The organism is Marinobacter pelagius (genome assembly GCF_900114925.1).
In the GTDB taxonomy this organism is placed as follows: domain Bacteria; phylum Pseudomonadota; class Gammaproteobacteria; order Pseudomonadales; family Oleiphilaceae; genus Marinobacter; species Marinobacter pelagius.
Genome location: NZ_FOUR01000005.1, coordinates 114797 through 170921, shown reverse-complemented (window position 1 = coordinate 170921; position 56125 = coordinate 114797). Strand labels below are relative to the sequence as shown.

General features: G+C 61.3%; 54 protein-coding genes and 1 pseudogene (2 of these 55 cut by a window edge). 32 read left to right on the top strand and 23 right to left on the bottom strand.

The window, feature by feature from the left end; genetic code table 11:
- A protein-coding gene (locus tag BM254_RS11730; protein WP_092003590.1) for a hypothetical protein crosses the window boundary here: on the top strand, nt 1-175 show its end. 1070 nt of this gene lie to the left of the window's left edge; the window shows 175 of its 1245 coding nt (coding positions 1071-1245); its start codon lies beyond the left edge, outside the window; it ends in the stop codon at nt 173-175.
- A gap of 30 nt (nt 176-205) precedes the next feature.
- Here the strand turns inward: BM254_RS11730 and dauA are convergent, their stop codons facing one another.
- Entirely contained in the window at nt 206-1936 is a 1731-nt protein-coding gene (gene dauA / locus BM254_RS11725) for a C4-dicarboxylic acid transporter DauA (protein ID WP_092003587.1), read from the bottom strand.
- A 120-nt stretch (nt 1937-2056) separates the two neighbouring features.
- On the opposite strand from dauA, the gene BM254_RS11720 reads away from it, so the two are divergent.
- Both BM254_RS11720 and BM254_RS11715 read left to right on the top strand, forming a co-directional pair.
- On the top strand, nt 2057-2239 hold the full coding sequence (locus tag BM254_RS11720; protein ID WP_092003584.1) for a CopG family transcriptional regulator: 183 nt from the start codon (nt 2057-2059) through the stop codon (nt 2237-2239).
- 83 nt (nt 2240-2322) lie between these two features.
- The gene (locus BM254_RS11715; RefSeq protein ID WP_092003954.1) at nt 2323-3261 is read left to right on the top strand and encodes a ChaN family lipoprotein; all 939 of its coding nucleotides are present in this window, start codon (nt 2323-2325) and stop codon (nt 3259-3261) included.
- Between the two features lie 4 nt (nt 3262-3265).
- Here BM254_RS11715 and BM254_RS11710 read toward each other — a convergent pair whose 3' ends face one another.
- Nucleotides 3266-3793 (bottom strand): macro domain-containing protein, encoded by a 528-nt coding sequence (locus BM254_RS11710; RefSeq protein WP_092003581.1) that lies wholly within the window; start codon nt 3791-3793, stop codon nt 3266-3268.
- Nucleotides 3794-3891: 98 nt separating this feature from the next.
- Between BM254_RS11710 and BM254_RS11705 the strand changes: the two genes are divergently transcribed.
- The gene (locus tag BM254_RS11705; RefSeq protein ID WP_092003578.1) at nt 3892-4602 is read left to right on the top strand and encodes an SIMPL domain-containing protein; all 711 of its coding nucleotides are present in this window, start codon (nt 3892-3894) and stop codon (nt 4600-4602) included.
- 16 nt (nt 4603-4618) lie between these two features.
- On the opposite strand, the gene BM254_RS11700 is transcribed toward BM254_RS11705, so the two are convergent.
- On the bottom strand, nt 4619-5686 hold the full coding sequence (locus BM254_RS11700; protein ID WP_092003575.1) for a beta-N-acetylglucosaminidase domain-containing protein: 1068 nt from the start codon (nt 5684-5686) through the stop codon (nt 4619-4621).
- Nucleotides 5687-5824: 138 nt separating this feature from the next.
- On the opposite strand from BM254_RS11700, the gene BM254_RS11695 reads away from it, so the two are divergent.
- The 6 genes from BM254_RS11695 (at nt 5825) to BM254_RS11670 (ending at nt 12024) form a co-directional block, all read left to right on the top strand.
- Nucleotides 5825-6283, top strand: a complete 459-nt coding sequence (locus tag BM254_RS11695) for an ATPase (protein ID WP_092003572.1) — start codon at nt 5825-5827, stop codon at nt 6281-6283.
- A gap of 141 nt (nt 6284-6424) precedes the next feature.
- Nucleotides 6425-7501 carry a TRAP transporter substrate-binding protein gene (locus BM254_RS11690; RefSeq protein WP_092003570.1) on the top strand — a complete coding sequence of 359 codons (1077 nt, stop codon included), beginning with the start codon at nt 6425-6427 and terminating at the stop codon, nt 7499-7501.
- A 103-nt stretch (nt 7502-7604) separates the two neighbouring features.
- Nucleotides 7605-8150: a TRAP transporter small permease subunit gene (locus BM254_RS11685; RefSeq protein WP_092003566.1), complete on the top strand. Its 546-nt coding sequence runs from the start codon at nt 7605-7607 to the stop codon at nt 8148-8150.
- On the top strand, nt 8147-9442 hold the full coding sequence (locus BM254_RS11680) for a TRAP transporter large permease (RefSeq protein ID WP_092003563.1): 1296 nt from the start codon (nt 8147-8149) through the stop codon (nt 9440-9442). The genes BM254_RS11685 and BM254_RS11680 overlap by 4 nt, the downstream gene beginning before the upstream one ends.
- A gap of 141 nt (nt 9443-9583) precedes the next feature.
- Nucleotides 9584-10897, top strand: coding sequence for an SAM-dependent methyltransferase (locus BM254_RS11675; protein ID WP_092003560.1), 1314 nt, complete (start codon nt 9584-9586; stop codon nt 10895-10897).
- Nucleotides 10897-12024, top strand: a complete 1128-nt coding sequence (locus tag BM254_RS11670) for an NAD(P)/FAD-dependent oxidoreductase (protein ID WP_092003557.1) — start codon at nt 10897-10899, stop codon at nt 12022-12024. Before BM254_RS11675 ends, BM254_RS11670 begins: the two co-directional genes overlap by 1 nt.
- Before the next feature lie 50 nt (nt 12025-12074).
- Here the strand turns inward: BM254_RS11670 and BM254_RS11665 are convergent, their stop codons facing one another.
- Nucleotides 12075-12548, bottom strand: a complete 474-nt coding sequence (locus tag BM254_RS11665) for a Dps family protein (RefSeq protein WP_092003554.1) — start codon at nt 12546-12548, stop codon at nt 12075-12077.
- Nucleotides 12549-12769: 221 nt separating this feature from the next.
- Between BM254_RS11665 and BM254_RS11660 the strand changes: the two genes are divergently transcribed.
- Nucleotides 12770-13045 (top strand): DUF2061 domain-containing protein, encoded by a 276-nt coding sequence (locus BM254_RS11660; RefSeq protein WP_092003551.1) that lies wholly within the window; start codon nt 12770-12772, stop codon nt 13043-13045.
- A 17-nt stretch (nt 13046-13062) separates the two neighbouring features.
- On the opposite strand, the gene BM254_RS11655 is transcribed toward BM254_RS11660, so the two are convergent.
- Nucleotides 13063-14505, bottom strand: a complete 1443-nt coding sequence (locus BM254_RS11655; RefSeq protein WP_092003548.1) for a dihydrolipoyl dehydrogenase — start codon at nt 14503-14505, stop codon at nt 13063-13065.
- A 184-nt stretch (nt 14506-14689) separates the two neighbouring features.
- Between BM254_RS11655 and BM254_RS11650 the strand changes: the two genes are divergently transcribed.
- Complete coding sequence (locus BM254_RS11650) at nt 14690-15361, top strand: LysE family transporter (RefSeq protein ID WP_092003545.1); 672 nt, start codon at nt 14690-14692, stop codon at nt 15359-15361.
- On the opposite strand, the gene BM254_RS11645 is transcribed toward BM254_RS11650, so the two are convergent.
- Nucleotides 15306-16358, bottom strand: coding sequence for a 3-deoxy-7-phosphoheptulonate synthase (locus BM254_RS11645; protein ID WP_092003951.1), 1053 nt, complete (start codon nt 16356-16358; stop codon nt 15306-15308). The two genes, BM254_RS11650 and BM254_RS11645, sit on opposite strands and share 56 nt — an antisense overlap.
- Before the next feature lie 354 nt (nt 16359-16712).
- On the opposite strand from BM254_RS11645, the gene BM254_RS11640 reads away from it, so the two are divergent.
- The gene (locus tag BM254_RS11640; RefSeq protein ID WP_092003543.1) at nt 16713-17510 is read left to right on the top strand and encodes a secretin N-terminal domain-containing protein; all 798 of its coding nucleotides are present in this window, start codon (nt 16713-16715) and stop codon (nt 17508-17510) included.
- A gap of 1 nt (nt 17511) precedes the next feature.
- Here BM254_RS11640 and BM254_RS11635 read toward each other — a convergent pair whose 3' ends face one another.
- Nucleotides 17512-18015 carry a DnaJ domain-containing protein gene (locus BM254_RS11635; RefSeq protein WP_092003540.1) on the bottom strand — a complete coding sequence of 168 codons (504 nt, stop codon included), beginning with the start codon at nt 18013-18015 and terminating at the stop codon, nt 17512-17514.
- Nucleotides 18016-18289: 274 nt separating this feature from the next.
- Between BM254_RS11635 and BM254_RS11630 the strand changes: the two genes are divergently transcribed.
- A complete protein-coding gene (locus BM254_RS11630) occupies nt 18290-19393 on the top strand; it encodes an efflux RND transporter periplasmic adaptor subunit (protein ID WP_092003537.1) in 1104 nt (367 codons plus the stop codon).
- Complete coding sequence (locus tag BM254_RS11625; protein ID WP_092003535.1) at nt 19393-22479, top strand: efflux RND transporter permease subunit; 3087 nt, start codon at nt 19393-19395, stop codon at nt 22477-22479. The genes BM254_RS11630 and BM254_RS11625 overlap by 1 nt, the downstream gene beginning before the upstream one ends.
- 69 nt (nt 22480-22548) lie before the next feature.
- Here the strand turns inward: BM254_RS11625 and BM254_RS11620 are convergent, their stop codons facing one another.
- Complete coding sequence (locus BM254_RS11620; protein WP_092003532.1) at nt 22549-23508, bottom strand: AraC family transcriptional regulator; 960 nt, start codon at nt 23506-23508, stop codon at nt 22549-22551.
- 81 nt (nt 23509-23589) lie between these two features.
- Nucleotides 23590-25293, bottom strand: coding sequence for a putative bifunctional diguanylate cyclase/phosphodiesterase (locus BM254_RS11615; protein WP_092003529.1), 1704 nt, complete (start codon nt 25291-25293; stop codon nt 23590-23592).
- A 208-nt stretch (nt 25294-25501) separates the two neighbouring features.
- Between BM254_RS11615 and BM254_RS11610 the strand changes: the two genes are divergently transcribed.
- The 4 genes from BM254_RS11610 to BM254_RS11595 all read left to right on the top strand — a co-directional run bounded on the left by BM254_RS11610 (nt 25502) and on the right by BM254_RS11595 (nt 29539).
- Nucleotides 25502-25813 (top strand): DUF3301 domain-containing protein, encoded by a 312-nt coding sequence (locus BM254_RS11610; RefSeq protein WP_092003948.1) that lies wholly within the window; start codon nt 25502-25504, stop codon nt 25811-25813.
- A 111-nt stretch (nt 25814-25924) separates the two neighbouring features.
- Nucleotides 25925-27244 carry a substrate-binding domain-containing protein gene (locus tag BM254_RS11605; protein ID WP_092003526.1) on the top strand — a complete coding sequence of 440 codons (1320 nt, stop codon included), beginning with the start codon at nt 25925-25927 and terminating at the stop codon, nt 27242-27244.
- 123 nt (nt 27245-27367) lie between these two features.
- Nucleotides 27368-28663, top strand: a complete 1296-nt coding sequence (locus BM254_RS11600) for a pyridoxal phosphate-dependent aminotransferase (RefSeq protein WP_092003524.1) — start codon at nt 27368-27370, stop codon at nt 28661-28663.
- Nucleotides 28664-28714: 51 nt separating this feature from the next.
- Nucleotides 28715-29539 carry an inositol monophosphatase family protein gene (locus BM254_RS11595; protein WP_092003522.1) on the top strand — a complete coding sequence of 275 codons (825 nt, stop codon included), beginning with the start codon at nt 28715-28717 and terminating at the stop codon, nt 29537-29539.
- Nucleotides 29540-29945: 406 nt separating this feature from the next.
- On the opposite strand, the gene slmA is transcribed toward BM254_RS11595, so the two are convergent.
- The 9 genes from slmA to BM254_RS11550 form a co-directional block, all read right to left on the bottom strand.
- Nucleotides 29946-30533 (bottom strand): nucleoid occlusion factor SlmA, encoded by a 588-nt coding sequence (gene slmA / locus BM254_RS11590; protein WP_092003519.1) that lies wholly within the window; start codon nt 30531-30533, stop codon nt 29946-29948.
- A gap of 102 nt (nt 30534-30635) precedes the next feature.
- Entirely contained in the window at nt 30636-31445 is an 810-nt protein-coding gene (locus BM254_RS11585; protein ID WP_092003517.1) for a thiazole synthase, read from the bottom strand.
- Between the two features lie 73 nt (nt 31446-31518).
- Nucleotides 31519-31719, bottom strand: a complete 201-nt coding sequence (thiS, locus tag BM254_RS11580; protein WP_092003514.1) for a sulfur carrier protein ThiS — start codon at nt 31717-31719, stop codon at nt 31519-31521.
- Nucleotides 31720-31743: 24 nt separating this feature from the next.
- Nucleotides 31744-32070, bottom strand: coding sequence for a DUF423 domain-containing protein (locus tag BM254_RS11575; RefSeq protein ID WP_092003945.1), 327 nt, complete (start codon nt 32068-32070; stop codon nt 31744-31746).
- A 73-nt stretch (nt 32071-32143) separates the two neighbouring features.
- Nucleotides 32144-32944 carry a symmetrical bis(5'-nucleosyl)-tetraphosphatase gene (locus BM254_RS11570; RefSeq protein ID WP_092003511.1) on the bottom strand — a complete coding sequence of 267 codons (801 nt, stop codon included), beginning with the start codon at nt 32942-32944 and terminating at the stop codon, nt 32144-32146.
- A complete protein-coding gene (rsmA, locus tag BM254_RS11565) occupies nt 32937-33761 on the bottom strand; it encodes a 16S rRNA (adenine(1518)-N(6)/adenine(1519)-N(6))-dimethyltransferase RsmA (protein WP_092003508.1) in 825 nt (274 codons plus the stop codon). Before rsmA ends, BM254_RS11570 begins: the two co-directional genes overlap by 8 nt.
- Nucleotides 33758-34768: a 4-hydroxythreonine-4-phosphate dehydrogenase PdxA gene (pdxA, locus tag BM254_RS11560; protein WP_092003503.1), complete on the bottom strand. Its 1011-nt coding sequence runs from the start codon at nt 34766-34768 to the stop codon at nt 33758-33760. Before pdxA ends, rsmA begins: the two co-directional genes overlap by 4 nt.
- Nucleotides 34765-36111 (bottom strand): peptidylprolyl isomerase, encoded by a 1347-nt coding sequence (locus BM254_RS11555; protein WP_092003500.1) that lies wholly within the window; start codon nt 36109-36111, stop codon nt 34765-34767. The genes pdxA and BM254_RS11555 overlap by 4 nt, the downstream gene beginning before the upstream one ends.
- 60 nt (nt 36112-36171) lie before the next feature.
- The gene (locus BM254_RS11550; protein ID WP_425434491.1) at nt 36172-38562 is read right to left on the bottom strand and encodes an LPS-assembly protein LptD; all 2391 of its coding nucleotides are present in this window, start codon (nt 38560-38562) and stop codon (nt 36172-36174) included.
- Between the two features lie 195 nt (nt 38563-38757).
- On the opposite strand from BM254_RS11550, the gene BM254_RS11545 reads away from it, so the two are divergent.
- The 9 genes from BM254_RS11545 to trpC all read left to right on the top strand — a co-directional run bounded on the left by BM254_RS11545 (nt 38758) and on the right by trpC (nt 47164).
- Nucleotides 38758-39804 (top strand): aminoglycoside phosphotransferase family protein, encoded by a 1047-nt coding sequence (locus BM254_RS11545; RefSeq protein ID WP_092003497.1) that lies wholly within the window; start codon nt 38758-38760, stop codon nt 39802-39804.
- The gene (gene murU, locus BM254_RS11540; protein ID WP_092003494.1) at nt 39801-40481 is read left to right on the top strand and encodes an N-acetylmuramate alpha-1-phosphate uridylyltransferase MurU; all 681 of its coding nucleotides are present in this window, start codon (nt 39801-39803) and stop codon (nt 40479-40481) included. Before BM254_RS11545 ends, murU begins: the two co-directional genes overlap by 4 nt.
- Nucleotides 40482-40487: 6 nt before the next feature.
- Entirely contained in the window at nt 40488-41246 is a 759-nt protein-coding gene (locus BM254_RS11535) for a co-chaperone DjlA (RefSeq protein WP_092003492.1), read from the top strand.
- 183 nt (nt 41247-41429) lie between these two features.
- Nucleotides 41430-42116, top strand: coding sequence for a ribulose-phosphate 3-epimerase (gene rpe, locus BM254_RS11530; protein WP_092003488.1), 687 nt, complete (start codon nt 41430-41432; stop codon nt 42114-42116).
- Complete coding sequence (locus BM254_RS11525; RefSeq protein WP_092003485.1) at nt 42113-42802, top strand: phosphoglycolate phosphatase; 690 nt, start codon at nt 42113-42115, stop codon at nt 42800-42802. Before rpe ends, BM254_RS11525 begins: the two co-directional genes overlap by 4 nt.
- Nucleotides 42803-43038: 236 nt before the next feature.
- A complete protein-coding gene (trpE, locus tag BM254_RS11520) occupies nt 43039-44526 on the top strand; it encodes an anthranilate synthase component I (protein WP_092003482.1) in 1488 nt (495 codons plus the stop codon).
- Nucleotides 44527-44542: 16 nt separating this feature from the next.
- Nucleotides 44543-45127, top strand: coding sequence for an anthranilate synthase component II (locus tag BM254_RS11515; RefSeq protein WP_092003479.1), 585 nt, complete (start codon nt 44543-44545; stop codon nt 45125-45127).
- Nucleotides 45128-45141: 14 nt separating this feature from the next.
- Nucleotides 45142-46170 carry an anthranilate phosphoribosyltransferase gene (gene trpD / locus BM254_RS11510; RefSeq protein WP_092003476.1) on the top strand — a complete coding sequence of 343 codons (1029 nt, stop codon included), beginning with the start codon at nt 45142-45144 and terminating at the stop codon, nt 46168-46170.
- A 172-nt stretch (nt 46171-46342) separates the two neighbouring features.
- On the top strand, nt 46343-47164 hold the full coding sequence (gene trpC, locus BM254_RS11505; RefSeq protein ID WP_092003473.1) for an indole-3-glycerol phosphate synthase TrpC: 822 nt from the start codon (nt 46343-46345) through the stop codon (nt 47162-47164).
- A gap of 217 nt (nt 47165-47381) precedes the next feature.
- Here trpC and BM254_RS11500 read toward each other — a convergent pair whose 3' ends face one another.
- Nucleotides 47382-47996, bottom strand: coding sequence for a DUF4202 domain-containing protein (locus tag BM254_RS11500; protein ID WP_092003470.1), 615 nt, complete (start codon nt 47994-47996; stop codon nt 47382-47384).
- Nucleotides 47997-48091: 95 nt separating this feature from the next.
- Between BM254_RS11500 and BM254_RS11495 the strand changes: the two genes are divergently transcribed.
- Entirely contained in the window at nt 48092-49294 is a 1203-nt protein-coding gene (locus BM254_RS11495) for a GGDEF domain-containing protein (RefSeq protein ID WP_092003467.1), read from the top strand.
- On the opposite strand, the gene BM254_RS11490 is transcribed toward BM254_RS11495, so the two are convergent.
- From BM254_RS11490 to BM254_RS11480, 3 genes are all read right to left on the bottom strand, one after another.
- Nucleotides 49280-49897 carry a glutathione S-transferase family protein gene (locus tag BM254_RS11490; RefSeq protein WP_092003464.1) on the bottom strand — a complete coding sequence of 206 codons (618 nt, stop codon included), beginning with the start codon at nt 49895-49897 and terminating at the stop codon, nt 49280-49282. The two genes, BM254_RS11495 and BM254_RS11490, sit on opposite strands and share 15 nt — an antisense overlap.
- 110 nt (nt 49898-50007) lie before the next feature.
- On the bottom strand, nt 50008-50745 hold the full coding sequence (locus tag BM254_RS11485) for an alpha/beta fold hydrolase (protein WP_092003462.1): 738 nt from the start codon (nt 50743-50745) through the stop codon (nt 50008-50010).
- Between the two features lies 1 nt (nt 50746).
- Nucleotides 50747-51847: a M14 family zinc carboxypeptidase gene (locus tag BM254_RS11480; protein WP_092003460.1), complete on the bottom strand. Its 1101-nt coding sequence runs from the start codon at nt 51845-51847 to the stop codon at nt 50747-50749.
- 283 nt (nt 51848-52130) lie between these two features.
- On the opposite strand from BM254_RS11480, the gene BM254_RS11475 reads away from it, so the two are divergent.
- The 3 genes from BM254_RS11475 to BM254_RS11465 all read left to right on the top strand — a co-directional run bounded on the left by BM254_RS11475 (nt 52131) and on the right by BM254_RS11465 (nt 55297).
- A complete protein-coding gene (locus BM254_RS11475) occupies nt 52131-53102 on the top strand; it encodes an ABC transporter substrate-binding protein (protein ID WP_092003457.1) in 972 nt (323 codons plus the stop codon).
- A 94-nt stretch (nt 53103-53196) separates the two neighbouring features.
- Nucleotides 53197-54231, top strand: coding sequence for an ABC transporter permease (locus BM254_RS11470; protein ID WP_092003454.1), 1035 nt, complete (start codon nt 53197-53199; stop codon nt 54229-54231).
- A gap of 10 nt (nt 54232-54241) precedes the next feature.
- Nucleotides 54242-55297, top strand: coding sequence for a quaternary amine ABC transporter ATP-binding protein (locus BM254_RS11465; RefSeq protein ID WP_092003451.1), 1056 nt, complete (start codon nt 54242-54244; stop codon nt 55295-55297).
- A gap of 77 nt (nt 55298-55374) precedes the next feature.
- Here BM254_RS11465 and BM254_RS11460 read toward each other — a convergent pair.
- Nucleotides 55375-56125 (bottom strand): annotated as a pseudogene (locus BM254_RS11460) (META domain-containing protein); its annotated part runs 191 nt beyond the window's last position; the annotation flags it as partial.

The following is a 56125-nucleotide window of genomic DNA, read 5'->3' as shown; positions in this document are numbered from 1 at the left end:
GAGCTTTGAAGAGGAAACCGACAGGGATTTTGACGGCTTTATTGGAAAACTGGCATTGCCCTTCGAGATGGTTCTCTCCCGTCAAGACGGAGCCGTACTGACCCTGAACCCGACGTTCTACCTTCACGAATCGGAATTCGGTGGCGGCAACCTGCAGCTGCACTGGCCGCTGTAACCGCAGCCACAGCCCTGGCTGGAAGCACGTTCACCCCCGCTCGGCCCGCACCGCTGCCAGGGCCGCATCGAGAGTCGGATAGAACCGGCTGACCCCCTCCTCCGGCTTGATACCGGCGCGGGCGAGGGTCTTCAGGGGCTGGAACTGCAGGTCGGCAATAACCACCTGGCTGCCACTGTCACGACAGGTATCGATCAGTTTGGTCAGTGCGGAAAGACCACCGGCATCCAGGATGGTGACGCCGTCCATATAGAGAACAAAGCCCCGGGCCTGGCGTGACAACTCCGCCAGCTCCCCGAAAATCCGGTCAGCAGCGGCAAAGAACAGCGGCCCGTTGATCTTGAATACCTGCCAGCCCTCAGGCAGCTCCTCCCGGGCGATACGCCCGCTTTTGGTGATGTCGGTTACCCGGGTCATCTGCGCCATTTCGCGCATGAACAGCACCGCCGCCAGCAGGACGCCGGTAGTAATGGCTATCACCATATCCAGGGCCACGGTCAGGCCAAAACAGGTCAGAAACACCAGAACGTCACTGCGGGGGGCGGTCTTCAGCAGATGCACGGCCTTGGGTGCCTCGCTCATATTCCAGGCCACCATCACCAGCAAGGCGGCCATGGCCGGCATCGGCAGGTAGGCGAGCACCCCCGCCAGCGAGACCAGCGCCAGCAACACGACACCGGCATGGATCATCGCCGCCACCGGGGATTCGGCACCGGCACGGAAGTTGGCGGCGGAGCGGGCAATGGCGGCGGTGGCGGTAATCCCGCCGAAGAAAGGTACCACCATGTTGCCCAGACCCTGCCCCATGAGCTCACTGTTGGCGCTGTGGCGCTTGCCGGACATGCCGTCGAGCACCACCGCACACAGCAGCGATTCGATCGCCCCCAGCATGGCGATGGCAAAAGCGGCAGGCAACAATTCCCGCAGCAGATCCCAGGACAACCCGAGCGGCTGGCCATCCGGGCCCGATTGCTGCCAGGGCCAGGCAAATTCCGGCAGGAACGGCGGAATACCCGCGCCCTCGGTGCCATCCGGCAGCAGGTAACTGAAACGGGAACCGATGGTCTCGATACCCGCACCGCTGGCATTGAACCACAGGGCAAGGCCACTCCCGATCAGGACAGCCGGCAGGTGCGCCGGCACCGGTGTGCGCAGCCGGGGCCAGATCAGCATGACCGCCAGGGTGGCAAGCGCCACCAGGGTGCTCATGCCATCCACATCAGGAAGCGCCTCCGCCAGCACAGCCAGCTTGTCCCAGTAATGTTCCGGCATCGCGGCCACAGGCAGGCCAAAGAAATCCTTCACCTGCAGCGTAGCAATGACCACGGCAATGCCGCCGGTAAATCCCAGGGTGACCGACTCGGGGATATACTCGATGAACCGTCCCAGGCGCATGAGGGCCATGATCACCAGGAGGATGCCGGACATCAGGGTCGCCAGTAGCAGCCCACCCAGGCCGTATTCCTGGGCAATGGGATAGAGGATGACCACAAACGCCGCGGTCGGGCCGGAAATGCTGTAACGGCTGCCGCCGGTCAGGGCAATGATAAAACCGGCGATGAACGCGGTATAAAGACCATACTGGGGCGCGACACCGCTGGCGATGGCCAGGGCCATGGCCAGGGGAATCGCGATGATCCCCACGGTAATGCCCGCCATCACGTCCCGGCCGAAGCGTCGCCCGGTATACCGCTCGTTCACACAGGCCTCGCGGAAGGCGTGGGCAATTCGCAGGGAGAAAAGATGGGCGCGGTGGGGCATGAACGGTAACTCGACTTCTGGAATGTATGGTTTACATTATATGCTCATAATCTGTACATTCAATGTTAATCAAATTAACATATCAGCCACTCAATCGCTGAAACAGGGTCCGAACACACCATGGAAAAACGCACCGCACGGCTGACACTCCTGATCGATCCGGAAAAAAAAGCCGCGTTTGAAGCCCTCTGCAAGCAGGAAGACGTCACGCCCTCCCAGAAGGTCCGCCAGTTCATCCGCGAATACGTGGAATCAAAACTGGGGCCGGACTGGCGTGAACAGGAACAGCAGAAAACCGACTGAGCCAACGGCCGTATATTCTCGTTATGAAACTTCGCCTGTCTGCCCTGCCCCTGATACTGCTATCCGTCACCGGATGTGTTGCCATGCCTTCTGAATCAAACTCCGTCACAGCCCCCGAGAGCCAGTATGACGCCCGCGTGATCGACGGGGAAGCCGGCACACCGCTGACTGTCCAGCAACTCGCCGGACGGCTGGCCGACACCGATATCGTGGTGGTGGGTGAGTATCACGGCCATCATGCCTCACACCTGTTGCAGGCTCGCCTACAGCAGGCCCTGTTCCGCGAGAGCCCCCGCCAGGTCCTGACCATGGAGCAGTTCAATGTGAATCGTCAGGACGTACTCGATCGTTTTCTGGCGGGAGACCTTGGCGAAACGGAAATGATCGAGGACGCCGAAGCCTGGGACAACTACCGCGCCTCCTACCGCCCGCTGGTGGAGTTCGCCCGGCAACAACAGCTGCCGGTGATTGCCGCCAACGCCCCGTCGGATGTGGTGCGCTGCGTCGGCCGCAAGGGCCCGGGCTACCTGGAGACCCTGCCCCCCGAAACCCGGACACTGCTGCCCGAGACGCCTTTTCTCGACACACCGGCGTACAAGGAAAAGTTTGTCGAGGCCATCGGTGGCAGCCACGGCACCGGGGATGGCCAGCTTTCGGAGCGTATGCGCAACACCTACCACGCCCAGCTGCTACGGGATAACACCATGGCCAGGGCCATCCTGGACGCGCGGGCAAACCACCCGGGGCATCAGATCCTCCATACCACCGGCACCTTCCACAGCGAGGAACGGCTCGGCACCGTGGCCGTGCTGGAGCAACGGGCACCCGGGCTTTCCATCGCCGTGATCACCCCGGTGTTCTGGCCGCATGAGAAAGACAATGTGCCGCTGGAGGCCAACCGCTCCAAGGGTGACTACCTGTACTTCATCCAGCCCCTGCCCGAGGAATTCCGCGATCCGGAGCGCGAGAGGGAGGCCATGCAGGCCCTCTTCGGCAACCGGAAGTCGGCCGACTGCGAGTAACCCTTCAGGTTCCGGGCGAAGCCGAAGCGAGCGCCGCCCGGAACACCCTGAGATCATCCTCGCTGAACAGCACCAAACGGATCAGACGCACTGAGGTGAGCCCTGGCACGGCTTTGCGAATAGCGTTCACCGCAACCCTGGCGGCCTCATCAATCGGATAACCAAATACCCCGGTCGAAATCGCGGGAAAGGCGATGGACGACAAGCCATGGCGGTCCGCCAGCTCAAGGGCGTTCCGATAGCAATCCGCCAGCAGCTCGTCCGACGGCGTATCGACGCCATAAACCGGCCCCAGGCAGTGGATCACATGGGAGTTGGGCAGGTCATGACCGCCGCTGATCACCGCCTGTCCCGGCTCGATAGGTGCAAGGCGGCGGCACTCCTGCGCCAGTCCCGGGCCGGCGGCCGAGTGAATGGCACCGGCCACGCCACTGCCCGGCATCAGCCGCGCGTTGGCGGCGTTGACGATGGCATCAATGTCCGGCTGGTTGGCAATGTTGCCCCGCACACTCTCAATGGAAACCTGTGTCATGAAACTCCCCTTTTCCGGCTCTCCGGTTCCCGGTAGTCTTGCCTGATAATCAGGATAGCAGGCCCTCAAACGAGGGCCTCGGAATACAAGGAGCGGGTATGAAAGTTGTCTCGGCATTGATTCTGGGCATCAGCGCCATTATTGCCGCCTCGCTGCTGAGCGACGGCCTGACCGGACTGCGTACCGCGGATCGTTTTGTGACCGTCAAGGGCGTTGCGGAACAGGAAGTACGGGCGGACCTGGCGCTCTGGCCCATTCGCTTTGTTGCCACGGGTGAGACTCTCAGTCAGGCCCAGGAGCGGGCCCGTGCCAGCCGGGACGCGATCATGGCCTTCCTCAAATTACAGGCCATCGACGAAACCGCGGTGGAGCTGTTGCGGCTGGATGTCACCGACACCCGCGCTAACCCCTATCCCGGCAACAACACCGAGCAGAAGTTCATTATCAACCAGACCCTGATGGTGCGCAGCTCGGACATCGACCGTATCCGCCAGGCCGCCCAGAACGTCAGTGACCTGGTGGACTCCGGCGTCGTGCTCTCTTCCGATTACGGCCCTGGCGGCCCCACCTACCTGTTCAGCGGCCTGAACGAGATCAAGCCGGCCATGATTGCCGAAGCCACTGCTTCGGCCCGGGAAGCGGCACTGCAATTCGCCCGGGACGCTGACGCCGAATTGGGCGATCTGCGCCGGGCCAACCAGGGCGTGTTCCAGATCCTGGCGCGGGATCAGGCTCCCGGCATCCGGGAGGACCAGCAGCCGGTCAAGACCGTGCGCGTGGTCTCCACTGTCGAATATTATCTGCGCTGAGGATTGCCCCTCACAGTTACTGGGTCGCTACCATTTCATCGGTGACCCGGTATTCCCCCATCAGCCAGCGCATCACTTCGATGGCGGCCGGATGGTCGTAGGCGTCGTAGGTATGCAGGAGGCTCTGGCGCTTCTCATCGCTGATCCGCCCAAGGCCACCATCCTGCAACACCAGCAGGTCGGCCTGTAGCTGGTGGGCAAGCTCACTGCCCAGCAGCTCCCGGGCGGCATGCAGGAATGCCTGGCCATACTGGTAATCCGGCCCCCGCCGGTAGGATTCAGCCAGGGTAATCGCCGGAATGGCGGTCAGGCTCGGCTGCAGGGCGGGGTTGATGCCATGGCCGGCCAGGTGGGCGGCATTGGCGGCCGGCCTGCCCGTGAAGGCCCGCAAATGCAGATGCTGGGACATGCGGTCGCCGTCGTTGACCGGGTAGTTGTCCCAGAGCACAGGTTTTCGTCCCAGCAGATCACCCACCCGTTTCAGGTGGCCCGGCGAAACTTCCCGGGAGCAGACCTCCTCTCCGGTCCAGAAAATATTGACGTCACGGTCAAGCGCCCGGCCCAGTGTGACCAGGTAATCGGCGGGTCGATCCCCGAACACACGGTCCAGCACCGGATCGTCGGAATAATAGCTGGGGCAGACGCTGAGTCGGGGAATGTCGGTATGGTCCCGGACCCAGGCCACGATATCAGCCTGGACCCGTGCCAGATCCGGCGTATCCGAGCGCATATCGTCAAACAGGATGGCGAGCTCGTCGAGGCCCAGCTTTTCCAGGCCCGCCAGCTTCCGTTCCAGGGCGCTACGCGCCTCATCATCAAAACGATTGAAAATCTCATAGGGACTGAGCCCGACGCCGAAGCGTACCCCGTGTTCCCGGCAGAACTGCCCGTAAGAGGCCAGTTCAGCGGCTTCTGCCGGTGGATGTGGCTCCTGCCACCGGCGGCGCAGAAAGGGATCCGCTTTGGGAGCGTACAAATAGAATTCGTAACCGTGTGGAACCAGTGACCTGAGAAGGCTGCGACGCTCCGCCCAGGTCCAGAGAGGACCGTAGAACCCTTCGATAATGCCCAGTGGTGTGGTCATGGTCTTCCTTCTCCTGCCCAGTGCCTGTTCACAGGACAGGTCTGGACAATATCGTTAAGCTGGTCTGTCATGTTACACCCGATTATTGACTAGACTCACCAATAGAAGAGCCTTGAATTGAGGTAAACAGGAGAACCCATGGAAATCAAAACTTTCGCCGACCTGATTGACTGGACCCGCCAGCTGCACGCCCACCTTGCCCGCTGTCTGAAGGAATCTGCCGGACAGCACCCGAACGAGCGGGCGAGCGCGCTGCTGGACTACATCAGCACCCACGAAAGCCTGCTCGAGAGGGCGGTGGCCGAATACGAGAAGCAGGCCGACCCGAAAGCGATGAACACAAGGCTCTACGACTATGGAGTCCACAAACCGATCGAACGCAACCGCACCTGCGACATCCACTACAAGGATCTCGACTTCGCGGGCATCGAAAAGGAGATCTTCGATTTTCACGATCAGGTCATGGATCTGTATGACTCGCTGATCGGCAAGGCCGAAATTCGTGAGGCCAAGAGCCTGCTGGAGGATCTGAAAGCCCTCGAAGAACATGAGGCGATGCGTTTGGCCAGCCAGATCGGACGGATGGATGACGTCTAGTACGTACGACCTAAGTATAATGATCCAGACTAATTCGTTCCGTTCGGGCGCAATAATTGCTACCGTGAACTAACATATGGAGTTGTTCATCCCTACAGGGAACGAAACACCTCACAAAAACGACAAGAGGATAGAAGAGCAATGAAGATCCGTTCTGTTCTTTCCGCGGCTGTGCTGGCTGTGGCAACTACATTTGCCGCCACGCAGGCGCACGCACAGGAAAAATTCAACCTCAGACTGGCAGAGACCTGGGGCCCCAACTTCCCCATCTTCGGTGACACCACCAAGCGTTTTGCCGAAACTGTTGAGAAAATGTCCAACGGTCGCATCACCGTTCGCATCGACTCCGCCAACAAGCACAAGGCACCGCTGGGCGTCTTCGACATGGTCAAGGCCGGCCAGTACGACATGGGCCATTCCGCATCCTACTACTGGAAAGGCAAGGTTCCCGAGACCCTGTTCTTCACCAGCATGCCGTTCGGCATGAACGCCATGGAACAGTATGCCTGGTTCTATCACGGCGGCGGCATGGAGCTGATGCAGGAAGTGTATGAGCCGCACAACATGCTGTCCTTCCCGGGTGGTAACACCGGCGTCCAGATGGGCGGCTGGTTCCGCAAGGAAATCAACTCCCTGGAAGACCTGCAGGGCCTGAAGATGCGTATCCCGGGCTTCGCCGGTGAAGTCTTCGCCGAGGTTGGCGTCAACCCGACCAACATCGCCCCGGGCGAGCTGTACACCGCACTCGAGCGCAACACCATCGACGCGGTTGAGTGGGTAGGTCCGGCCCTGGATCTGCGTCTGGGCTTCCAGCAGATCGCCGACTACTACTACACCGGTTGGCACGAGCCGGCCACCGAGCTGCAGTTCCTGATCAACAAGCGGGTCTGGGAAAAGATGCCGGAAGATCTGCAGGAAATCATGCGTGTAGCCATGCGCACTGCGTCCTACGACATGCTGGTTCATTCCCAGCACGCCAATGCTGAAGCCTGGGCCAACATCAAGAAAGAGTATCCGAACGTGCAGATCAAGCAGTTCCCGGATGACATCTTCCAGGCCATGTACGACGCCAACAAGAAGCTGCTCAAGGAAGCGGCCGAAGACAGCGAAATGGCTGCCAAGATCATCGAATCCCAGCAAGGCTACCTGGAACAGAGCCGTGCTTACACCGACATCTCTGAGCGCGCATATCTCAACACCATGGCCGAAGTCGAGTAAACTAGGGCCGTTCTGATTGAGAGCCGGGATCGCTTTCGAGTGGTCCCGGTTTTGTCGTTTCTAGCAACCAAGAAATACCAAACCGCTTTGCGGGGGATGTTCGATGGGGTTCATTATCAAACTGGATGAGGGCCTGGCCTGGCTCTCGAAAATCTGCGGCTGGATAGCCTGCGTGGCCATGATCCTGATGGCCGCGAACGTGTTCTATGATGTGGTCGCACGTTATGCGTTCAACGATGTTTCCATTGCCATGCAGGAAATGGAGTGGCATCTGTATTCGGTCGTATTTCTGCTGGGTATTCCCTACGCCCTGCGCACGGACGGGCATGTTCGGGTGGACGTGTTCTACACCAACTGGAGTGACAAGACCAAGGCCTGGGTCAACCTGGTTGGTGCAATCATTTTCGTTATTCCTTTCGCCTACCTGATCGGCATTTACGGCTATACCTTTGCCGTGGACTCCTACAACATGGGCGAAGGCAGCGGCGACCCGGGCGGGCTGCCGCACCGCTGGGTCATCAAGGCCGTCATTCCGTTCACCGCTGTGTTCATGGGGACCGCCGGCCTTAATATGGCGACCTTTGCCATCCGGGTCCTCTCCGGCGAAAAACGGTATGAAGTGGAACACAGTGGGGGAGGTCTCGCATGATCGGTATGATTATGTTCGGCGTGGCCCTGGTCATGCTGATGCTGGGCTTCCCGGTGGCGTTTACCTTCGGCGGCGTTGCGCTGTTCTTCGGTATCTTCGCCGAGGGCATGGATCTGTTCGCATTCATGCCTTACCGGATCATGAGTGTGATGCAGAACACCGTTCTGATGGCGGTTCCCCTGTTCATCTTCATGGGCGTGGTGCTGCAACGTACCCGTCTGGCGGAACAGCTGCTCACCTCCATGGGGCGCCTGTTCGGCGGTCTGCCTGGTGGCCTCGCCATCTCCACCATCCTGGTGGGCGCCCTGCTCGCTGCCTCTACCGGCGTGGTCGGCGCCAGCGTGGTCGCCATGGGCCTGATCTCGCTGCCGGTCATGCTGGCCCACAAGTACGACAAGCGCCTGGCCACCGGTACCATCTGCGCCTCCGGCACCCTGGGGCAAATCGTGCCACCGTCCATCATCCTGATCATTCTGGGTGACGTGCTGGGCCTGCCGGTTGGCGACCTGTTCAAGGCTGCAGTCTGGCCCGGTATAGTGCTGATCGGTCTGTACATCATCTACATCCTGATCATGACCCGCCTGAAGCCGGAAACCGCTCCGGCCATGCCGGAAGACCCGACCCGCTCTCGCAAGCAGGAGATCGTCTCGGCTTTACTGGCAATCATTCCGCCGCTGGCACTGATTGTGGTGGTCCTGGGCTCGATCTTTACCGGTATTGCCACGCCTACCGAATCCTCCGCCCTGGGTGGTGTCGGTGCCGTGGTACTGGCCATCATCTACAAGCAGTTCTCGTTCAAGATGGTATGGGATGCGGCCAAGGACACCGTCAGCGTGACCGCCATGGTCTTCGCTATCCTGATCGGCGCGACCGCCTTCTCCATGGTGTTCAGTTACACCGGTGGTGATTACCTGCTCGAAGAATGGCTGATGATGCTGCCGGGCGAGCAGTGGGGCTTCATCATCCTGGCTATGGCGGTGATCCTGATCCTGGGCTTCTTCATCGACTTCGTGGAGATATCCTTCATCATCGTGCCGATCCTGGCGCCCATAGCCGAAGCCATGGGCATCAACATGCTCTGGTTCGCCATCCTCATTGCCATGAACCTGCAGACCAGCTTCCTGACCCCGCCCTTCGGGTTCTCGCTGTTCTATCTGAAGGGGGTGGCACCACCGGAAGTGAGGACCACGGATATCTACAAAGGCATTATCCCGTTCATTGCCATACAGATATTCGTGCTGGCGTTAATCGTCGTCTTCCCGGAGTGGTTCGGGATGAGCTCAACCTACTGAGCCAGCGGATCCCTGATAAACCGGGCTTTCGAGCCCGGTTTTTTTATGCCCGACCGGAACTAACCTGACAATTTGTGATCGTTTTCTATACTGAACGGAAGTCACTCATTTCAGACAGGTAACCGAGGGAAGGGGAACCACATGACTGAGAGTACTGCCCGGAAAACCGAACGATCGGAAAAAGAGCAGAAAGCCCACGTTCTGACCCTGCCACTGGCCGACACCCGGGTTGACCGCGAGCCACACAGTTATGAACGCTGGCTGGTCACCAAGCTGATGCGCATGGCCGGTTCGCCGCCGGTACGTTTCCGGCTCTGGAACGGTGATGTGATCGAACCGGAGCACCAGGAAGTCAGCTTTACCCTGCATCTCAAAGATCCCAAGGCCCTGTATTCGCTGGTTGCCAACCCCAACCTGGCCTTTGGCGACCTGTACGCCGCCGGCAGGCTTGATATCGAGGGCGACCTGCCCGACCTGATGGAAACCCTCTACCGGGCGGTCCATGCGGCACGCGAGAAGTGGCCCCGTTGGCTGGACGCACTGTGGAAAAACCACAACCCCCGCGCCACCGGCATTGCCGAAGCCAAGGAAAACATCCATCACCATTACGATCTCGGCAACGAGTTCTACCAGCTCTGGCTGGACCGGGCGGAAATGCAGTACACCTGCGCCTACTACGAAGCGCCTGACCTGACCCTGGAGCAGGCCCAGCTCGCCAAGCTGGAACACGTCTGTCGTAAACTGCGCCTCAAACCGGGCATGACGGTGGTGGAGGCGGGCTGTGGCTGGGGTGGCCTGGCCCGCTACATGGCCCGTAACTACGGTGTGAAGGTGCACTCCTACAACATTTCCAGGGAACAGCTCGCTTACGCCCGCGAGGAATCCCGACGGCAGGGGCTGGACGGTCTGATCACCTACGTCGAGGACGACTATCGCAACATTGAGGGGCAGTACGACGCCTTTGTCTCCATCGGCATGCTCGAACACGTGGGCAAGGAGAATTACCCGGCGCTGTCGGAGCTGATCAAGCGCAGCCTGAAGCCCAATGGCATTGCCCTGCTCCACAGCATCGGCCGGAACCGGCCCATGCTGATGAACGCCTGGATCGAGAAGCGGATCTTCCCGGGCGCCTACCCGCCCAGCATTGGCGAGTTCATGGAGATCTGCGAACACAGCGATTTCTCGGTACTCGATGTGGAGAATCTCCGGCTGCACTACGCCCAGACGCTGACACACTGGATGGAGCGTTTCGAGGCCAGCCAGGACAAGGTTGCGGACATGTACGACGAGCACTTCACCCGGGCCTGGCGCCTCTACCTCGCAGGGTCCATCGCGGCCTTCCGGGCCGGGTCACTGCAACTGTTCCAGGTGGTGTTCACCCACGGGGGCAACAACCAGCTGCCACAAAACCGGGGGGATCTTTACACCTTCCCGGCAGCCCCGGAGGAGGCCTGATGGATTACTACGACCTGATCATCGTCGGGGCCGGCCCCGCCGGCTCGACCCTGGCCAAGGCCCTGGAGAACACCGACAAACGGATCCTGATCATCGACAAACAGGACTTCCCCCGGGACAAGACCTGCGCGGGATGGGTGACTCCGGCGGTCATGAAGGAACTGGATATCGATCTGACAGATTATGGCACCGGCCGAACCCTTCAGCCGATCCGCCGGTTCCGGATCGGCATGATGGGCCAGGCACCGGTGGAGAATGATCATGGCGAGGTGGTCAGTTATGGCATCCGGCGCTGCGAGTTCGATAACTACCTGCTGGACCGGGTGACAACGGCCACCCGACAGTTGGGCACCCCGGTAAAATCCATCGAACGCCGGGACGGCAACTGGGTCGTCAACGAAACCTGGGAGGCGCCGCTGATCGTCGGTGCCGGCGGCCACTTCTGCCCCGTTGCCCGGCTTCTGGGTGAAGGCCCGGGTAGCCATGAAACGGTAGTGGCGGCCAAGGAAGTGGAATTCCAGATGACCGACGAACAGGCCAGCGTCTGCCAGGCCCGGGGCGATACCCCGGAGCTGTGGTTCTGCCGGGATCTCAAGGGCTACGCCTGGGTGTTCCGTAAAGGCAACTATCTCAATATCGGCCTGGGCCGTGAGGACAACCACAAACTGAGCGAACATCTGCAGGCATTCGTCGAGGAGATGAAAACCAGCGGCCGCATCCCTGCCGACCTGCCCGGGCGCTTCAAGGGCCATGCCTACCTGCTGTATGCTCACGCCGAGCGCCCGCTGGTCGACGACGGTGTGATCCTGATTGGCGATTCCGCCGGACTGGCCTATACCCAGAGTGGTGAGGGCATCCGCCCGGCCGTGGAATCCGCCTTGCTCGCCGCGGAGGTTCTCCGCAAGGCGACGGATTATTCCGCCTCATCCCTGCAGGTGTATGGCGACGCCATTGCCGAACGCTTTGGCAACCGGGCGTCGGACACGGAGCAGGGCTGGCAGGTACCGGACTGGCTCAAGTTACCTCTGGCCAGCACCCTGATGCGCTCCCACTGGTTCACCCGCAAGGTGGTGACCGAGAAATGGTTCCTGCACCGGGAGGTGCCGCCACTGGAAGTTGCCGTTTAAGGCACAAAAAAATGGCGGCCCGAAGGCCGCCATTTTCACAACACCCGAGGTTACTTCCCGAGGTAACTCCGGTACATCCACACCGTCTTTTCCTGCTGCGAGATATAGTCGCTCATCAGGGCAACGGTACCTTCGTCTTCGGCGTCGCCGGCCAGGTTCAGCAGGTTACGCTGCTTGCCGATGAGTTTGCCGAAGCTCTCCACGATGTTCTCCACCGCTTCGCGACCATCGGAGACGTCCTTGCGCTCGGGAATTTCAGAACGCTCCATGTAGGTGCTGTAGGCGTGAGCAGGACGGTGACCGAGAGTCAGCACCCGCTCGGCGATCTCGTCGATCTTCAGGAGCAGGTCGTCATACAGTTCCTCGAACTTGGCGTGCAGTTCGAAAAAGTTCTCGCCCTTGATGTTCCAGTGATAGCCACGGACGTTCATGTAGAAGATCTGGTAGTTGGACAACAGATCGTTCAGGGCGTCCGTCAGTTCCACGGTTTTTCCGGTATCGAGACCAATGAAGTTCTTGCTCATTACGTACCTCCTTGACGCTGTTTAAAATCTATAGGTCCCACCTTAAGCGGGCCAACAAGATCCGTGAAGTTGTATCAGACAATCTCTTCCATAGCCCAGACTTATATAGCGAACGGCAAAGCTATAGCCCGGCACTATCAATTTTCTTTAAACAATCTATTTAACAATCATTCTCACTTGTTCTTAAATAAGATTTAAAGACATTACACGCGGAGCGGATCATGAGTGCCTTGAAACTGTTCGTACACGACCATGGTTCGAAGGGTGACCAATCCCTGCTGAAGACAATCACCTTCGCCATCACCCACTTTACGGTTGCCTTCACGGTGGCTTATCTGCTCACCGGGGACATCATTGTGGGCAGCCTGATTGCCATGGTCGAGCCGGCTATCAACACCGTGGCCTACTTCTTCCACGAGAAGATATGGGCTCGCCGCCTGCGTAATGCAAGGGGCCCGGACAACACCCTACCCCACAATCAACCCAGCACCTGCTGACTGAGATCAAGGGCTGGTCAAACTCCCGGCCCGCATTCGAGGCACTCGTCGGTAATCTCCGGTCCGATCTGCAGGTTCCGGTTCAGCTGCTTGAGCGCGGTACGCAACCCCTCCTCGATCACCGGATGGTAGTAAGGCATCGCCAGCATCTCGCTGACGGTCATCCGTTTCTGGGCACACCAGGCCAGCAGGTGGGCAATGTGTTCCGCCGCCGGCCCGAACATTTCCGCCCCCATGAACAGGCCGCTGCCATGTTCGCCATACACCCTGAGAATCCCCCGGTTCTTGCCAATGACCCGGCTCCGCCCCTGGTCTGCAAAGGAAACCTCGCCGACCGCGAAGCAGCCATGGCACTGTTTGTCGACCTGATCGATGGTCAGCCCCACGGAGGCAATTTGCGGGTCGGTAAACACCACTCCCAGGGGAACATGGCGCAGACCGGTACGCACATCCGGCCAGGCCGCAGCGTTGTCTCCCGCGATACGTCCTTCATCCGCTGCCTCGTGCAGCAGGGGTCGATCATTGTTGGCGTCCCCGGCAATGAAGATATGACTGTCGCCGCAGCGCAGGGTGTACTCGTCGAACACCGGTGAACCCCGGTCATCCAGTTCGATATCGGCATTCTGGATATCCAGGTTGTCTACGTTTGGTCGACGGCCGGTGGCTGCCAGCAGATAATCGAAGGTCTCGGTAACCGGCTCGCCCGAGCCGTTTTTGAAGGTCACGGCCACCCCTTCATCGGTCCGCTCGACATGGGTGACATCGGCATCCGGATCCAGCGGAAACTCCTGGTTGAAGATCTCCAGGGCACAGGCGCGGATGGCATCGTCCTGGATCGAGCCGATCGCACCGCCCACCCCAAACATCCGAACCCGCACACCGAGACGGCTCAGGGCCTGCCCCAGTTCCAGGCCGATCACACCCGGCCCGAACACTGCCACCGAATCCGGCAGGTCATCCCAGTCGAAAAGGTCATCGTTGACGATGAGGCGATCCTTCGCCTCCTTCAGAAAGCCAGGAATGTTTGCCCGGGACCCGGTGGCGATGATGATGCATTCGGCCTGGACCTCCACGTCATCTCCCACAATCAGTCGATTGGGGCCGGCAAAGCGGGCATGGCCCATTAACCGGTGGGGCTCCGGGAAACCCTGGACGGAATTCACCACCGACGAGACAAAACGATCACGCTCCTGGCGCACCCGCTCCATGACCCGGCGACCGTCTATTGCGACCTCTCCCGGCGAGATACCGAATTCCTCTGCCTCCACCATGGCATGGGCATGTTCTGCAGCTGCAATCAGCAACTTGCTGGGCATACAGCCGACGCGGGCACAGGTGGTGCCGTACTGCTCTCCTTCAATCAGGACGACCTTGTCTGTTGCCTTGCGTACACGCTGGTAGGCCACCATGCCGGCCGTCCCTGCCCCGATGATTGCCACGTCCACTTCGTGCTTTTTCACAACATGCCTCCTCAGCCGGCACAGGTGGGCCGGATCCCATGAATTCGCTGGTGATCTGTTTTCTTCCAGTATAGAAGCAGCCCGGGGGCCAGCGTAAACCAACAGATCAGTCGCGGCGGGACAGCCATGGAAAAATGACCTACCCTTACCGGTTTCTGCCAACAGGTTCGACGGGAGATAGCGAATGGTTCAGTACTGGCCGGAATTCCTGACCATTGCCGTGGCTCATCTGCTGGCCGTGGTCAGCCCGGGGCCGGATTTTGCGGTAATGCTCAGACAGGCCCTGTGCCAGAGCCGGAGGAATGCGTTACTGAGTGCCGCCGGGGTGGGCGCCGGCATTCTGGTTCATGTGACCTATTCCCTGCTGGGCATCGGCTTGCTGATCAAGCAGTCGGTGATGCTGTTCAGCGTGTTGAAAGTGGTCGGGGCTCTGTACCTGGCCTGGATTGCCCTGCAGTGCCTCCGGGCCAGGGCCGGCAGTATTCATGTGGAGACCGGGAACGCTCCGGCACAGTCAGCCTTCGCGGCGTTGCGGCTCGGCTTTCTCACCAATGCCCTCAATCCCAAGGCAACACTGTTCTTCGTGGCCCTGTTTTCAGTGGTGATAAGTCCCGGCACGCCCCTGGCGGTGCAGGCGGGGTACGGCATTTACATGGCGGTGGCCACCGGCGCGTGGTTCGCCCTGGTGGCGGTGTTCTTCACCCTGCCCCGGGTCCGCCAGGCCTTCAATCGCTTTGGCCACTGGCTGGACCGGATCATGGGTGGAGTGTTACTGGTCCTGGCGGCGCAACTGCTGCTGTCTACAGTGAGCGAATCAGAGCCTCTGTCTGCTCCCAGCCCAGGCACGGATCGGTGATCGAGCAGCCGTAGAGCAGTTCGCTACCATCATCCTGACGCCCCGGTTCCAGGAAGCTCTCCAGCATCAGCCCACGGATATGGGTGTTACCGGCCCGCTTCTGGGCCATGACTTCCCGGGCAATATCGATCTGGCGCTCCGCCTGTTTGCATGCGTTGTCGTGGCTGCAGTCCACCATGACGGCAGTGGACAGACCCGCCTGCTCCAGTCCTTCCACGGCAGCGGCAATGCTGTCCGCGTCGTAGTTGGTCACTCCCCGGCCACCGCGAAGCACCAGATGGGTATCCGGGTTACCCCGGGTCGAGATCATCACCGGCGCTCCGGTGGCGGATACGCCCAGGTGATGGTGCGGATGGGCCGCGGATTTCATGGCATTGGTAGCGACCGCGATCCCGCCGTCAGTGCCGTTTTTGAAGCCGACCGGCATGGGCAGACCGCTCACCATTTCCCGGTGGATCTGGGATTCGGTGGTGCGAGCCCCGATAGCGCTCCAGCTGACCAGATCACCGAGATAATCCATGGCGAACGGACTGAGGGCCTCGGTGGCCAGGGGCAACCCGAGCCCGGCCAGATCCAGCAGAAGCCGGCGGGAACGTACCAGCCCCTGTTGCAGATCCCCCTGCCCGTTCCGTTCCGGATCGTACAGCAGACCTTTCCAGCCAACGGTAGTCCGGGGCTTCTCCAGGTATGCCCGCATCACGATCAGGAAACGGTCACTGACAGCCTCCGCCAGCTGCTTGAGACGACGACCGTAATCCAGCGCTGCCTGCTCATCGTGAATCGAACACGGTCCCATCACGATCAGGGTCCGGTCATCCCTGCCCTGCAGGATATTCCGGATTGCCTGTCGATAGCCCTGCACCTGAGCCAACAGATCCGGCCCTGCAGGAAATTCCCGGCGCAGTTGTTCCGGTGATGGCAGGGCGGTTTCCTGTCGGTGGCTGTCTGCTGCTGCAACAGCGTCGTTCAGCGCATCGGCTTTCAGTGGCATGTTCATATCGGTGTTCCCGTTTCCCTTGGTCAGAATCAAAAAAGCCCCGGCTGGGCTACCAGTCGGGGCTTTTTCGAGTCCGGTGGCAGCCTGGGTTACTGCCGGGCTGCCTTCCTCGTAATTCGTCGGATCAAAATCCTATGGGCGGCCCGGGTTCTGGCTAAAATAAAAGCCATAACCAAACCACCAAAAAAACACAGCCGCGACTGAAGCCATCGGTTTTACCCCGAAAGCTTGCAGAACATTCAATTGACAGGTCGCGTTTGTGGTCTTCATGCTTTTCAATATATACCTCCGGTTTCCGCCTTGGCAACCCGGAGGCCGAAGTTTTTCCGTTTATCCTGTCTTTGCGGAGTGCCAATGCCCTCGTTCCACGTCAGCCTGCGCCGTTTACTGGTCCTGTTCGTCATCCTCGTGCCCATCTGGCTCACCTCCGTGTCGGCCCATGCCCAGACCGAGACCCGCAGTTACCAGCTGGATGCCCGCCCCGCTGAAGACGTGGCCGCCCAGATCCGGGACCTGTATGCCGATGCCCCGGTCACAGTGACCGCCCGGGGACAGCAGCTGATGGTGCGGGGCGAGCCCCGTTTGCTGGATGAGATCGGCACTCTGGTGGAGTCACTGGACGTGGCGCCCGCCCAGCTCCGGATTACGGTGAGGACCCGGGAGGAGGTCAGTGGCGAGCGCTCGGGGGCCGGTGTTTCAGCCCGGGACGGGAACGTCGGTGTGACCGTGGAGCGCAAAAGCTCCAGCAGCGGCAGCAACCAGCAGCGAACCCTGATGGTGCAGGATGGCCAGACCGCCCACATCACCTCCGGCCAGGTGCGCACCCTGCCCATCGCCATCCGTGGCGGCCGGAATCCGGCGGCGTTTCTCGAGCAGGTGGAAACCCGGAGCGGTTTTCTGGTCAGCCCCCAGGTCATTTCCGGTCAGGCCGTTGAACTGAATATTGTTTCGTTCGAGGAGGACCCGGCGCAGATCCAGGGCTATGAGACGGAAGCGCTGCTGACTATCCGGCGGGTCGAGCCCGGGCAATGGGTTTCCCTGGGCAGCATAGCCCGGAGCAGCACACGCAGTAACAGTGGCATCGCCTACCAGGTGGAGAGCAACCGCTCCGGCAGCCGCAGCGTGGAGGTTAAAGTGGAGATTGTGCCCTGACTCAGACCCGGGCCTTCTTCAGCAGCACCTGTTTGGCTTCGTTGATTTTGGCGGCGAGGTAGTCGTTGCCGCCCCGGTCCGGGTGCAGCTTCTGGATCAGCCGGCGATGGGCCGCAATGACGTCCTCCTTCGGGCACCCGGGCTGCACTCCGAGTATCTCACAGGCCTCGCGCTCGGACATATCACTGTCCGATGGCGGACTCTGGCCGGCCTGCTGCCGGGAATCAACCCCCGGATCGGGGATCTCCCTGCCCATTATCCGGGCCAGCGCCGGGGCATACTTCAACAGGGCAGGCGCCTTGCGCAGCAGGGGGATCACCGCCGCAATGGCCGCAGTAATGACATGGACCCGTCCGGTCAGCACCATGAACAACAACAGGGCGCCACCGACCACCAGAACGCTCTTCCAGACGGCATCTTTTTTCTTTTCCGGCGTCAATGCGCCCCAGCGTTTCAGAATAACGAAAACGGCCGCGGCCAGCGCCAGGCCGAGAATCCACTGCATGGGCTAATCCCCTTTTGGCATGCGGTCGTAATTGTGTCACCTGCGATATGGAAAATACCAGTGTCCGGCAAACGGGGGTAGCGCATTGCGTCCCCCGGATACTGCTTTTCGCTCTGCTTTCTGAATTTGGTCTTAAAGACTGTCAAAACGGTGACAACCCCTTCCGTTTTTTTATAGGATGCTACGTTTTACGGAAAAAATAACCGCCTCCAATATCACCTGTGTTGATCCGAGGCATCAACACTCAATGGACACAGATTCCAGGGTCTGAACTATGCGCACTGCTTCCCGCTTCATCATTGTCATTATTTTTCTTGGCGTCGTCCTTGGTGGCATCTTTGGCTACAAGTTCTACCAGTTCGGCCAAATGAAGGAGCAAATGTCCCAGCCGCAACCGCCGGCCAAGATTTCCGCGACCGATGCCCGCACCGAACAATGGACCCCCTCCATCAAGGCCGTTGGCAGCATTGAAGCCATCAATGGTATCGAGATTGCCAACGAGGTGCCCGGCGTCATCGAGAGCATCAACTTCGAATCCGGCGATACCGTCCAGCAGGGCGACGTGCTGATCCGCCTGAACGCAGAGATCGACGAGGCAGCGCTGCGCACCCGCCGGGCCGAAGCCCAGCTGGCGCAACAGGAATTCAAGCGGGTATCCGACCTGCTGCCCAAGCGCGCCGTGTCCCAGTCCCAGTACGACCAGGCCAAGGCCAACTACGACGCGGCCCGGGCACGGGTGAACGAGGCGGAAGCCCAGCTCAACAAGAAAATCATCCGGGCGCCGTTTGACGGCACGGTGGGCATCCGGATGGTGGACCAGGGTGAGTACATTGCCACCGGCACACCGATTGTCGAGATCAACATGCTCAACCCGATTTACGTTGACTACACCCTGTCTGAAAAGAACCTGGCCGATATCGCAACGGGCTTCCCGGTGAAAGCCACCGTTGCGGCGGTCCCGGACGCCGAGTTCGAGGGTGAGATCAGTGCCATCAACACCTCGGTTAACCCGGAAACCCGTACCGTGCGCGTTCGCGGCACCCTGAAGAATGACGAACAGCTGCTGCGCCCGGGCATGTTTGCCACGATCATGACCCTTCAGCCCGAGGACAACGAGGTGGTGACCGTGCCCCGGACGGCCATTTCCTACAACACCTACGGCGACTTCGTGTTCGTGGTCGAGGAAAACGACAACGGCGAACTGGTCGTCAACCGCCGGACCGTTACAACGGGTCAGACTCGGGAAGGCCGGGTAGCCATCCTGTCCGGCCTGGAAGCCGGAGAGACCGTGGTATCCAAGGCCCTGTTGCGGCTGCGGGCGGGCCAGAAAGTAGAGATCCAGGAAGACTCCGCGCAAACGCAGGAGGCGTCTGAATAATGCGATTTACCGACATATTCATCCACCGTCCGGTACTCGCGACGGTGGTCAGCCTGCTGATCCTGCTGCTCGGTGCCCGGGCCGCCATGGAGATGGAGATCCGGCAGTATCCGGAACTCGAGAGCACGACAGTAACCGTAACCACGGCCTACCCCGGTGCCAGCTCCGACCTGATCAAGGGCTTCATCACCACGCCCCTGCAACAGGCCATTGCTGAAGCCAGTGGTATCGATTACCTGACCTCCACCAGCTCCCAGGGCGTCTCCACCATCGAGGCGAAGATGGAGCTGAACTATGATGCCAATGCCGCCCTGGCCGAGATCCAGGCCAAGGTAGCCAGTCAGCGCAACGTGCTGCCCGCAGAGGCGCAGGACCCGGTGATCACGTCCACCACCGGCGATTCCACCGCGCTGATGTATATCGCTTTCTACAGCACCGAGCTGGCCGTACCGCAGATAACCGACTACCTGACCCGGGTGGTTCAGCCCAAGCTGCAGGCGCTCCCGGGCGTCGGCAAGGCCCGCCTGTTCGGCCGCAAGTTCGCCCTGCGGGTATGGCTGGATCCCGAGCGACTGGCCGCCGTCGACATGACCCCGCCGGAAGTGGTCGCCAAACTCCGGGCCAACAACTACCAGGCCGCGGTGGGCAACACCAAGGGCCAGTATGTTGAAATAGCCATGACCAGCGATACCGATGTGGCCGACCCGGACCAGTTCCGCAACCTTGTGGTGAAAACCCGGGACGGCACCCAGATCCGGCTCCAGGACATTGCCCGCGTGGAGCTGGGCTCGGAAACCTACGACGAGCTGGCGCTGTACAAGGGTCAGCCGGCCACCTACGTTGCCATCGAGCTGGCCCCCGGTGCCAACCCGTTGACGGTGGCAGGGCTGGTCAAGGACGCACTGCCGGATATCGAGAGCCAGCTGCCCGCGGGCCTGGATGTCCGGCTCGCCTATGACGCCTCCGACTTCATCGAAGACTCCATCAACGAGGTAATCAAGACCCTGCTCGAAGCACTGGTCATCGTTCTGGTGGTGGTCTTCCTGTGCCTTGGCTCCATCCGTGCCTCGGTAGTGCCTTCGGTGGCGGTGCCGCTGTCCCTGATCGGCGGTGCCTTCGTCATGCTGATGTTCGGGTTCTCCCTGAACCTGCTGACGTTGCTGTCCATGGTGCTGGCCATCGGTCTCGTGGTGGATGACGCCATCATCATGGTGGAGAACGTGCACCGGCACATCGAACAGGGCGAGTCCCGGTTCGAAGCCGCCATCAACGGGGCCCGGGAAATGGCCGTGCCGATCATCGCCATGACCACCACCCTGGTGGCGGTTTACGCGCCTATCGGTTTCATGGGAGGTCTGGTGGGCTCGCTGTTCACCGAATTCGCCTTCACCCTCGCCGGCACCGTGGTGATCTCCGGCATCGTGGCGCTGACACTCTCCCCCATGCTGTCCGGCAAGGTACTCAAACCCCACGGCAATCCGGGGCGCTTCGAGGTACTGGTGGAGAAAACCTTCAACGGTCTCTCGAATGCCTACAAGTCGGCCCTGGCGTCACTGATGCAGACCAAATCCGTGGTGGTGTTCTTTGCCGTGGTGGTGCTGGGTTCCATCTACTTCATGGTGATGATGAGCCAGAACGAACTGGCGCCCACCGAGGACCAGGGCATTCTGTTCTACCAGGGCCTCGGACCCCAGACCGCCACCCTCGACTACCTGCGCGAGCACGGCAACGAGGTTCAGGAGCGCATGGCCACCGTGCCCGGTTACAACGAGGACTTCATGATTCTCGGCATCACCGGCCCCAACGCGGTGTTCGGCGGTTTCAAGATGAAGCCCTGGAGCGAGCGGGAGGTGAGCCAGTTTGAAGTGCAACCGATGCTCGATGCCGAGCTTAAGAACGTCACCGGGCTGCAAACCGCGGTCTTCCCGCGGCCGTCCCTGCCGGGCTCCGGCGGCGGCCTGCCGTTCCAGTTTGTCATCACCACTGGCAGCAGCTACGAGCAACTGGATCAGGTGGCGGACGAGCTGCAGGGCAAGGCCATGGCCAGCGGCAACTTCATGTTCCTGCAGAAATCCATCAACTTCGACCGGCCGATCACCCGCATCAACGTGGATCGGGACCGGGTCGCGGACCTGGGCCTGTCCATGCAGGACATCGGCCAGGCCCTGTCCAGCATGCTCGGCGGCGGCTATATCAACCGGTTCAGCATGGAGGGCCGCTCCTACCAGGTGATTCCCCAGGTCGACCAGAAATTCCGACTGGATGAACAGGCTCTCAACGATTACTACATCCGTACGGACGTTGGCGGCCTGGTGCCCCTGGGCAGTGTTGTGAGCTTCAGTCACGATGTCGAGCCGTCCAACCGGACCCAGTTCAACCAGCTGAACTCACTCACCCTGCAAGGGGTAGTGATGCCGGGCGTAGCCCTTGGTGATGCCATGGACTTCATGGAGCAGACCGCCGACGAGGTCTTCCCCCAGGGCTTCAGCTCGGATTATACCGGGCAGACCCGCCAGCTGGCGACCCAGGGCAGTGCCCTGGTGGTGACCTTCTTCCTGTCGCTGCTGGTGATCTACCTGGTGCTGGCCGCCCAGTTCGAAAGCTGGCGTGATCCGTTCATCATTCTGGTGTCGGTGCCCATGTCCGTGGCCGGTGCCATGGCGTTCATCGTGCTGGGCTTCGCCTCCATGAACATCTATACCCAGGTGGGGCTGATCACCCTGATCGGGGTGGTGTCGAAAAACGGTATCCTGATCGTGGAGTTCGCCAACCTGTTGCAGAAAGAACGTGGCCTGGACAAGGTGCAGGCAGTGATCGAAGCGGCGGCTATCCGCCTGCGCCCGATCATCATGACCTCCCTGGCCCTGATCTTCGCCATGGTACCGCTGCTGATCGCCGTCGGCCCCGGTGCGGAGAGCCGTTTTGCCATCGGCCTGACCATCAGTGCCGGCCTGGGCATTGGCACCCTGTTCACCATCTTCGTGCTGCCGGCCTTCTACATCCTGCTGGCGCGGGATCATCACGGTTCGGCCGCCGATGAGTATGGTGACGAGGCCGAAGCCGGAAAACCGGCCACAGGTCACTGACCTCCGCAACTGAAAAAGCCCGCTTACCTTCCGGTAACCGGGCTTTTTCTTTGGGGATCAGGGAATGACTCAGCTGGCCTGCTTGCCGGCTGGCCGGTCCAGGAGCGCCCGGCGCCACTGAATGGTCTCGCTCGGCAGTTCGCCGAAATGCTCCCGATACAGCGCGGCAAAGCGCCCCAGATGGCTGAAGCCTTCGTCAGCGGCATAGCGTGAGATGTGTGGCACCTCGCACTGACAATCCACCAGCCGGCGCCGAACACGGACCAGCCGGCAACGCTGGTAGAAACGGTAGGGCGTCATCCCGGTTTCCCGTTTCATCAGGTAATAGAGGTTTCGTTCGCTGGCCCCGGCATGACTGGCCAGCTCCGGCAGGTCGAACTGCCAGTCCGGTTCACTTCGGATCCGGTCGATGGCTCGCTTTATTCGGCGATCCAGCACCGGCAACACCAGATCGGCGAGAACCTGACCTGTTGTCTCCAGTTCATCCAGGCGCGAAATCAGCTGCCGGGTGCCCGCTTCTGTCTGCTCACTGTCCAGGAAAAACCTTGCCTGCAAAATGAACCGGTCAATCAGGCAACAGATCGTGCTGCCGGAGACGGATCGGGGGACTTGTCCGAGGGCTGTCAGTGCAGCTTCTGAGGGGATGACCATCACCAACCGGGTGCCTGCGGCCAGGTGCAACGTCAAAGACCCGGGGGCGGTACGGCAGGCCCCGCTTTGCATGTCTCGCTCCGCGGAACTCTCACCGATATGCACCTGGCCTGCCAGGACACGCAACCACAAGGGCACGGGGGAATCCCAGCCGGCGATCTTCAATGCCTGCTCCACCGCCAGGCAAATGACCGTGCCACGGTCAGACGGCACGACATAGAGGGCGCCAACAGCGGAATCACTGTTGTCTGTTGATCTGCACTGGATCGACGGCAAGGCCGTCAACAGCCGCAGCGCGGCCTGGAATTCTGACAGCGAAGTGCGATTCAGGCGGAGGAAGCTGTCCAGTGCAACGGTTGCCAAGGGTTCCCGGGACATAAAACCACACGATCTTGAGGGACTTTGCTCTTTTTATTGGAAAACGCCCCGAAACCCTAGCCATATTTTGCAATCACCGGGTCAGGAAGCCATATAATCATACCGGAATTGATGTCCATCAATCAGAACATCAACAACCTGCCCCCATCCCAGGGGCTTGCCGAGCAGATAGCCCTGGCCCCGGTGACACCGAAGCTGGCGCAGTTTTTCCAGCTGTTCCTCACTCTCGATTCCTTCAGCCACCACTTCCAGCCCAAGGGCCTCGGCAATGCCGAGAATGGCGGAGACAATGCGTGCGTCCCGGGCATCAGTTCCCAGTTGCCGGGTAAACTGGCGATCAATCTTCAGGACCTGCACCGGCAGGGTATGCAGGTACGCGAGGGAGGAATAGCCGGTTCCGAAATCATCGATGGCCACGCCAACACCCTGCTCTCCGAACCTCCGCAGCCGCTGCAGACAACGGCTGGAAAGACTCATCAGGTGGGTCTCCGTGATTTCCAGCTCCGGCCGCCAGCCCAGGGCCGCCAGGCGATCAAAAAAGGGTCCGAGCACCTGGTCCAGGCGGGTATCGGTAATCTGCCGGGCGGAAATATTGATGGCCAGGCGCAGTCCCTGGGGCAGCTGTTCCCCGGAGACACTGTCGAGATCTGACTGGACGCATCGCAAAAGGTGCTCAGTCAAATCATGGATGTGACCCCGGTGTTCGGCGATAGGGACAAAATCCGCCGGCGAAATCTCGCCAAACTCCGGATGCAACCACCGGAAAAGCGCCTCCAAACCGACAATGCACCCCGTGGCAAGATCAAACTGGGGCTGGTAGACCACCCGGAACTGCTCTGGCGCGGTCTTTAGAGCGGCGATCAGTGCCTCGGACAAGCGCTGTTCCCGTCGTCCCTGCTCGCTCTCCACGGCGCTGTAGAGGCGGAAACAGGCACGGCCGGCCACCTTGGCGGTATACATGGCCCGGTCCGCGTTCTGCAGCAGGTCGGCACTGGTTCGCCCGTGATCCGGAAACATCGCCCCGCCCACGGACGCCGACAGGAAATACTCACGGCCATCCACCCGGACCGGATCCTGGAACGCCCGGTTCAGTCGTTCACCGATGTTCTCCAGTTCCAGATCGTTCTCGACCTCGACGATGGCGGCAAACTCATCTCCGGACAGGCGGGCCAGAACGTCGTTACGCCGCAGGGCACTCCGGATACAGCGAGACGCTGCCCTGAGTACCTGGTCGCCGCAGTCATGCCCGTGGAGATCGTTGATCGACTTGAAGAAATCAAGATCAATAAACAGTACCCCGAAGCAGCCAACAGTGCCCTGGCGGCGGTCCACCCGGGCTCTCAGGAATTCCTGGAACAAGGACCGGTTGGGCAGCTCGGTCAACGGATCGTAATAGGCCAGGGAGGCCAGGCGCTCGTCCCCGGCCGCCGGATCGCCCACATCCATGAACACGCCGGCGTAGAACTTCCGTGAGCCCTGGATCACTGGGTAGATAGACAGCCATTGCGGGTAGGTTTCGCCGTTCTTGCGACGGTTCCAGATCAGCCCTTCCCAGCGCCCGTTGGTGTGGATGCTCTCCCACATGCCCCGGTAGAAGTCCTGGGAATGCAATCCGGAACTCAGCACCGAAGGTGGCTCTCCGAGGACCTCTTCCTGGCAGTAACCCGTGACCGCCTGGAAGCTGCGATTGACGTAGGCGATGCGCGGCTCGGTGGTAGACAACATGATCGCGCGGGGGTGATGCTCCACCAGCGCCCTGAAGTCCTGCTGTTGTACTGCTTGCATGGCGGACTCTCTTTTTTGTTATATCCGTGGCTGAGGCCAATCGGTTGGGACGACAAGCATATCGCCCACCTGTCGCCTGCCAAGCCATATTTTGCAGAACAAACGGTATTTACGACCAAAGCCTAACAGGGGCCGACAATTTCCAGCCGGTACGCAATCATGTACCCTGAAGCCCCTTCCGACCTGCTTTCTGGGAATACAATTGGCTGTGACTCTGGGAAACCTGTTCTGGCTCTTTCTGGCCGGCTTTGCCGCCTGGTACTGGTGGCGCGCCAAGGCCATCAAGGATTTTGTGCTGCAGGCGGCGCGCCGTTACTGCAAAACCATGGACGTTGAACTGCTGGACGATGCGGTATACCTGCGCGGCCTGTGGTTCAAGCGGGACGACCAGGGCAGGCTGAGAGTCTGGCGGCGCTTCCTGTTTGACTTCACCTCCACCGGGGAAGAACGGTACACCGGGCGGGTGATCATGCTGGGTTCGAAGATACTCAATATGGAGCTCGAACCCCACCGTTTTTGACCGTTTCCCCCTTCGGCAACAAACAGTTACAGCACTGAAACCTGGTTGTCATATTTCTGTCGCATTCTTCCTGCCGACCTCGAGTATTAACCTCCACAAGGCACAATCAGAATGCGAAGACTGCTCTCCCCCAAGGCCCTGGCAACCCTGGCCGTCGTGACCCTGGCCCTCCATGGCGTAACTGCTCACGCGAACGAGATGGAGATTCACGGTTCCAACACCGTCGGCGCCACCCTGGCCCCGATGCTCGTCAGCGGATACCTGAAACAATATACCGGCGAAGCGGTCCGGACCGAAGCCACAGGGCGAGAGAACGAGCAGCGCATTCTGGCCCGGGGCAACGGCAAGGCCCTTGAGGTTCTGGTGGCCGCCCACGGCTCGAGCACCGGTTACAAGGCATTGGCCGCCGGGCAGGCCGATGTCTGGGCGTCCTCACGACCGGTGAAGACCCGGGAGGCCGAGGAATTTCGCAATCGGGCGGACCTGACATCGCTGGAAAGCGAACACGTCATCGCCATTGATGGCCTGGCCATTCTCGTGCACCCGTCCAACCCGGTGAATCAGCTCAGCATCGACACCCTGGGCCGGATCTATGCCGGTGACATCCGCAACTGGTCCGAGGTCGGCGGCCCGGACCGGCCAATCAAGCTGTATGCCCGGGACGACCGTTCCGGCACCTGGGACACGTTCAAGTCCCTGGTGCTGGGCAAGAAATACGCCCTGGCCCCCTCGGCCGTTCGCTATGAATCCAACGACCAGCTGTCCGATGACGTCAGCCGGGATCCATCGGGTATCGGCTTTGCCGGCCTGGCATCGGTCCGGAACAGCAAGGTGCTGGCCATCTCCGAGGGGGATGCCCCGGCCCTCAAGCCCAACCAGCTGACGGTGGCCAGCGAGGACTACCCCCTGGCCCGCCGCCTGTTCATGTATACCCCGGGCAGTGCCGACAACGAACTGGTCTCCGGACTGATCGACTTCGCCCTGGCCGGCCCGGGGCAGGAACTGGTGGCAAAGTCCGGCTTCATTTCCCAGAATCCGATCGCGGTCCGGCCCGAGTTTGACGATTCCGTTCCCGATTCCTTCCGTCGACTGACCGAGCGGTACGACCGGTTGACCGTCAACTTCCGCTTCGCCGAGGGCCGCACCAAACTCGACAACAAGGCAGTGCGGGACTTGCGCCGGGTCAGCGATTTCCTGGCACAGGCCGGCAAGAGCGCAGATGACCTGATGCTGATCGGTTTTGCCGACCAGCAGAGCAACGAACTGCGGGCCCAGATGATTTCCGAGTTACGCGCACTGTCGGTGCGCAAGGCACTGGCGGCCGAGGAAATCCCGGATGTAGCCTACACCGGCTATGGTCACTACATGCCGGTCGGCGGTCGCGGCAGTCAGCGTAATGGCCGGGTTGAGGTCTGGGTTCGAGCCCGCTGAGCGGAGCCGGGTCCGACCAAAGTAGGCCCCGGATTTTCGGCAATCACCTATCCGCGTAGGCGTCACAGATATGTTTGGGTTTCCTATACTGTGCGGGTCATTTCCAACCAACAGACCGGAACAATGGACATCAAGAACGACCACCGATACGCGATCAACCTGAACGTCCGGGGCATCCAGCCCTCTGCCACCCTCCGCATCAACGAGCTGAGCAATCAGCTGCGTTCCGAAGGAAAAGACATCATCAAGCTCGGCCTGGGGCAGTCCCCGTTCCCGGTACCCGATCGCGTGGTGGACGCCCTCAAGGAACACGCCCATGAGAAAGACTACCTGCCGGTAAAAGGCCTCAAGGGCCTGCGTGAAGCCATCGCCGGTTACATCAACCGCAACGAGCGCATGCGCTGCACCTGGGAAGACGTGCTGATCGGCCCGGGCTCCAAGGAGCTGTTGTTCATGCTCCAGCTGGCCTACTACGGTGACCTGCTGATCCCGCGTCCGAGCTGGGTTTCCTACGCGCCCCAAGCCCGGATAATTGGCCGTTCGGTACACTGGCTGCCGACCCACGCCGAGAACAACTGGCAGCTGACCGCCGAGGAACTGGACATCATCTGCCGGGACGACCCATCACGCCCGCGCATTCTGATCCTCAACTACCCGTCCAACCCGACCGGTTGCACCTACACCGACGACCAGCTGCTGGCGATCGCCAACGTCGCCCGCAAGTACAAGCTGATCCTGCTCTCGGACGAGATCTACGGGGAAGTGCACTTCGAAGGCAAGCACAAGTCCATTGCCCGCTACTATCCGGAAGGCACCATCATCAGCACCGGCCTGTCCAAGTGGGCCGGCGCCGGCGGCTGGCGCCTGGGCACCTTTATCTTCCCGCCCGAGCTGCGCCCGCTGCAGGATGCCATGGCGATCATCGCCAGCGAGACTTACACCGCCACCAGCGCGCCGATCCAGCACGCGGCCATTGCGGCGTTCCAGGGTGGTGACGACATCGAGGAATACCTGAAGCAGTCCCGCCGGGTGCTAAAGGTGGTGGGTGAATACATGCACCGCCGCCTGAGCGAGATGGGTGCCGTGGTGCAGAAGCCGGAGGGCGCGTTCTACCTGTTCCCGGACTTCTCCAACTTCCGCGAGCAGCTGGCCCGCAAGGACATCAAGACCTCCCAGGCCTTCTGCACCGCCCTGCTGGAGAACACCGGCGTGGCCATCCTGCCGTCCAGCGACTTCGGCTTCGTGCCGGACCACCTGGGCGCGCGCCTGGCCTTCGTCGACTTCGATGGACGTGAAGCCCTGAAGCTCGCCGGCGATGATTACGCCGAACTGGAGCTGGACGACGAGTTCGTCAAACAGGCCTGCCCGCGTCTGGTCCTGGCCATGGACAAGATGGAGCGCTGGCTGCAGAGCCTGTAACACCATCGTGTTAGACTGGCGCCCTCACTTTTCGAGATCAATGAGGGCGCCATGTCTGCTTCCGTTTCCCTTCGCGATATCACCGATTTTGCCGAAACCCTGGCCCGCGAAGCCGGGGAACTGATCCGCCGTGAGCGGGAAGACAACACCCTCCGCACCGACTACAAACATCAGACCGAACTGGTCACCCATGCCGATGTCATGGCCGATGAGTTCATCACCGGTGCCATCCGCAAACGCTTCCCGGACCACCGTATCCTGTCCGAGGAAACCATGCCGGACCTGTCCCAGGCGGAAGAGCTGGACACACCCCTATGGATCGTGGACCCGATCGACGGCACCGTGAACTACGCCTACGGCCATCCCCAGGTAGCGGTTTCCATTGCCTATGCCGAAAGGGGCGAAGTCCAGGCCGGCGTGGTCCACGCCCCCTTCCCCGGCGAAACCTTCCGGGCCACCAAGGGCGAAGGCGCCACCCTGAATGGCAAACCGATCAAACACAGCGGCGCCACCGAGCCCCGGCAATCGCTGTTCGCCACCGGCTTCCCCTACACTAAAGACAACCTGGAACCCCTGGTCCGCCGCCTCGACGCCATGATCCACCAGTGCCGTGACCTGCGCCGCATCGGCTCGGCGGCCCTGGATATCTGCTGGGTGGCCTGTGGCCGTCTGGACATCTACTACGAAAACGTCAGCCCCTGGGACTTCGCGGCGGCCCGCCTGATTGCCAAGGAAGCCGGTGCCACCGCCGGACACTTCGGTGACGTACCGGCGGATTATCCGGCCGACCTGTGGGGACGGGACATCCTGATTTCGGCACCTGCGGTCTGGGAGCCGGTTCGTTCCATCCTCCGGTCTGCCTCGGGGTATGACTGACGCTTGGGCGTTTGGTCTTCTGGCTTGGTTTCCCAGCCTGCTGGTATGGGTGTTCGGCCCGGATGGGGCTTCCCTTCACAGAACCGCTACGAGCACGTCCATGTGCGCTTGTTTCAGGCCATCCTTGGCCTTCAACATTCTGTGAAGGGAAGCCCCACCCGAGCCGGCCATGCAGCAGGAGTTATCGCAAGAATAGATGAACGTCTCGCTGCGGTGAGTTAAATGAGGAGCGATATCTCGGAAGTTCTGGAGGTGAAGGCGGGAAGGGCTTTCCCGGAATGTCGGAGGCCATGGATGGCCGGAGTCAAGCGCACATGGACGTGCTTGTAGCGGTTCCGGGAAAGCCCTTCCCGCCTTCGCCCTACCACCGAAACTATCAGGCTACGGGTAACAGATACCCCCGAACTCAGCCCCAAACACCTTGGGAAACCAGCCCCCAGCTCTCCTCGAAGTCGGTCGACGGCAACCGGGAAAACGAAGACCGGACAAACCGCTGAATGCGGCCTTCCACAAACACCATGACAAAATCGGCGCCCCGGGCAGCACTGGTCCGTGGCCGGAGCCCCTGACGGATTTCGCCTTCCTTCAGGGCCTGCCGGATCTGGGTCTCCAGGCGCTCGAAGAACTGGGAGGCGCGTTTGCGCAACGACTCGTTCTCTCCCATCAGGGCGTCACCCGTAAGCACACAGCACAGGCCGGGATTGCGCTCGGCGAACACCAGGACCAGGTGTACCAGTTGCTGCAAACGGGTCCGTACATCTTCCTGCTCCTGCAGGATCACCTGGCAGCGGGAAAATACCGCGTCCTCGGCGAACTCGATGAGGGCTTCGAACATTTTTCGCTTGCTGGGAAAATGACGGTAAAGGGCGGCTTCGGTCACCCCTACCGTGCGGGCGAGCCCGGCGGTTGTGATGCGGGCGCCCGGGTCGGTTTCCAGCAGTTCCACCAGGGCGTGAAGGATCGCCTCGCGGCGACTGGGTTTTGGATCGGTCATGACAGGACTACAGCGCTCTGAGTTTTGGTTTTTATGATCGACGTATTGTTGAACATGGGGTCAGATGAAAGCCTTCATCTGACCCCACTTTCACACGCACCCTCAGAAAAACGTGCCATCAATCGGCGAGGACGCACTGGCATACATTTTCTTGGGCATGCGCCCCGCCAGGTAGGCTTCGCGGCCGGCTTCGATGGCCAGGCGCATGGCGTGGGCCATCTTGATGGGGTCTTTGGCCTGGGCGATGGCGGTGTTCATCAGCACCCCGTCGCAGCCAAGCTCCATGGCGATGGTGGCGTCGGAGGCGGTGCCGACGCCCGCGTCCACCAGTACCGGCACGCTGGCGTTCTCGACGATCAGCTTGATGTTGTAGCGGTTCTGGATGCCCAGACCCGAGCCGATGGGTGCGCCCAGGGGCATGATGGCCACGCAGCCCATATCTTCCAGGCGTTTGGCCAGCAGCGGGTCATCGGAGCAGTAGACCATGACCTTGAAGCCATCCTTGATCAGCTCTTCTGCCGCCACCAGGGTTTCGGTCATGTTCGGATACAGGGTCTTCTCCTCACCGAGTACTTCCAGCTTGACCAGGTCGTGACCATCCAGCAGTTCGCGGGCCAGCTTGCAGGTGCGTACCGCATCTTTGGCGGTATAGCAGCCGGCGGTGTTGGGCAGGATGGTGTAGCTCTCCGGGGAGATCACATCCAGCAGGTTGGGTTCATCCGGATTCTGGCCCAGGTTGGTGCGGCGCACGGCAACGGTAACGATCTCGGCGCCGCTGGCCTCGATGGCGTGGCCGGTTTCCATCATGTCCCGGTATTTGCCGGTGCCCACCAGCAAACGGGACTGGTAGACACGGCCGGCGATTTCCAGGGGCTTGTCTTCGGGGAGCTGAACTTCAGGAGTATCGGTCATAACCTTTCCGGGTAGTCTGGATTTACAATCAGGATGCGGCCGTGGCCGCCTGTAAAGCGTGCAGGGAATCGGGTCAGCCACCACCGATGGCATGAACCACTTCGACGCGGTCGCCGGGGTTCAGGGTGAATTCGGGGTGCCGGCTGCGGGGGACGATGTCCTCATTGACTTCCACTGCCAGTCGCTTGCCGGTCAGGGCCAGGGATTCAATCAGGACCTCGACGGTGGCACCGTCCGGGAGCTCCATCGCATCGCCGTTTACTTCTACCTGCATCTCGCTGTCAAACCTCGCATTGATTCAGCCTTGGCGCCGGAGGCCTGCGGTAACCAGCAGCCCCCAGCCAATCATGAAGCATACACCACCCAACGGGGTGACCGGGCCCAGCCAGTGATAACCGGTGAACACCAGCAGGTACAGGCTGCCGCTGAACAACAGGATGCCTGCCAGGTAAAACCCGGCCGCAATTCCCAGCAATCGGCGGGACAGGCCGAGGCCCGCCAGCACGGCAACCAGCACCAGTGCCAGGGCGTGGTACATCTGGTAGGTGACGGCGGTCTGGAACACTTCCAGAGCCCGCTCACTCACCATCTGGCGCAGGCCGTGGGCGCCAAAGGCGCCGGCCATGACCGCCAGCAGGCCGAACACGGCGCCGGCAACCAGCGGCCAACGCAACACCGGGGCCGTCGTTCGGGATGTCTCAGCAGTCACAGTGGATTTTCTCTCCCGTGTCCAGGTTCATCACTGTCAGCACACCGCCCCAGACACACCCGGTGTCCAGGCCGATAAACCGGTCACTGCCGGTATTACCCTCAAGCGCCGCCCAGTGACCGAAAATGACCCGGACATCGTCCTGCCTGGGGAACCGGAACCAGGGCTCAAAGCCCTCGGGCGCATTACCTGCAGACTCCTTGGTCGCCAGTTCCAGGGTGCCGTCGTCGGCGATGAAACGCATCCGGGTGAAATAATTGGTGATCACCCGCCAGCGGTCCATACCGGTCAGACCGGGATCCCAACGCTCGGGTTCATTGCCGTACATATGGGTAAAGTAATACTCCGCCTGGGCGCTGCGGATCACTGCCTCGACCTCCCGGGCATAGCTGACGGCGTCCTCCACACTCCAGATGTGGGGTATCCCGGCGTGGGCCATGACCAGATTGCGCTTCTGGTCGTGAACGCAGAAATTCTGCCGGCGCAGCCACTGCAGCAACCGGTCACAGTCCGGGGCACACAGGATATCCTGCAGGGTGTCCTTCCGTTTCGGCGCATGGCCGCCCAGGGCCACGGCCAGCAGATGCAGGTCGTGGTTACCAAGGACCACTACCGCGCTGTCGCCCAGGTTCTCGATATAGCGCAGAGTTTCGAGTGAGGACGGCCCCCGGTTGATCAGGTCACCGGCCACCCACAGACGGTCGCGGGAGGGCGAGAAATCCACCTTGTCCAGGACATCCCGCAAACGTTCATAGCAGCCCTGGATGTCGCCGATGGCGTAGTCAGTCATTACTTACCTCATCGCCGGTTCCGGATTTCTGGTCATAGAGAAAGTCGGCAATGTGTACGTAGTCCGCCAGGCTGAGGTTTTCCGGGCGCAGACCGTCATCGATACCCAGGCTCTGCAGTTGTTCCGCGCTGATCATGCCACCGAGGGCCTTGCGCAGGGTCTTGCGCCGGGCGTTGAACGCGGTGCGCACCACCGCCTGCAGGGTCGCCAGGTCCATGGCCGGATGCGGCAGCGTTTCGTGGGGCACCAGGCGAACGATGGCAGAATCCACTTTCGGTGCCGGTTTGAACGCGCCCGGGCCCACCTCGAACAGCGGCTGCACCTTGCAGAAATACTGGGCCATGATGCCCAGCCGGCCGTAGTTGTTGTCGCCGGGCACCGCCGCCAGCCGCTGCACCACTTCCTTCTGCAGCATGAAATGCATGTCCTGGACCACGCCGGCCTGCCCGAGCAGGTGGAAGATCAGCGGCGTGGAGATGTTGTACGGCAGGTTGCCGATGATCCTCAGCGGCCGGTCCTCCACCAGCTGGCTGAAATCGAATTTCAGCGCATCCGCCTCGTGGATACGGAATTCCGGGTAGTTGAAAAACTTGGTGCGCAACACCGGGATCAGGTCCCGATCAAGCTCTACCACCTGCAGGCGCGGATTGATCGCCAGGATCTCCTCGGTCAGGGCCCCCAGACCGGGGCCGATCTCGACGATGGCATCTTCCGGTTTGGGGTTGATGGCGCGAACAATGCGCTCGATCACTCCCGGATCGTGCAGGAAGTTCTGCCCAAAACGTTTTCTGGCCTTATGGCCGCCTTTCTGACTCACGACTTGCTCTCTTGTTTGGCCGCCTTCCGGCACCGTGCCATGTGTTCACCCACGCGGATCGCGGTATGCAGGCTACCGGCATCGGCCTTGCCGGTTCCCGCCAGATCCAGCGCCGTGCCATGGTCGACCGAGGTGCGAACAATGGGCAGGCCCAGGGTAATGTTCACCGCCCGGCCAAAGCCCTGGAACTTGAGCACCGGCAAGCCCTGGTCATGGTACATGGCCAGCACCGCATCGGCGTTGTCGAGCCAGTGCGGTGTAAACAGGGTATCCGCCGGCAGCGGGCCGGTCAGGTTGATGCCCTCGCGCCGCAATTTCTCAAGGGTGGGTTCAATCACCTCGATCTCCTCCCGGCCCAGGTGGCCGCCTTCGCCGGCGTGGGGATTGAGCCCGGCCACCAGGATCCGCGGTTCGGCAATGCCGAAGAAGGTCCTGAGGTCCGCATCCAGGATTCGGGTCACCTGGGTCAGCCGTTCGGGGGTGATGGCATCGGCCACGTCCCGGAGCGGCAGGTGGGTGGTAACCAGGGCCACCCGCAATTCGTCGGTGGCCAGCATCATCACCACCCGCTCGACCCCGCACAACTCCTGCAGGAATTCGGTATGACCACTGAACGCGATACCGGCCTCGTTGATCACCCCCTTGTGGACCGGGGCGGTGACCATGCCATCCACGTCACCGTTCAGGCAGGCGTGGGCGGCAATTTTCAGGGTCTTGAGTACATAGCGGCTGTTGGCAGGGTTGGTCTTGCCGGCAGCCAGGTTCTCACAGCCCTCGACCGGCCACACCGACAGGTGACCCGACTCCATCTGCGGTGGTGCTCCCGGCTGCCAGGGATGGAGTTCCACCTCAAGACCCAGCATCCGGGCCCGCTCCGCCAGCAAGGCCTCGCTGGCAACCACCACAATTCCGGCCTGGCGCGGCTCCAGTGCCAGCTGAAGGCAGAGCTCGGGACCGATGCCGGCAGGTTCGCCGGCAGTCAGTGCCAGGATTACCGGTTCACTCATGATGACGCGCCTGCCTCTGCATTGGCGGGATTTTCGTCCGCGTACTCGCCCTTGAATTCGATAAAGGCCTCGTCCCGGATTTCCCGAAGCCAGTTCTGCAATTCGGTCTCGAACTTGCGGCGGTAGATCGCCTGCCGGGCATCGGATACCCGCGCCTCACCGGTCACGTCCTTCTCCCGGCGCTCCTGCACCTGCAGAATGTGCCAGCCAAACCGGGAACGGAACGGGCCCTTGAGCTCGCCTATATCTGCCTCGATCATAGCCTGTTCAAAGGCCGGTACCATCTGGCCCCGGCTCACCCAGCCCAGGTTGCCGCCGTCGGAGCCGGACACCGGATCATCCGAGAAGCCCCTCGCCAGCTCGGCGAAATCCGCGCCATCCTGCAACTGTTGGTAAAGGTCACGGATCCTGGCTTCTGCTTCGGCGTCGGTGCGGGCCTCGGAGGGTCGGACCAGGATATGGCGGACCCGGTGCTGGCGAACCAGCTGTTTCTGCTCACCGCCGCGCTTGTCCATCACCATGACCATGTGGAAACCGCTGTTGTTTTCCAGCACCGGCGACGGTTCGCCGGTGTCCAGCCCGGGTACCACCGGCGCGACCAGCGAAGGCAGCTGGTTTTCGGTACGCCAACCCATGTCACCGCCATCCAGAGCGTTACTGGCATCCGACTCGGCAACGGCTACTTCCCGGAAGTCCCGGCCGTCCAGAATCTGCTGACGCAGCTGCTGTGCCTTGGCGCGGGCCGCTTCAACCGAGGCTTCACTGGTCGGGTCATCAACCTGGAGGAATATGTAGGCGAGCCGATACTCGGCCGTATTACCGCCCTGGGCCTCCAGAGCCTGCAGGTAGTTCTCCACTTCCCGGTCGGTCACCCGCACCCGGTTACCCACCTGCCGCTGCTGGACGCGGCTGGTGAGCATCTCATTGCGGATCTGCTCCCGGGCCTGGCGGTAACTCACGCCTTCCGCTGCCAGCTGCTGCTCGAACTCGGCCCGGCTCATGTTGTTCTGCCTGGCGATGTTGTCCATGGTCTCGTTCAGCTCGTTGTCGCTGATGCGCATACCCATCTTGTCCGCCATCTGAAGCTGGATGGATTCGGTGATCAGCTGATCGAGCACCCGTTGCTCCAGCACATCCCGGGGCGGCAGACCGGTGCCCTGGGCCTGCAGACGGCTGATGATGGTATTGATCCGGGCTTCCAGCTCGGTCTGCAGGATTACGTCGTCGTCGACAATGGCGACAACCTGATCCAGCAGTTTACGCTCGGCCTGGGCCGACACGGAAAGCGCCAGCATCAGGAACATCAAAAAGGTTGTCACACCCTGGCGAAAGGTCGCCTTCATAATCACCTCGTATTAAAAATGGTGTACACCGTTGGCCTGCGGTCTTGGTCCGGCCAGGGCTCAGGGAGTTCCGAAACGCCGGCGCTCCCTCTCATCAAACCCGTATATCGCCTCGGAAATCCGGGCCGAGGCACCGCCACTGCCGCCCAGCCCCTTGAGCTGGATCTGGAACAGGAGGCGGGTATCCAGTTGCTGGTCGTCGGTCAGATAGTTCTGATGCACCACCTGGACGCTCCAGCAGCAGTTGTTGTACTCAAGCCCGGCAAGCGATCCCACCGTCCGGTCCAGATCGGAATCGTAAACCCACCGGCCGATCAGGCTAACACGGTCTGAGACCGGAACAACCGCCGCAATATCCGACTGTTCCAGTTCGTCCTTGCTGTAGGTATGCCCGAGGCTGGCCAGGTAACGGTAATCTTCCGAGTGGAAGGTCAGCTGGCTGCGACCCTCCTCGGTCTCGCCGGTATCCGGATCCCAGAGACCTGCGGAGCGGATTTCCAGGGTGTCCAGGGGACTGAGCACCAGTTCCCCGGCCAGGGGCGAACGGCTCCGGGTGCTGCCGCCGGCACCAAACAGGGTCACCTCCCGATCCTGGAAGTATTGCACCTGGCCAATACTGACTCTCGCCCTTTCCGCCCCGGTAACCAGGTCATTGAAGCGGCTGGTCAGCGCCACGGTCAACTGGTTGGTGTCCCCCACCCGGTCACCGCCGCTGAAACGGTCCGGCTCGAACAGCTGGTCGAAGCGGAAACTCTTGATCGAGGTATCGAAGTCCGGGATGTCATTCTGGTCCGCGTCGGCATCCGCCCAGGCGTAATACAGCCGAGGCTCCAGGCTCTGATTATACGGCAGGCCGAACAGTTCCGAGCGGCGGTCAAAATACAGGCCGTTATCCCACTCTGCCACCGGTACGGTGCGATCAAAGCTGCCATCACCGAGGCTGTAATCCTCGAGTTCATACCGGGTGTAATCAACGCTTACGGAGGGGCGACTGAAGCCCCACAGCGAACGCAACGGCACCGCCAGCTCCGGCACAGCACGGAAACGTTGCCCGTTGGCCCGATCAAGGCCGGTCAGGTTGTCGTTGTCCCGGTAAAACCAGGTGTACTGGCTCTCCAGTCCGGCTTCCAGCCAGCCGGCCTCGGCCGTTCCGCCATACAGCACTTCCGGCAGCTGGGCGTAGGGTTTGTCTTCATCCGCGATAAATTCGCTGATGGTCTGGTAATCGTTCAGGTAGGTCTCGAAGTACTGGTTGGCACTGCGATAACGCACGCCGCCCCGGCGCCGGAGATGGGTCGCCTGGTTGATTTCCAGGGTGCGGTTGAGATCGGAGAGGTAGTCATTGTCGCTGACCACCGAATAATCACCGTAGCCGGTCCAGCCCTGGCCAAACCTGGCCCGAGTGCTGGCATCCAGTGCCCAGCGCTCGCCGCTCTCGCCGGGATTCTCATCCCGGAAGTCGGAGTCCTTGTTGATGTAGCCCACCTGCAGCACGCTCTCGCCAAACCGGCTCAGGTAGCGGCCTTCCGCTTCGTTGAACAGGCCCCGACCATGGATGTACTGGGGGGTCAGTGTGGCATCGTAGTGGGGCGCCAGGTTCAGGTAGTAGGGCACCGCCAGGAAGGCACCGCTGCCGGCACTGGAGGATCCGAACTGGGGATAGAGAAAACCGGTCTTGCGGCGGTCATCGATGGGGAAGCTGGCCCAGGGCCAGTAGAATACCGGGACATCCAGCACTTCCAGGCGAACATGCCTGGCGGTACCGAAGCCCTCGGCCCGATCCAGCTTGATGTCCGAAGCCACGATCGCCCAGTCATTCTGCCGGGGACCACAGGTGGTCAGCAGACCATCGCGGATCTGCACCTGGTTTTCGGAGATTCGGGACAGGTTGCCGGCACTACCCCGCATTTCCGGGCCGTGCAGCAGGAAGGTCGCGGTGTTGATGTCAAAGCGGCCACTCTCCAGGCTGTAATCGGCGGACTCCCCGGTGAGCAGGAATCCGTTACCACGGCTCACCAGTGGGCCGCTGACCGAAACCGACCCGGCCTGCTGGTCGTAACGGGCCTCCGAACCGGTGACTTCAAAGGCTCCCTGGCGAATACGGACATCACCCTGCAGGTAGAGCTCCCGGTCAATCTCGTAGCGAGCACTCAGGCCACTGGCTTCCAGCGGCTCTCCGGCGTCCGCGCCCGGACCGGTGAAAGCAGAACCCACACTTTCGGTGCCGGAGGGAAGGTAGCCGCCGTCACAGAACACCGGCAACCGGTCCCGGACCTCCCCGGGCAGTTCGGACCGGGGACGCCAATCAATCTCCGCTGCCGAAGGTGTGGTGCTGTCTTCGGACACAGCCGGTGCCGCCAGGACCAGTCCCGACAGGGTGACCAGGGCCGCGCCGGAAATCCGACGGATCCGGCCAGACAACCGGCGGGCCGGTCGCTTCGGACAGCAGATGGCGGATTGCACGGTGGCAGGATTCCTGTTCCGGAAAGTGGATTTCTGGGCCTGAATTCGAGCCGCCTAGTTTACACGGGCCCTTGCAGCTTGTTAACGGAAACTCCGCTGTAAAACCGTTTTACCCCCTTTATACTCCTCTGCTAACTTTCGAATTCAATGCCAACAAATATGTCGGGACAATCAACCAGCCCTATGGACACGCGCCAGCAGTCACTGACCCGCTGGGTCAGGCAGTTTTCCGGTTTCGAGCATGCCGAGGCGGAACCCGTCTCCGGAGATGCCAGCTTCCGCCGTTATTTCCGGGTATGGCGCCGGCAGCAGAACGGCGAGCAAACTCCGTTCATCATCATGGATGCGCCCCCGGAACATGAAGATTGCGTTCCGTTCCTGGCGATTGCCCGGCACTGGCATCGACACGGCGTGGCGGTTCCGGCCATTGAAGCCGAGGACCTGGAACAGGGTTTCCTGCTTCTGGAAGATTTTGGCGACCAGCTGATGCTGGCCGGACTGACCGAAGACAACGCTGAGGCACTCTACCGGGAAGCCCTGGATGAGCTGGTTGCGATCCAGCAACTGCCCTCTCCCCCGGACTACCCGTTGCCGCCCTACGATACCGCGCTGCTGGACCGGGAGATGGCCCTGTTCCCGGACTGGCTGCTCGAGCGCCATCTGGGCATGGAGCTGGACAACGGCGCCCGATGCCTGCTCGACACCACCTTTGCCTTCCTGCGAGAAAGCGCGCTGGCCCAGCCTGAGGTGACGGTACACCGGGATTACCATTCCCGGAACCTGCTGATCCGTCCGGGAACCGGCCGGCCGGGAGTCATTGATTTCCAGGACGCTGTCCGCGGTCCGGTCACCTACGATGCGGTTTCCCTGCTCAAGGACTGTTACGTGTCCTGGCCGGAAGAGCACGTGAGCCGGTGGCTTGAGACCTTCCGGCAGGCCACCCTGGAGAAAGGGCTACACCACGCCGATCCTGACACCTTCCGGCAATGGTTCGAACTGATGGGCATGCAGAGGCACCTGAAGGCCGCCGGTATCTTTGCCCGGCTGGCCATCCGCGACGGCAAGCAGGGCTACCTGGGTGACATCCCCCGCACCGTCAACTACCTGATACGCGCCAGCGCCCGACAGCCGGCCCTGCGACATTTCCATGAGTGGCTGACAGATACGGTGATGCCTCTGATCGAGGAAAAGATCGGCCCGGCCCCGGCACTGGAGGAGACCCCGCTGTGAAAGCGATGATCCTGGCCGCCGGCAAGGGTGAACGCATGCGCCCGCTGACCCTGACCACCCCCAAACCCCTGCTCAGTGCTGGCGGCAAGCCACTGATCGTGCATCACCTGGAGCACCTGGAGCGGGCCGGTTTCCGGGAAGTGGTGATCAACCATGCCTGGCTCGGCGACCAGATCGAATACACCCTGGGTACGGGTGAGCGTTTCGGGCTGTCCCTGGAATATTCACGCGAGGGCGACCCCCTGGAAACCGCCGGCGGCATTGTCCGGGCCCTGCCCTTGCTCACGGCCTCCGGTTCGGACTGGTTCCTGGTCATCAATGGCGATATCTGGACAGACTTCCCTCTCGCCCAGCTGGAGCCCGACCCGGACCGGGATGCGGTTCTTGTCGTCACCGAGAACCGTCCTCACCATCCCGAGGGGGATTTTCATCTGCTGGAATCCGGCGAACTGGCCAGTGACGGCCCCCGAAAACTGACCTTCACCGGCATCAGCCTGCTGCATCGCCGCCTGTTTGCCGGGCTTGACGACAATGCCGGGAAACTGGGGCCGATCCTCCGCCGCGCCATGGCCCGGGGCCGGGTTGCCGGACGCTACCACGGTGGCGGCTGGGTCGATGTGGGAACGCCGGAGCGCCTTCGGGAGCTGGACCGCCGGCTGTCTGCGCAAGAGGCCTGACGCACCATGCCCAAGAGCACCGCCAGCCCGACACTCCCGTCCCACCTTCAGGTCGAGTTCAGCAGCCTGCTCCGGGAGCTGTCCGCCTGCGGACACCAGGCGGCCACCTTTGTTGAACGGGTCCGGCTGCCGGGGTGGTGCCGCCGCCCACTGTTCTATTTTCTCGGTTACATTGCCCGGTCCGATGGCCGGGTGACCGAGGCCGACATCAACTACGCCGAGGGACTGATCCGGGCCCTGAACCTGTCCGGGCGCCAGCGCCAGCGGGCGATCCAGTGGTTCCAGCATGGCAAGAAAGCCGAGGATCTGCCGCCGCTACGAGGGCTGTCCCTGCGCCTTACCCGCCGGCTGTGGCCCGCCCCGGCGCTGACCGTGGCCATCTGCCTGTGCCATGCGGCGCAGATCCAGGGGCCGCCCGGCAAGCCCCGCCGTTACCGCTGCGAAGACGCCATCGACCAGATCGGTTTGCCGGTGGGCGTCAGCGACCACATCCTGGAAAGTTACGCCAGCAAGGTCTGGGTCCGGGCGGCGGATATGCCGTCCCGCCCGGAGACCTATGACCAAGCTTGCCAGTTACTGGGCGTAACCCGCCGGGACTCCCTGGCGCTGATCAAGCGGGCCTATCGTCGCAAGGTTTCGGAATGCCACCCGGACAAACTGTCCCAGAAGGGTCTGTCCCCCCGGGAACTGGCCATCGCCAAGGAGCAGTTGTTGCGCTACCAGCAAGCCTGGGAGCTGATCAGGCAACGGAACCACTCGGTTTGACGTCGTACCCGGCCACAGGGGCACCGATGGCCGGCCCGACTACGCACAGGTGCGGATCTTTTGGCGGCGAAAACACCGGCTCAAACTGATAAACTGGCCAGCTATTGAACGGCACGGCCGGAACCGGAGCTTCCGGATTCCGTAGACCCTGAACTGCTATCGAACACCACTGAGAGAGACATCATGAACCCGTACCTGATTGCCCCATCCATCCTCTCCGCTGATTTTGCCCGCCTGGGCGAGGAAGTCGACAATGTGCTGGCCGCCGGTGCCGATGTGGTGCACTTCGACGTGATGGACAATCACTACGTGCCGAACCTGACCATCGGCCCCATGGTCTGCGAGGCCCTGCGCAAGCATGGCGTCACCGCGCCCATCGATGTTCATCTGATGGTGTCTCCGGTCGATGACCTGATTCGCATGTTCATTGATGCCGGCGCCAGCTATATCACCTTCCACCCGGAGGCATCCAACCACATCGACCGCTCCCTGCAACTGATCCGGGACGGCGGCTGCAAGGCTGGCCTGGTGTTCAACCCGGCCACCCCGCTGAGCTACATGGACTATGTCATGGACAAACTCGACATGGTTCTGCTGATGTCGGTCAACCCGGGCTTTGGCGGCCAGAAGTTTATCCCCGGCACCCTGGACAAGTTGCGGGAAGCCCGCAAGAAAATCGACGCCAGCAATTTCAACATCCGCCTGGAAATCGACGGCGGCGTAAAAACCGATAACATCCGCGAAATCGCCGAAGCCGGTGCCGATACCTTTGTCGCCGGCTCTGCCATCTTCAACACCCCGGACTACAAGGCCACCATTGACGCCATGCGGGCGGAACTGGAGCAGGCACGCAAGGTGATCGGCGGATGAGTCTCAAAGGCCTTTTCAACGCCCGCTGGCCGGGCGTGGCCCTGTTCGACCTGGACGGCACCCTGGTAGACAGTGCACCGGATCTGGCCGCCGCGGTGGACCAGATGCTCGAGCACCTGGGCCGGACCCCGGCGGGGATCGACAAGGTCCGGGACTGGGTCGGTAACGGCGCCGCAGTTCTGGTGCGCCGGGCCCTGGCCGGCAAGACAGACTGGGAACCGGCGCAACCGAAGGACGATGCCCTGTTCAAGGACGCCCTGGCGATCTTTTTCCATCACTACGGCCGGCTCAACGGCCAGTATTCCAGGGTCTACCCGGGGGTGGAAGCCTGCCTGGCGCACCTGAAGAACAGTGGTTGTAGGCTGGCGGTGGTGACCAACAAACCGGAACAGTTCGTGGCGCCCCTGCTCAAACAGCTGGACCTGGACCACTGGTTTGACCTGAGCATCGGTGGCGACACGCTGCCGGTCAAAAAACCGGACCCGGGCCCGCTGCTGCATGCCATGGAGCAACTTGGCGGCACCCGCGGCACGACGGTTATGGTCGGCGACTCCGCGGCCGATGTGAACGCCGCCATTGCTGCCGGCATTCCCTGCGTGGCCGTCCGTTATGGTTACAACTTCGGGGGATCGGTGGAAACCCTGGGGGCCGACGCGATTGTTGATTCACTGGCCGAGCTTTTGTAATCTCACAAGGACGTTTCATTGAACACTTGGTATCGGGAGATTCCTGCCGTGCAGGGACTGAATCTGACTGCAGCGCGAGGCATCCTCACAACCCGCGCAACACGATGGTGGCGATGGCGCACCGGCTGAACAGGCCTGGCGGCTGACGGGCGCGCGCCTGTCGAGACCGTACCACCCGACGGGATGGCATCCGGCCCTTCCGTGCAAATGCAGATCAGAATTCAGGAAACCGACACATGACACCCGAGCAGTTCTCCGAGCTCGCCCACGCCGGCTTTAACCGCATCCCTGTGTATCGCGAGGTCCTGGCGGACCTGGATACGCCACTGAGCACCTATCTGAAGCTCGCCAGTGGCCCCTATTCATACCTGTTCGAATCCGTCCAGGGTGGCGAGAAGTGGGGCCGCTATTCCATCATCGGCCTGCCCAGCCGGGAAATCCTAAAGGTCTATGACCACCGCATTGAAGTCAGCCGCAACGGCAAGGTGGTCGAGCAGGCCGAGGTGGACGACCCGCTGGCGTTCGTCGACGAGTATCAGAAGCGCTTCAACGCTCCGGATCTGCCGGAACTGCCGCGATTCAATGGCGGTCTGGTGGGTTATTTCGGCTACGACACCGTGCGCTACATCGAGAAGCGCCTGCGCCACTCCTGCCCGCCGGACAAGATCGGTACCCCGGACATCCTGCTGATGGTTTCCGACGAGATCGTGGTATTCGACAACCTGCGCGGCAAGCTGCACCTGATCGTCCACGTCGACCCGGCCGTTGAGGGCGCCTATGAGCAGGCCCAGGCCCGCATTGACGAGCTGGAAGCACGGCTGCACCGGCAGACCACCAATGCCCCACGCACCCCGGAACACCTGCGCGGCAAAGCCGTGGACGAAGGTGATTTCATCTCCGGCTTCACCCAGGACCGTTTCGAGGCCGCCGTCGACCGGATCAAGGAGTACGTGCTTGACGGCGACGTGATGCAGACGGTCATCTCCCAGCGCATGTCCATTCCGTTCGAGGCACCGCCGTTGAACCTGTACCGGTCCCTGCGGGTACTCAATCCCTCGCCGTACATGTACTTCCTGGATCTGGACGACTTCCACATTGTCGGTTCGTCCCCGGAAATCCTGGCCCGGGTGGAGGATGAAGAGGTGACCGTGCGGCCCATCGCCGGCACCCGCAAGCGCGGCGCCACCGATGCTGAAGACAAGGCGCTGGAGAACGAACTGCTGGCCGATCCGAAGGAAATTGCCGAGCACCTGATGCTGATCGACCTGGGCCGCAACGACGCGGGCCGGGTCTCGGAAACCGGTACCGTCAAGGTCACCGACAAGATGATCGTGGAGCGCTACTCCCACGTCATGCACATCGTCTCCAACGTGACCGGGCGACTGAAAGACGGCACCAGCTGCCTGGACGTGTTGCGGGCCACCCTGCCCGCCGGCACCCTCAGCGGCGCCCCGAAGATCCGGGCCATGGAAATCATCGACGAACTGGAGCCGGTCAAGCGCGGCGTCTACGGCGGCGCGGTGGGCTATCTCTCGTTCAACGGCAACATGGATACCGCCATCGCCATCCGCACCGCGGTGATCAAGGACAACACCCTGCATATCCAGGCCGGTGCCGGGGTGGTGGCGGATTCGGTTCCCCGCCTCGAGTGGAAAGAAACCATGAACAAGGGCCGCGCGATTTTCCGTGCGGTGGCCATGACCTACAACGATTACGACCACTGAGGCGGAGGAACGGATTATGTTGCTGATGATCGATAACTACGACTCCTTCACCTACAACGTGGTGCAGTACCTGGCAGAGCTGGGTGCCGATGTGCAGGTGTACCGCAACGATGAAATCACCATCGAGCAGATCGAGGCCCTCAAGCCCGAACGATTGGTGATCTCACCGGGCCCGTGCACGCCGAACGAAGCCGGCATTTCCATGGAGGCTATCCGCCACTTTGCCGGCAAGCTGCCCATCCTCGGCATCTGCCTCGGGCATCAGGCCATCGGCCAGGTGTACGGTGCCGATATCGTCCGGGCCGGCCGGGTCATGCATGGCAAGGTCTCACCGGTCTATCACAAGGACATCGGCGTGTTCCGGGGCCTGAGCAACCCGTTGCAGGCCACCCGTTACCATAGCCTGGTCATTGACCAGGACACCCTGCCGGACTGCCTGGAAGTCACCGCCTGGACCCGCAATGATGACGGCTCCATCGAGGAAATCATGGGTGTGCGCCACAAGACCCTGCCCATCGAAGGCGTGCAGTTCCACCCCGAGTCGATCATGACCGAACAGGGCCATGAACTGCTGCGCAACTTCCTGAGAACAAACAAATAAGAGGCCAACTCTCCATGGACATGAAAGAAGCTCTGAACCGGATCGCCTCCAACCTTGATCTTTCCCGGGAGGAAATGAAAGAGGTCATGCGCATCGTCATGAACGGCGAGGCCACCGATGCGCAGATCGGGGCTTTCCTGATGGGGTTGCGCCTCAAGAGCGAGACCATTGACGAGATCACCGGCGCCACCGAGGTCATGCGCGAGCTGGCCACCGGGGTGACGGTCAACGCGGAACCGCTGGTGGACATCGTTGGTACCGGCGGCGACGGCGCCAACCTGTTCAACGTGTCCTCGGCCGCGTCTTTCGTGGTGGCGGCAGCCGGTGGTTTTGTCGCCAAGCACGGCAACCGGGGTGTATCGTCCAAGAGCGGCAGCGCCGATCTCATCGAGATGGCCGGCATCAATCTGGACATGACCCCGGAGCAGGTGGCCCGCTGCGTGGAGCAGATCGGCGTCGGTTTCATGTTCGCCCCGGCCCACCACGGCGCCATGAAGCACGCCATCGGCCCGCGCAAGGAGCTGGGCTGCCGGACGATCTTCAACATCCTCGGCCCGATGACCAACCCGGCCGGGGTCAAACGCCAGCTGCTGGGTGTGTTCACCAAGGAACTGTGCCGTCCGATGGCGGAGGTGATGAAGCGCCTGGGTGCGGAGCACATCATGGTGGTGCACTCCAAGGACGGCCTGGACGAGATCAGTCTGGCCACCGTCACCCATGTGGCGGAACTGAAGGATGGCGAGATCACCGAGTATGACATCACCCCGGAAGATCTGGGCATCAAGAGCCAGTCGCTGGTGGGTCTCGATGTAGGCTCGTCCGAGGAGTCCCTGAAACTGATCAAGGCGGCGTTCGGCCGGGAGCACGATGAGATCACCGAGAAAGCCCGGGATTTGATCGCCCTGAACGCCGGTGCGGCCATCTACATTGCCGGCCTGGCGGATACGCCGAAAGCCGGCGTGGAGATGGCGCTGGATGCCATGGGATCGGGGCTGGCTGCGGGCAAGATGTCCGAACTGGCTGATTTTTCCCAGTGTTTTTAACCCGTTAAATAGCTGCCCACTTTCCGGCAGGACGATCCGTCGGGACAGGGCTTTCCAAAACACGCCCGTGAATACATCCCTGTAGGGCTTGGCTGCAGCCATCCATGGCTGCAGACAGTTTTGGAAAGCCCTGTCCCGCCGGCTCTCGCAGACTTTTGAGTAGGCCCCTGAAATGACCGACAGACATCTGGATAAGACTCCTACCATCCTCCGCAAGATCGTTGACCGGAAATGGCAGGAAATCGATGAGCGCAAACGCCGCGTCACGGTTGACGATTTGAAAGCCATGGCGGGGGACCAGGCACCCGCCCGGGGCTTTGCCGACGCCATGCGCTCACGCATCGAGCAACAGACCCCGGCCGTGATTGCCGAGATCAAGAAGGCTTCGCCCAGCAAAGGCATCCTGCGGGATCCATTCGTGCCGGCCGAGATCGCCGAGAGTTATGAGAAAGGCGGCGCGGCCTGCCTGTCCGTGCTGACCGACCGAGACTTCTTCCAGGGCCACGAGGATTACCTGAAAGCCGCCCGGGCTGCCTGCAGCCTGCCAGTCATCCGCAAGGATTTCATGGTCGCGCCCTACCAGGTCTACGAAAGCCGCGCCATTGGCGCCGACTGTATCCTGCTGATTGCCGCCTGCCTGACCCGTTACCAGATGCAGGAACTGGAAGGCATCGCCCGGGAGATCGGATTGGATGTACTGGTGGAGGTGCACGATCAGGAAGAGATGGACGACGCCCTGATCCTGGAAACGCCCCTGGTCGGCATCAACAACCGGAACCTGCACACTTTCGAGGTGTCACTGGACACCACGTTCGACCTGCACGAGCGGATCGGCCAGGACCGGCTGACGATCACCGAGAGCGGGATCATGACCCGGGACGATGTGGAAGCCATGACCAGCCGTGGTATTTACGGTTTCCTGGTAGGGGAATCGTTCATGCGGGCGGAGGAGCCAGGCGAAAAGCTCAGAGAGCTGTTTTTTCCAGAAGGCTGACTGAGGAGTCAGATACAGGCCGGCGGGTGGGCCGGGCCAAAATCGTGCGGAGCCAGGGGTAAAGCACGAAGGGCTTTACGGGCAAGCCATGGACGGCTTGCCCAGGACCTTCAGCGCGACGCAGGAGCAATAAGCGCTGAAGGGCGGAGCCGAGCGTACAGGGACGTATTCACAGCGTATTTTGGCCCGGCCCACCCGCCGGCCTGTGCACCAGGTATTACTCCCGAGTACCAGCCAAAGCTTCCTGCAATAACTCCAGCAAATGAGCCGGCATCCCGCTGGCCAACTTCAGAGCCGCCTCATGCCCACGGGGCGACATCTTGCCCCAGGTCCGGCGCACAATCCGGAGCCACTTTTCCCGATCATACTCCGGCTTTTCCTCATAGAACGGAGCAAAATAGCGCTCCAGGAACACCATACAAGCAACGTCCTCCAGCAGCTGGGTGTCCGGATCCTGGCGCAGCTCCCGCTTGGTCAGGATGGTTTCCACCCGCTGGCACTCCTCCTCGGGATAGCCACACTCGGCCATGATTTCCGCCGCCCGGCGGCCGTGCATGCGGCCACAGGCCTGGCGCCACTGGTAATAATTCTTCCGGCCCTCTCCAAACTCGCTCCGGGGCATGGTCCAGCGTTCGATATGCTGCGCCCGGCAGGCAATCTGCATGCGCTCGGAGGGTTCCGGCTCCAGCTCGAACAGCCACCGGGTCATGTGCTGGCTGTAGGCGAACTCCCTGGGCAGGTTTTCGCCGCCTACCACTTCCCGGTTCGGGTCAGCCCGATTGGCTTCGTCAATCTTGCGCAGGGCACAATCGAGACGGGCGGATACGGTCATCTGTCACTCCATCGTTACTTGAATCAGGGTCAGCGTAGGTGAATATCCTGAAGGGTATATCTCTTATTGGAACTTGTCCCGGGTGTACTCCGTGAATGAATATTAATAGACGACTCAAACATTATCCGGAGCCCGACGATCCAGTGCGACTGACCAATCCGGACATTCCTCCCGAGTGGCAATCTGCTTACCGTGACTTCCAGCGCCAAAGGGAGCGGCTGTTTACCATTTTCGGTGCCTGGCTCTTGCTGGCCACCATGGTTGCCTACCACTTCAGCCACGAGCTGCGGGGCGTCCGGCCGCCCGAGCCCTGGTCGCTCGAGCATCTTTTGCGGTTGCCGGTTTACCTCAGCATCGGACTGGCACTGCTGTCCCACTGGACCGGCGTACCCGGCTGGCATCCGAAGGTGTTCCTGCGCATGATGTCGACGTCGCTGATGCTGATGATGCTCGGCCTGTTCCTGGTCTATTTCCAGGACAAGCCCGGAGGCGTGCCCCAGGTCAGCGAGGGCCTGATGATCAGCTTCTTTGGTGTCACCATGATGGCGACCCGGGGACTGCGGGACTGGCTGGTCCAGTTCCTGCCACCACTGTTGCTGTTTGTCATTGCCGCCACCCTGTTGCGGATTTCACCGGCGGATCTGGTTCCCCACCTGTTCGGTCCAACGGCCATGCTGGCGGTGGGCCTGATCACCTCCGAGACCCTGCGCCGGCTGGGCAACCATCAGTTCGTCAATGAACAGGAAGTAAAACAGCTGGCAACCACCGATCAGCTTACCGGGCTGCTCAACCGCCATGCCTTTCTGCCCCTGATACATCATGAGATGGACCGGGCCCGGCGTAGAAGCGAGCGATCCTTCTGCCTGATCATGGGCGATCTGGATAATTTCAAACGGGTTAACGACACCCACGGCCACGAAGTGGGTGATCTGGTACTCCGGGAAACCGCTGTTCGCGTGAGCGCCAGCCTGCGCCAGCAGGATGTGCTGTGTCGCTGGGGCGGCGAGGAGCTGCTGATCCTGTTACCGGAAACCGGGCCGACCGGCGGTCTGGAAGTGGCCCGTAAGATCCGTGCGGCCATGGCCGATCAGCCGATGCAGGTGAACGGCATCCGGATCCGGCAGACCATCAGTCTGGGCGTGGCCTGTTTCGATGGGGAGCGCGCCCCGGAACAACTGATTACCCGGGCCGATAACGCCTTGTACGGTGCCAAGGCTGCCGGCCGCAACCGGGTCGTGATGGCCCCGGGCAAGGAAACCGGGGCCACTCCCGGCTCAGGCCACTCAGGCCTGGGCTGACGGCCGGGCCTTGATGCGGTCGTACCAGGCCTGGAGGTTGGTGTGCTCCGGCTTGATCCGGATGTTCACTACGCGGGCAAAGGCCACGGTGGTGAAGGCGTTGATGTCGGCGGCGGTGAACCGGTCACAGCAGATGTAGTCCCTGCCATCCAGGTGCTTGTTCAGGAAGTGCATGAATTTCTCCACGCCCTCGCCGCACTCCTCGCCCCATTCCTTGATGGGATTCATCCGGTCCTTGAAATAGCCGGTGGTGTGCTGGAAGCACATGCCGGTGGGCATGAAGAAGTAGAAATCGATCCAGCGCAGCCATTGCTCCAGGTGAGCCTTTTCCAGGGGCGTTTCACCGAGCAGCTTGGGCGCATCGGGGTAGGCCTCTTCGAAGTAGCGGCAGATGGCCATGGTCTCGGCAATGCAGGTGCCGTCATCCAGCTCCATCACCGGCACTTTCTTCATCGGATTACGGGCAACGAATTCCGGTGTCAGGTTCTCGCCCTTTTGCAGGTCGATCTCCACGAATTCGGCCTCGTCCAGCAGGCCCTTTTCGGCCATGAACATGCGTACGCGGCGGGGGTTCGGGGCAGTTTTTGTTTCAAAGATCTTCATCAGGATCGGCTCCGTTCCGGGTGTTGGATGGATGAAGGTGATTGTTGAGAACAGCACAGAGACTGACCGCAAAAAACAGTTGCGTCAAGCAACTGTTAAGTAGCCCCGGACTAGCTCCGTGGCAGCCAGATCCGGATCTGCTCCAGTATCCACCCGGGTTCGTCCAGAGGAAGGTCATGCCCGGCGTCGGGGTGCAGTCTGAGGGTCCATTGCCAGCGGGATTCCATGGCTTCGCTGCATTTGAAGTGCACAATGCGATCCCCCCGACTGGCCAGCAGCAGGGCATCCGGTAATGGTCGATGGGGTGCCGGGGTAAAGCGGGCTGCGGCCCGCAGCTGATTGAAGGCGTTGGCCAGGCTTACCGGCCGCTGGCGCTGAATACTGTACCAGCGTTTGGCCAGGTCCAGGGGCACTGGCCGGTTGGACGTCAGGTGCAAGAGATCCCGCTCCCGGTCAAACAGCTCCCGGCGTGAGAGCAACCGAAGCACCCGGGGCCAGGCCACCGGCCGCATGCGTTGCCAGGGCGGACTGAACCCGGAACTGGTATTGATCATCACCAGCTGCTGGATTTCCCCGAGTTCCGCGTTCTGGGCCCAGTCCAGCGCCACCATCCCGCCCATGGACAGGGCGATGATACCGAAAGGCCGGGGAATATGACTCACCTGCCGGCAAACCAGCCGGCGGATACCTTCGATGGTATCGGGGCTGTCCTGCCGGTAGTGAACACCGGTGCCGGGGAGGTCAACGGCGTGGAAACGGTGCCCGGGAAAGGCGGATTGCAACGCCGCCGGGAAATTCCCCCAGTGCGCCTGCTCCCGTGTCAGTCCTCGCAACAGTATCCAGTGCATGTCAGATCGAATCCCGGTACCAATGCATGATCGCCGCTTCCCTCAGCATGGCCTCCTGTTCCCGCTCCGGCAACCAGTTCCGATGGCTGGCGGCGGCATTGAGCAGGAAGTCGATCCAGGTGAGGTGTGTGCGTAGCACCCGCTTGTGGCGATGGGGCACCAGTGGATTGAACAGGCCATCGAGCCGGAACAGTTGCCGCGGGCGCTTCCGTATCCAGCGCCAGGATCCCATCTCCAGGGTCAGGGGCAGGAACACGCCGGGGTTATCCCGGTTGATCTGTTTGTAGAAGTAGTCCCAGAGATCGCCATGGGTCAGGTAATGGCGTGCCTGGGGTTCGAATTTGTAGTCGTGGTTCGGGTAGGCCTGCTCCCAGATCAGCTTCAGAGCCATCACTGCTGCTATCCGCCGCATCGGTCGCCGCCGGTAGGCGTAGGGAAACCAGATCTGGTCCTGCCAGCCGAAGCCACTGTGGCAATCCAGGGCAACACTGAACGATCGTCCCGGCAACAGTTCCCGGATGACGGTTTCCAGGGCCTGATTCTCCACCTCCATGCCCTGCTCGGGGTCGCCGATATACCAGGGCAACCTCCGGGACAATCGCTGCCCGCCCAGCAGGAAGGCACTGCGGTCCTGGGCCGTGATCGGCGCATTGCGCATCAGGTCCACACCGCTTGGGTTACTGCGCTGATTCAGGTACATCCCGCCGGGGTTGAGAATCGGCAGTATCGTCACATGAACCCGTTCCAACAGGGTCGCCAGCTGTTCATCCCAGGCCAGCCTTTTCAGCACGCCCTCCAGCCAGGCCATGACCACCTGGGAACCGATCCGTTCCAGCCCGTGCACGCCACCAACGAGCAATACCACCGGGGCCTCCGGCCTGGGCGAACCGATATCAACCCGGTAAATGGGCAACTGCAGATCATCCAGGGCGACATGATCGACCACATAGCTCTCGACCTGCGCCGGTGCTTCGGCCAGCATTCGTTCCAGCGCCGTCATCTCGGGCAGGAAGGTTCTCAGCTGCTTCCGCTGTTGTTGACCCCGCTGCGTTTGCTCATCGGCAATCGCCGTGTGGGGAGTCAGATCACGTAATTCGGTCATGCACACACCTCCAGCCAACAACCTTTCAAGGTAACCATCTGAAGCTACAGAATGTTGACAGTGGACACGGTAGATATGACGGTAAAAGCGACGGATTCAGGCCATTTCCTTGAATCTCGATTCAATTTCTTTATGCTAGGAAGGGAATTCTTTCGAGAAATCTTGTTTTGAAGAACGCAGTAGCAGTTCCAGAAACAACCCCTCCCTCCGATCCCGTGCGATCGCAGTTTGGTCATTCCTGTAAGCGCTCTACTGCGTTACCAATCCCAAAGGAGAAGTAACCATGAAGAAGTTTACTTCTGCCGCGCTCCTGTGTGCGGCGGCAATTCCCGGCATCGCCCAGGCCAACGAATGTGGTGAAGTATCCATCACCGAAATGAACTGGGCGTCCAACACGGTGGTTACCAATGTCGCCAAATTCATCATGGAGCAAGGGTATGGCTGCGACGTCACCATTGTCCCCTCCGATACTGTACCGGCCGTTACCTCGGTGGCCGAGAACGGCGAGCCGGACATTGTCACCGAGCTGTGGCTGAACTCCGCCGGCGAGGCATACCTGCGCCTGGAAGAACAGGGCAAGATTGAGCGCCTGGCCAAGGTGCTGGAGCCGGGTGGTGTTGAAGGCTGGTGGATCCCCACCTACCTGGCGGAGAAACATCCGGAGCTTACCACCATCGAAGGTGTGATGGAGAATCCTGAGCTGGTGGGTGGTCGTTTCAACAACTGTCCCGATGGCTGGGGCTGCCGCGTGGTTAGTGACAACCTGATTCGTGCCCTGGACCTTGAAGAATCCGGCATCGAAGTATTCAACCACGGTTCCGGTGAGACTCTGGCGTCCTCCATGGCTTCCGCAGTGCAGAACGAGGAGCCCTGGTTCGGCTACTACTGGGGCCCGACTGTACCGCTGGGCAAGTACGACATGACCCGGGTAGAGCTGGGTGAATACAAGCCGGAGGTTCACAAACGGAACCAGACTGCGGATGCAGAGAATCCGGGCGTTTCCGAGTTCCCCGCGGCCACCATCCTGACCTCTGTCACAACCGACTTCAAAGAGCGTGAACCGGAAGTGGCCGAGATGCTCAGCAAGCTGACCTTCCAGACCTCGACCATGAGTTCGATCCTGGCCTGGATGGACGCAAACAACGCGTCCGGCGAGGAAGCAGCTGTGTATTATCTGAGCAACAACAGCGACGAGTGGTCTACCTGGCTGAACGACTCGGCCCGGAAGAACCTGGCAGCGATTCTCGATAACTGATCGACCTACCCCGCCCGGGACGCCCCTTCCGGCCCGTCCCGGGCTTTCTTTCCAAACCACCCGACTCCAGCTACCCAGGAGAGGCTGACCCCTGATGGCAACCTACGATTCGTTATTCTCATCACTCGGGCTCGAGGAGTGGTGCTCGCAAGGCCAGAGCGATGCCCCTATGTCGATGTCCGCCCTGTTGGCCAAGACCAAGGGCGAAAACACCGAACCGGAATCGATCTGGGACGCGCCCTTCCCCTCGATGGATGCGCTCAACGAATCCTGCGCAGCCTTTCCCCAGTCGCGGGAGCTGACGAAAGGGCTGGAGCAGGGGTTTCTCGCCATCAAGGACAGTCTCAGCCTGGTGCTTGATCCACTGACCCAGCCACTGAGCTGGTTCCTGGATGGCGCCCTGTACGCCATGCTCAACACCCCCTGGTGGATTGTCATTCCGCTGTTGCTCGCGGTGGTTTACCTGGTCACCAAATCCTGGAAACTGATGGCGTTCGTTGGTGGCAGCATCGTACTGCTGGCATTCATCGACCACTATGACTACGCCATGCAGACCCTGGCCATTATCTTTGTCTGCGCCTTCTTGTGCGTCTTGCTTGGCGTGCCGATCGGGATCGCCATGGCCCGGAGCAACACCCTCCAGCGACTGATCATACCAGTGCTGGACATGCTGCAGACCCTGCCACCGTTCGTGTATCTGATTCCGCTGATCTTCCTGTTCAGCGTGACCGAGTCCAAGCTGTATGGCATCGCCATCATCCTCTACGCCATTGTCCCGGTTATCCGCCTGACCAACCTGGGGATCCGGCTGGTGGACAAGGATGTGATCGAGGCGGCCGATGCCTTCGGCATGACGCCACGACAAAAGCTCTACAAGGTTCAGATCCCGCTGGCCTTGCCGAACATCATGGCCGGGGTTAACCAGACCATCATGATGAGCCTTGCCATGGTCGTGATTGCTTCCCTGGTGTCCGCACCCGGGCTGGGTGTACTGGTCCTTAGGGGTATCCGGAACCTGGAACTGGGTGTTGGCCTGGTGTCCGGCCTGGGCATCGTCATCCTGGCGGTGATCCTCGACCGGGTCACCAAGGCATCGCTCGCACGTATCAACGCATCCCAGAAGCAGTGAGGACACGCTCGTGGCAAACGACATCAAGATTTCGATCAGAAAACTGTTCAAGATCTTCGGCCCGGATCCCGACGTGGCCCTGGAGTATGTGCGCCGGGGCATGAACAAGGCCGACCTGCTGGAACAGCAGAACCATGTCCTGGGCCTGCGGGACATCAACGTGGATATGCGGGACGGTGAAATCACCGTGATCATGGGCTTGTCCGGTTCCGGGAAATCGACCCTGATCCGCCACCTCAACCGCCTGATCGAGCCGACAGCCGGGGAGATCCGGATGGATGGCGAAGACGTGCTCAGCTACAGCGAAGAGCAGTTGCGCAAGCTCAGGCGGGAGCGCATGTCGATGGTGTTCCAGAAGTTCGCCCTGCTGCCCCACAAGACAGTGCTGGAGAACGCCGGCATGGCCAAGGCCATTCGCGGTTACACCACGTCTGATTTCGAGGCCGATGCCCGCAAATGGCTGGCCCGGGTAGGCCTGGAAGGCAACGAAAACCAGTATCCGCATCAATTGTCCGGTGGCATGCAGCAGCGTGTCGGGATTGCCCGGGCGCTGGTTTCCGATGCCCCGATCATGTTGATGGACGAGGCCTTTTCAGCGCTGGACCCGCTGATCCGCTCGGACATGCAGGACCTGCTGCTGGAACTGCAGGAAGAGCTGCACAAAACCATCGTGTTCATCACCCACGACCTGGACGAGGCACTCAAGCTGGCCGACCACCTGGTCATCCTCAAGGATGGTGAAGTGGTGCAACAGGGCGACCCCCAGGAGATTCTCCTCAATCCGGGCGATCCGTACATCGTCGACTTCATTTCCGACATCAACCGGGCCCGGGTATTGCGAGTGCGCTCGGTCATGAAGCCGGGCACGGAGGCCGAAGACAACTACGCAGGCGACATCTCCGAACGGGACAATCTCGAAACCGTGCTGGAACGCTCCGGAGGCGATACCGAACTATCCTTCCGCGTGGTCCGGGATGGCCAACAGGTCGGATCCCTGCATATGAAGGACCTGACCAAAGCCCTGGTACCGACGGCTGCAGCCACGGAGTCGCGCCAACGGGCCTGACCAATGCCCAAGGCTTTCCTTTTCCTGCTGACGTTGTTTCTCTCGGCCTGCTCCCCGGCGGACTGAAACGCGGTAAGGGTCTCTCCGGAGGGGGTGATCAGTTGCAGCTGCCCCTCCCGCCCGATCTGTACCCGGGAAACCTCGCCGAGTATTTGCAGGAAACGGTTCTCCTGGTTCATCAGTGCCGGTGCGCAGGCCATGCGGGTTGAGGCAATGGCACCGAACCCTATGCCTTCACCGGTCAGCTGATAGCTGCCGGTATAGCGGTTGCAGGATCCGCGCCCGGCAACCCGGTTGTCCGGGAGGAACCGGATGGTGACCCGGGAACTGTCGATAATACCGGCCCCGGCGATATCCTCGACGACCCACTCGGCGCCCCGGAGCAATCGCTGGGGATCGCCTCCGCAGCCATTGTACGTTTCACCGTTCACCGTCAGCCGGGTCTGGGCCGGATACTGGGCGCCGGACATGCTGTCCTGACAGAGCTGGCGGGCCACGGTAAGGCGGACATTGAGATCGTCGCCTCTGGCCAGGAATTCCCGGCCATGGCGGTCAGCCACTACCTTTTCCACTTCCAGCCGCTTCAGGCCATCCTTTTCGAAGGGGCGCTCAAGTCGGAGTTCGGCACCGGAGACCACGGCTCGCCAGAACGGCTCATTGCCCCGGGCCTCGAACGGCATCTCCACCGCCCCGGGCACCAGGCACTCCGGGTAAGTCTCCCCCCGGATGGTCAACGTTGCCCGCTCACCCTTGCTCCAGAACCGGGTCTGATCCTCACCCGGCGCCACATACAGGGCACCGGAGGCGCTCCTGGCAGGCTTTAGCAGC

What these genes read in the sequence shown, in the direction of transcription:
- dauA (WP_092003587.1), bottom strand. Translation starts at nt 1,936, where the DNA reads ATGCCCCACCGCGCCCATCTTTTCTCCCTGCGAATTGCCCACGCCTTC.
- BM254_RS11720 (WP_092003584.1), top strand. Translation starts at nt 2,057, where the DNA reads ATGGAAAAACGCACCGCACGGCTGACACTCCTGATCGATCCGGAAAAA.
- BM254_RS11715 (WP_092003954.1), top strand. Translation starts at nt 2,323, where the DNA reads ATGCCTTCTGAATCAAACTCCGTCACAGCCCCCGAGAGCCAGTATGAC.
- BM254_RS11710 (WP_092003581.1), bottom strand. Translation starts at nt 3,793, where the DNA reads ATGACACAGGTTTCCATTGAGAGTGTGCGGGGCAACATTGCCAACCAG.
- BM254_RS11705 (WP_092003578.1), top strand. Translation starts at nt 3,892, where the DNA reads ATGAAAGTTGTCTCGGCATTGATTCTGGGCATCAGCGCCATTATTGCC.
- BM254_RS11700 (WP_092003575.1), bottom strand. Translation starts at nt 5,686, where the DNA reads ATGACCACACCACTGGGCATTATCGAAGGGTTCTACGGTCCTCTCTGG.
- BM254_RS11695 (WP_092003572.1), top strand. Translation starts at nt 5,825, where the DNA reads ATGGAAATCAAAACTTTCGCCGACCTGATTGACTGGACCCGCCAGCTG.
- BM254_RS11690 (WP_092003570.1), top strand. Translation starts at nt 6,425, where the DNA reads ATGAAGATCCGTTCTGTTCTTTCCGCGGCTGTGCTGGCTGTGGCAACT.
- BM254_RS11685 (WP_092003566.1), top strand. Translation starts at nt 7,605, where the DNA reads ATGGGGTTCATTATCAAACTGGATGAGGGCCTGGCCTGGCTCTCGAAA.
- BM254_RS11680 (WP_092003563.1), top strand. Translation starts at nt 8,147, where the DNA reads ATGATCGGTATGATTATGTTCGGCGTGGCCCTGGTCATGCTGATGCTG.
- BM254_RS11675 (WP_092003560.1), top strand. Translation starts at nt 9,584, where the DNA reads ATGACTGAGAGTACTGCCCGGAAAACCGAACGATCGGAAAAAGAGCAG.
- BM254_RS11670 (WP_092003557.1), top strand. Translation starts at nt 10,897, where the DNA reads ATGGATTACTACGACCTGATCATCGTCGGGGCCGGCCCCGCCGGCTCG.
- BM254_RS11665 (WP_092003554.1), bottom strand. Translation starts at nt 12,548, where the DNA reads ATGAGCAAGAACTTCATTGGTCTCGATACCGGAAAAACCGTGGAACTG.
- BM254_RS11660 (WP_092003551.1), top strand. Translation starts at nt 12,770, where the DNA reads ATGAGTGCCTTGAAACTGTTCGTACACGACCATGGTTCGAAGGGTGAC.
- BM254_RS11650 (WP_092003545.1), top strand. Translation starts at nt 14,690, where the DNA reads ATGGTTCAGTACTGGCCGGAATTCCTGACCATTGCCGTGGCTCATCTG.
- BM254_RS11645 (WP_092003951.1), bottom strand. Translation starts at nt 16,358, where the DNA reads ATGAACATGCCACTGAAAGCCGATGCGCTGAACGACGCTGTTGCAGCA.
- BM254_RS11640 (WP_092003543.1), top strand. Translation starts at nt 16,713, where the DNA reads ATGCCCTCGTTCCACGTCAGCCTGCGCCGTTTACTGGTCCTGTTCGTC.
- BM254_RS11635 (WP_092003540.1), bottom strand. Translation starts at nt 18,015, where the DNA reads ATGCAGTGGATTCTCGGCCTGGCGCTGGCCGCGGCCGTTTTCGTTATT.
- BM254_RS11630 (WP_092003537.1), top strand. Translation starts at nt 18,290, where the DNA reads ATGCGCACTGCTTCCCGCTTCATCATTGTCATTATTTTTCTTGGCGTC.
- BM254_RS11625 (WP_092003535.1), top strand. Translation starts at nt 19,393, where the DNA reads ATGCGATTTACCGACATATTCATCCACCGTCCGGTACTCGCGACGGTG.
- BM254_RS11620 (WP_092003532.1), bottom strand. Translation starts at nt 23,508, where the DNA reads ATGTCCCGGGAACCCTTGGCAACCGTTGCACTGGACAGCTTCCTCCGC.
- BM254_RS11615 (WP_092003529.1), bottom strand. Translation starts at nt 25,293, where the DNA reads ATGCAAGCAGTACAACAGCAGGACTTCAGGGCGCTGGTGGAGCATCAC.
- BM254_RS11605 (WP_092003526.1), top strand. Translation starts at nt 25,925, where the DNA reads ATGCGAAGACTGCTCTCCCCCAAGGCCCTGGCAACCCTGGCCGTCGTG.
- BM254_RS11600 (WP_092003524.1), top strand. Translation starts at nt 27,368, where the DNA reads ATGGACATCAAGAACGACCACCGATACGCGATCAACCTGAACGTCCGG.
- BM254_RS11595 (WP_092003522.1), top strand. Translation starts at nt 28,715, where the DNA reads ATGTCTGCTTCCGTTTCCCTTCGCGATATCACCGATTTTGCCGAAACC.
- slmA (WP_092003519.1), bottom strand. Translation starts at nt 30,533, where the DNA reads ATGACCGATCCAAAACCCAGTCGCCGCGAGGCGATCCTTCACGCCCTG.
- BM254_RS11585 (WP_092003517.1), bottom strand. Translation starts at nt 31,445, where the DNA reads ATGACCGATACTCCTGAAGTTCAGCTCCCCGAAGACAAGCCCCTGGAA.
- thiS (WP_092003514.1), bottom strand. Translation starts at nt 31,719, where the DNA reads ATGCAGGTAGAAGTAAACGGCGATGCGATGGAGCTCCCGGACGGTGCC.
- BM254_RS11575 (WP_092003945.1), bottom strand. Translation starts at nt 32,070, where the DNA reads ATGGCCGGCGCCTTTGGCGCCCACGGCCTGCGCCAGATGGTGAGTGAG.
- BM254_RS11570 (WP_092003511.1), bottom strand. Translation starts at nt 32,944, where the DNA reads ATGACTGACTACGCCATCGGCGACATCCAGGGCTGCTATGAACGTTTG.
- pdxA (WP_092003503.1), bottom strand. Translation starts at nt 34,768, where the DNA reads ATGAGTGAACCGGTAATCCTGGCACTGACTGCCGGCGAACCTGCCGGC.
- BM254_RS11555 (WP_092003500.1), bottom strand. Translation starts at nt 36,111, where the DNA reads ATGAAGGCGACCTTTCGCCAGGGTGTGACAACCTTTTTGATGTTCCTG.
- BM254_RS11545 (WP_092003497.1), top strand. Translation starts at nt 38,758, where the DNA reads ATGGACACGCGCCAGCAGTCACTGACCCGCTGGGTCAGGCAGTTTTCC.
- BM254_RS11535 (WP_092003492.1), top strand. Translation starts at nt 40,488, where the DNA reads ATGCCCAAGAGCACCGCCAGCCCGACACTCCCGTCCCACCTTCAGGTC.
- rpe (WP_092003488.1), top strand. Translation starts at nt 41,430, where the DNA reads ATGAACCCGTACCTGATTGCCCCATCCATCCTCTCCGCTGATTTTGCC.
- BM254_RS11525 (WP_092003485.1), top strand. Translation starts at nt 42,113, where the DNA reads ATGAGTCTCAAAGGCCTTTTCAACGCCCGCTGGCCGGGCGTGGCCCTG.
- trpE (WP_092003482.1), top strand. Translation starts at nt 43,039, where the DNA reads ATGACACCCGAGCAGTTCTCCGAGCTCGCCCACGCCGGCTTTAACCGC.
- BM254_RS11515 (WP_092003479.1), top strand. Translation starts at nt 44,543, where the DNA reads ATGTTGCTGATGATCGATAACTACGACTCCTTCACCTACAACGTGGTG.
- trpD (WP_092003476.1), top strand. Translation starts at nt 45,142, where the DNA reads ATGGACATGAAAGAAGCTCTGAACCGGATCGCCTCCAACCTTGATCTT.
- trpC (WP_092003473.1), top strand. Translation starts at nt 46,343, where the DNA reads ATGACCGACAGACATCTGGATAAGACTCCTACCATCCTCCGCAAGATC.
- BM254_RS11500 (WP_092003470.1), bottom strand. Translation starts at nt 47,996, where the DNA reads ATGACCGTATCCGCCCGTCTCGATTGTGCCCTGCGCAAGATTGACGAA.
- BM254_RS11495 (WP_092003467.1), top strand. Translation starts at nt 48,092, where the DNA reads ATGAATATTAATAGACGACTCAAACATTATCCGGAGCCCGACGATCCA.
- BM254_RS11490 (WP_092003464.1), bottom strand. Translation starts at nt 49,897, where the DNA reads ATGAAGATCTTTGAAACAAAAACTGCCCCGAACCCCCGCCGCGTACGC.
- BM254_RS11485 (WP_092003462.1), bottom strand. Translation starts at nt 50,745, where the DNA reads ATGCACTGGATACTGTTGCGAGGACTGACACGGGAGCAGGCGCACTGG.
- BM254_RS11480 (WP_092003460.1), bottom strand. Translation starts at nt 51,847, where the DNA reads ATGACCGAATTACGTGATCTGACTCCCCACACGGCGATTGCCGATGAG.
- BM254_RS11475 (WP_092003457.1), top strand. Translation starts at nt 52,131, where the DNA reads ATGAAGAAGTTTACTTCTGCCGCGCTCCTGTGTGCGGCGGCAATTCCC.
- BM254_RS11470 (WP_092003454.1), top strand. Translation starts at nt 53,197, where the DNA reads ATGGCAACCTACGATTCGTTATTCTCATCACTCGGGCTCGAGGAGTGG.